Origin of the sequence: Actinoplanes awajinensis subsp. mycoplanecinus (genome assembly GCF_001509495.1) — a bacterium.
GTDB classification, from domain to species: domain Bacteria; phylum Actinomycetota; class Actinomycetes; order Mycobacteriales; family Micromonosporaceae; genus Actinoplanes; species Actinoplanes palleronii.
The window spans coordinates 1-55,786 of the sequence record NZ_LLZH01000301.1 but is presented as its reverse complement, the minus strand read 5'-3'; the positions used below and the strand labels follow the sequence as shown (position 1 = coordinate 55,786).

55 protein-coding genes (1 of these 55 cut by a window edge) are annotated in these 55,786 nt (G+C 71.4%); 35 read left to right on the top strand and 20 right to left on the bottom strand.

The window, feature by feature from the left end; translation table 11 throughout:
* Together ADL15_RS36385 and ADL15_RS36380 are read right to left on the bottom strand one after the other, a co-directional pair.
* Positions 1-144 carry the 5' end (the start) of a VOC family protein gene (locus tag ADL15_RS36385; protein ID WP_067701027.1) on the bottom strand. It extends 267 nt beyond the left edge of the window, so the window shows 144 of its 411 coding nt (coding positions 1-144); the start codon lies at positions 142-144; its stop codon lies beyond the left edge, outside the window.
* Complete coding sequence (locus tag ADL15_RS36380) at positions 137-1,024, bottom strand: AraC family transcriptional regulator (RefSeq protein ID WP_067701024.1); 888 nt, start codon at positions 1,022-1,024, stop codon at positions 137-139. The genes ADL15_RS36385 and ADL15_RS36380 overlap by 8 nt, the downstream gene beginning before the upstream one ends.
* Before the next feature lie 180 nt (positions 1,025-1,204).
* On the opposite strand from ADL15_RS36380, the gene ADL15_RS36375 reads away from it, so the two are divergent.
* Positions 1,205-2,320, top strand: coding sequence for an FAD-dependent monooxygenase (locus ADL15_RS36375; RefSeq protein WP_083972219.1), 1,116 nt, complete (start codon positions 1,205-1,207; stop codon positions 2,318-2,320).
* A gap of 220 nt (positions 2,321-2,540) precedes the next feature.
* On the opposite strand, the gene ADL15_RS36370 is transcribed toward ADL15_RS36375, so the two are convergent.
* Entirely contained in the window at positions 2,541-3,044 is a 504-nt protein-coding gene (locus ADL15_RS36370; RefSeq protein ID WP_067701021.1) for a hypothetical protein, read from the bottom strand.
* 253 nt (positions 3,045-3,297) lie between these two features.
* Positions 3,298-4,347 carry a class I SAM-dependent methyltransferase gene (locus tag ADL15_RS36365; protein ID WP_067701018.1) on the bottom strand — a complete coding sequence of 350 codons (1,050 nt, stop codon included), beginning with the start codon at positions 4,345-4,347 and terminating at the stop codon, positions 3,298-3,300.
* A 96-nt stretch (positions 4,348-4,443) separates the two neighbouring features.
* On the opposite strand from ADL15_RS36365, the gene ADL15_RS36360 reads away from it, so the two are divergent.
* The 3 genes from ADL15_RS36360 to ADL15_RS36350 all read left to right on the top strand — a co-directional run bounded on the left by ADL15_RS36360 (position 4,444) and on the right by ADL15_RS36350 (position 8,401).
* Positions 4,444-7,014 carry an ATP-binding protein gene (locus ADL15_RS36360; protein ID WP_067701015.1) on the top strand — a complete coding sequence of 857 codons (2,571 nt, stop codon included), beginning with the start codon at positions 4,444-4,446 and terminating at the stop codon, positions 7,012-7,014.
* Between the two features lie 375 nt (positions 7,015-7,389).
* Entirely contained in the window at positions 7,390-8,061 is a 672-nt protein-coding gene (locus tag ADL15_RS36355) for an MBL fold metallo-hydrolase (RefSeq protein ID WP_067701012.1), read from the top strand.
* Positions 8,062-8,125: 64 nt separating this feature from the next.
* Positions 8,126-8,401 (top strand): hypothetical protein, encoded by a 276-nt coding sequence (locus tag ADL15_RS36350; RefSeq protein WP_067701009.1) that lies wholly within the window; start codon positions 8,126-8,128, stop codon positions 8,399-8,401.
* A gap of 272 nt (positions 8,402-8,673) precedes the next feature.
* Here ADL15_RS36350 and ADL15_RS36345 read toward each other — a convergent pair whose 3' ends face one another.
* The gene (locus ADL15_RS36345) at positions 8,674-10,311 is read right to left on the bottom strand and encodes a RecQ family ATP-dependent DNA helicase (RefSeq protein WP_067701006.1); all 1,638 of its coding nucleotides are present in this window, start codon (positions 10,309-10,311) and stop codon (positions 8,674-8,676) included.
* A gap of 47 nt (positions 10,312-10,358) precedes the next feature.
* On the bottom strand, positions 10,359-10,487 hold the full coding sequence (locus ADL15_RS56640) for a hypothetical protein (RefSeq protein ID WP_269748413.1): 129 nt from the start codon (positions 10,485-10,487) through the stop codon (positions 10,359-10,361).
* Positions 10,488-10,625: 138 nt separating this feature from the next.
* Here ADL15_RS56640 and ADL15_RS36340 point away from each other — a divergent pair, with 138 nt between their 5' ends.
* Entirely contained in the window at positions 10,626-12,170 is a 1,545-nt protein-coding gene (locus ADL15_RS36340; RefSeq protein ID WP_394326969.1) for a glycoside hydrolase family 3 protein, read from the top strand.
* 10 nt (positions 12,171-12,180) lie between these two features.
* Here the strand turns inward: ADL15_RS36340 and ADL15_RS36335 are convergent, their stop codons facing one another.
* Positions 12,181-12,468, bottom strand: a complete 288-nt coding sequence (locus tag ADL15_RS36335; protein WP_067701000.1) for a GNAT family N-acetyltransferase — start codon at positions 12,466-12,468, stop codon at positions 12,181-12,183.
* Positions 12,469-12,532: 64 nt separating this feature from the next.
* On the opposite strand from ADL15_RS36335, the gene ADL15_RS36330 reads away from it, so the two are divergent.
* From ADL15_RS36330 to ADL15_RS36300, 7 genes are all read left to right on the top strand, one after another.
* Entirely contained in the window at positions 12,533-12,859 is a 327-nt protein-coding gene (locus ADL15_RS36330; RefSeq protein ID WP_232344763.1) for a hypothetical protein, read from the top strand.
* Between the two features lie 44 nt (positions 12,860-12,903).
* Positions 12,904-13,728: a DUF1206 domain-containing protein gene (locus ADL15_RS36325; RefSeq protein WP_067700994.1), complete on the top strand. Its 825-nt coding sequence runs from the start codon at positions 12,904-12,906 to the stop codon at positions 13,726-13,728.
* Between the two features lie 271 nt (positions 13,729-13,999).
* The gene (locus ADL15_RS36320) at positions 14,000-15,169 is read left to right on the top strand and encodes a mechanosensitive ion channel family protein (protein WP_067700988.1); all 1,170 of its coding nucleotides are present in this window, start codon (positions 14,000-14,002) and stop codon (positions 15,167-15,169) included.
* Between the two features lie 66 nt (positions 15,170-15,235).
* Positions 15,236-15,667 (top strand): phage holin family protein, encoded by a 432-nt coding sequence (locus ADL15_RS36315; protein ID WP_067700985.1) that lies wholly within the window; start codon positions 15,236-15,238, stop codon positions 15,665-15,667.
* A complete protein-coding gene (locus tag ADL15_RS36310; protein ID WP_067700981.1) occupies positions 15,664-16,083 on the top strand; it encodes a DUF3618 domain-containing protein in 420 nt (139 codons plus the stop codon). The genes ADL15_RS36315 and ADL15_RS36310 overlap by 4 nt, the downstream gene beginning before the upstream one ends.
* Positions 16,083-16,355 carry a DUF4235 domain-containing protein gene (locus tag ADL15_RS36305; protein ID WP_067700977.1) on the top strand — a complete coding sequence of 91 codons (273 nt, stop codon included), beginning with the start codon at positions 16,083-16,085 and terminating at the stop codon, positions 16,353-16,355. Before ADL15_RS36310 ends, ADL15_RS36305 begins: the two co-directional genes overlap by 1 nt.
* A gap of 369 nt (positions 16,356-16,724) precedes the next feature.
* The gene (locus tag ADL15_RS36300) at positions 16,725-16,928 is read left to right on the top strand and encodes a cold-shock protein (RefSeq protein ID WP_007458127.1); all 204 of its coding nucleotides are present in this window, start codon (positions 16,725-16,727) and stop codon (positions 16,926-16,928) included.
* 121 nt (positions 16,929-17,049) lie between these two features.
* Here ADL15_RS36300 and ADL15_RS36295 read toward each other — a convergent pair whose 3' ends face one another.
* On the bottom strand, positions 17,050-17,298 hold the full coding sequence (locus ADL15_RS36295) for a hypothetical protein (RefSeq protein WP_067700975.1): 249 nt from the start codon (positions 17,296-17,298) through the stop codon (positions 17,050-17,052).
* On the bottom strand, positions 17,292-18,269 hold the full coding sequence (locus ADL15_RS36290) for an aldo/keto reductase (protein ID WP_067700972.1): 978 nt from the start codon (positions 18,267-18,269) through the stop codon (positions 17,292-17,294). The genes ADL15_RS36295 and ADL15_RS36290 overlap by 7 nt, the downstream gene beginning before the upstream one ends.
* 68 nt (positions 18,270-18,337) lie before the next feature.
* Between ADL15_RS36290 and ADL15_RS36285 the strand changes: the two genes are divergently transcribed.
* Positions 18,338-19,099: a trans-aconitate 2-methyltransferase gene (locus tag ADL15_RS36285; protein WP_067700969.1), complete on the top strand. Its 762-nt coding sequence runs from the start codon at positions 18,338-18,340 to the stop codon at positions 19,097-19,099.
* A 10-nt stretch (positions 19,100-19,109) separates the two neighbouring features.
* Positions 19,110-20,132, top strand: coding sequence for an adenosine deaminase (locus ADL15_RS36280; RefSeq protein ID WP_067700966.1), 1,023 nt, complete (start codon positions 19,110-19,112; stop codon positions 20,130-20,132).
* On the opposite strand, the gene ADL15_RS54640 is transcribed toward ADL15_RS36280, so the two are convergent.
* From ADL15_RS54640 to ADL15_RS36265, 4 genes are all read right to left on the bottom strand, one after another.
* Complete coding sequence (locus ADL15_RS54640; RefSeq protein ID WP_198171156.1) at positions 20,123-20,269, bottom strand: hypothetical protein; 147 nt, start codon at positions 20,267-20,269, stop codon at positions 20,123-20,125. The genes ADL15_RS36280 and ADL15_RS54640 overlap by 10 nt on opposite strands.
* A gap of 31 nt (positions 20,270-20,300) precedes the next feature.
* A complete protein-coding gene (locus tag ADL15_RS36275) occupies positions 20,301-22,460 on the bottom strand; it encodes an RICIN domain-containing protein (protein ID WP_232344762.1) in 2,160 nt (719 codons plus the stop codon).
* Positions 22,461-22,812: 352 nt separating this feature from the next.
* Positions 22,813-24,225 carry a HAMP domain-containing sensor histidine kinase gene (locus ADL15_RS36270; RefSeq protein WP_083972217.1) on the bottom strand — a complete coding sequence of 471 codons (1,413 nt, stop codon included), beginning with the start codon at positions 24,223-24,225 and terminating at the stop codon, positions 22,813-22,815.
* A 2-nt stretch (positions 24,226-24,227) separates the two neighbouring features.
* Complete coding sequence (locus ADL15_RS36265; protein ID WP_067700963.1) at positions 24,228-24,917, bottom strand: response regulator transcription factor; 690 nt, start codon at positions 24,915-24,917, stop codon at positions 24,228-24,230.
* A 96-nt stretch (positions 24,918-25,013) separates the two neighbouring features.
* Here ADL15_RS36265 and ADL15_RS36260 point away from each other — a divergent pair, with 96 nt between their 5' ends.
* The 5 genes from ADL15_RS36260 to ADL15_RS36240 all read left to right on the top strand — a co-directional run bounded on the left by ADL15_RS36260 (position 25,014) and on the right by ADL15_RS36240 (position 31,681).
* Positions 25,014-25,931: an ADP-ribosylglycohydrolase family protein gene (locus ADL15_RS36260; protein ID WP_067700959.1), complete on the top strand. Its 918-nt coding sequence runs from the start codon at positions 25,014-25,016 to the stop codon at positions 25,929-25,931.
* A gap of 54 nt (positions 25,932-25,985) precedes the next feature.
* On the top strand, positions 25,986-27,983 hold the full coding sequence (gene thrS, locus ADL15_RS36255) for a threonine--tRNA ligase (protein ID WP_198171155.1): 1,998 nt from the start codon (positions 25,986-25,988) through the stop codon (positions 27,981-27,983).
* A 102-nt stretch (positions 27,984-28,085) separates the two neighbouring features.
* Entirely contained in the window at positions 28,086-29,162 is a 1,077-nt protein-coding gene (locus tag ADL15_RS36250) for a GGDEF domain-containing protein (protein WP_067700953.1), read from the top strand.
* Complete coding sequence (locus tag ADL15_RS36245; RefSeq protein WP_067700950.1) at positions 29,159-31,162, top strand: GGDEF domain-containing protein; 2,004 nt, start codon at positions 29,159-29,161, stop codon at positions 31,160-31,162. The genes ADL15_RS36250 and ADL15_RS36245 overlap by 4 nt, the downstream gene beginning before the upstream one ends.
* 63 nt (positions 31,163-31,225) lie before the next feature.
* Complete coding sequence (locus ADL15_RS36240) at positions 31,226-31,681, top strand: HIT family protein (protein WP_083972220.1); 456 nt, start codon at positions 31,226-31,228, stop codon at positions 31,679-31,681.
* Positions 31,682-31,694: 13 nt separating this feature from the next.
* Here ADL15_RS36240 and ADL15_RS36235 read toward each other — a convergent pair whose 3' ends face one another.
* Complete coding sequence (locus ADL15_RS36235; protein WP_067700944.1) at positions 31,695-33,851, bottom strand: elongation factor G-like protein EF-G2; 2,157 nt, start codon at positions 33,849-33,851, stop codon at positions 31,695-31,697.
* Positions 33,852-34,040: 189 nt separating this feature from the next.
* On the opposite strand from ADL15_RS36235, the gene pgsA reads away from it, so the two are divergent.
* From pgsA to ADL15_RS36215, 4 genes are read left to right on the top strand one after another with little or no spacing between them, the layout of a single operon-like run.
* Positions 34,041-34,652 (top strand): phosphatidylinositol phosphate synthase, encoded by a 612-nt coding sequence (pgsA, locus tag ADL15_RS36230; protein WP_067700941.1) that lies wholly within the window; start codon positions 34,041-34,043, stop codon positions 34,650-34,652.
* Entirely contained in the window at positions 34,649-35,515 is an 867-nt protein-coding gene (locus ADL15_RS36225) for a phosphatidylinositol mannoside acyltransferase (RefSeq protein ID WP_067700939.1), read from the top strand. The genes pgsA and ADL15_RS36225 overlap by 4 nt, the downstream gene beginning before the upstream one ends.
* A 10-nt stretch (positions 35,516-35,525) precedes the next feature.
* Positions 35,526-36,662, top strand: a complete 1,137-nt coding sequence (locus ADL15_RS36220; protein WP_067700937.1) for a glycosyltransferase family 4 protein — start codon at positions 35,526-35,528, stop codon at positions 36,660-36,662.
* A gap of 43 nt (positions 36,663-36,705) precedes the next feature.
* Positions 36,706-37,245 (top strand): hypothetical protein, encoded by a 540-nt coding sequence (locus tag ADL15_RS36215; protein WP_083972216.1) that lies wholly within the window; start codon positions 36,706-36,708, stop codon positions 37,243-37,245.
* A gap of 44 nt (positions 37,246-37,289) precedes the next feature.
* Here the strand turns inward: ADL15_RS36215 and pdxS are convergent, their stop codons facing one another.
* The gene (pdxS, locus tag ADL15_RS36210; RefSeq protein ID WP_067700931.1) at positions 37,290-38,186 is read right to left on the bottom strand and encodes a pyridoxal 5'-phosphate synthase lyase subunit PdxS; all 897 of its coding nucleotides are present in this window, start codon (positions 38,184-38,186) and stop codon (positions 37,290-37,292) included.
* Positions 38,187-38,356: 170 nt separating this feature from the next.
* Here pdxS and pdxT point away from each other — a divergent pair, with 170 nt between their 5' ends.
* A complete protein-coding gene (pdxT, locus tag ADL15_RS36205) occupies positions 38,357-38,962 on the top strand; it encodes a pyridoxal 5'-phosphate synthase glutaminase subunit PdxT (protein WP_083972215.1) in 606 nt (201 codons plus the stop codon).
* A gap of 15 nt (positions 38,963-38,977) precedes the next feature.
* Positions 38,978-39,730, top strand: coding sequence for a YebC/PmpR family DNA-binding transcriptional regulator (locus ADL15_RS36200; protein ID WP_067700925.1), 753 nt, complete (start codon positions 38,978-38,980; stop codon positions 39,728-39,730).
* Positions 39,731-39,832: 102 nt separating this feature from the next.
* On the opposite strand, the gene ADL15_RS36195 is transcribed toward ADL15_RS36200, so the two are convergent.
* Positions 39,833-40,354: a hypothetical protein gene (locus ADL15_RS36195; protein ID WP_067700922.1), complete on the bottom strand. Its 522-nt coding sequence runs from the start codon at positions 40,352-40,354 to the stop codon at positions 39,833-39,835.
* A gap of 115 nt (positions 40,355-40,469) precedes the next feature.
* Between ADL15_RS36195 and ruvC the strand changes: the two genes are divergently transcribed.
* The 8 genes from ruvC to ADL15_RS36155 all read left to right on the top strand — a co-directional run bounded on the left by ruvC (position 40,470) and on the right by ADL15_RS36155 (position 49,776).
* Positions 40,470-40,997, top strand: a complete 528-nt coding sequence (gene ruvC, locus ADL15_RS36190; protein WP_067700919.1) for a crossover junction endodeoxyribonuclease RuvC — start codon at positions 40,470-40,472, stop codon at positions 40,995-40,997.
* Positions 40,994-41,596, top strand: coding sequence for a Holliday junction branch migration protein RuvA (ruvA, locus tag ADL15_RS36185; RefSeq protein WP_067700916.1), 603 nt, complete (start codon positions 40,994-40,996; stop codon positions 41,594-41,596). The genes ruvC and ruvA overlap by 4 nt, the downstream gene beginning before the upstream one ends.
* Positions 41,593-42,660, top strand: a complete 1,068-nt coding sequence (ruvB, locus tag ADL15_RS36180) for a Holliday junction branch migration DNA helicase RuvB (RefSeq protein WP_067700913.1) — start codon at positions 41,593-41,595, stop codon at positions 42,658-42,660. Before ruvA ends, ruvB begins: the two co-directional genes overlap by 4 nt.
* Before the next feature lie 146 nt (positions 42,661-42,806).
* Positions 42,807-43,217: a preprotein translocase subunit YajC gene (yajC, locus tag ADL15_RS36175; RefSeq protein WP_373873005.1), complete on the top strand. Its 411-nt coding sequence runs from the start codon at positions 42,807-42,809 to the stop codon at positions 43,215-43,217.
* A 167-nt stretch (positions 43,218-43,384) separates the two neighbouring features.
* Positions 43,385-45,319, top strand: a complete 1,935-nt coding sequence (gene secD / locus ADL15_RS36170) for a protein translocase subunit SecD (protein WP_067700910.1) — start codon at positions 43,385-43,387, stop codon at positions 45,317-45,319.
* 1 nt (position 45,320) lies between these two features.
* On the top strand, positions 45,321-46,478 hold the full coding sequence (gene secF, locus ADL15_RS36165) for a protein translocase subunit SecF (RefSeq protein ID WP_067700907.1): 1,158 nt from the start codon (positions 45,321-45,323) through the stop codon (positions 46,476-46,478).
* Between the two features lie 97 nt (positions 46,479-46,575).
* Complete coding sequence (locus tag ADL15_RS36160) at positions 46,576-47,118, top strand: adenine phosphoribosyltransferase (protein WP_232344761.1); 543 nt, start codon at positions 46,576-46,578, stop codon at positions 47,116-47,118.
* A gap of 174 nt (positions 47,119-47,292) precedes the next feature.
* Positions 47,293-49,776 carry a RelA/SpoT family protein gene (locus ADL15_RS36155; RefSeq protein ID WP_067700902.1) on the top strand — a complete coding sequence of 828 codons (2,484 nt, stop codon included), beginning with the start codon at positions 47,293-47,295 and terminating at the stop codon, positions 49,774-49,776.
* An 81-nt stretch (positions 49,777-49,857) separates the two neighbouring features.
* Here ADL15_RS36155 and ADL15_RS36150 read toward each other — a convergent pair whose 3' ends face one another.
* Both ADL15_RS36150 and ADL15_RS36145 read right to left on the bottom strand, forming a co-directional pair.
* A complete protein-coding gene (locus ADL15_RS36150) occupies positions 49,858-50,703 on the bottom strand; it encodes a peptidylprolyl isomerase (RefSeq protein ID WP_067700899.1) in 846 nt (281 codons plus the stop codon).
* Between the two features lie 29 nt (positions 50,704-50,732).
* Positions 50,733-51,596 carry a peptidylprolyl isomerase gene (locus ADL15_RS36145; protein WP_067700896.1) on the bottom strand — a complete coding sequence of 288 codons (864 nt, stop codon included), beginning with the start codon at positions 51,594-51,596 and terminating at the stop codon, positions 50,733-50,735.
* A 193-nt stretch (positions 51,597-51,789) separates the two neighbouring features.
* On the opposite strand from ADL15_RS36145, the gene ADL15_RS36140 reads away from it, so the two are divergent.
* Together ADL15_RS36140 and hisS are read left to right on the top strand one after the other, a co-directional pair.
* Complete coding sequence (locus tag ADL15_RS36140; RefSeq protein WP_067700893.1) at positions 51,790-52,488, top strand: MBL fold metallo-hydrolase; 699 nt, start codon at positions 51,790-51,792, stop codon at positions 52,486-52,488.
* Positions 52,489-52,506: 18 nt separating this feature from the next.
* Positions 52,507-53,811: a histidine--tRNA ligase gene (hisS, locus tag ADL15_RS36135; RefSeq protein ID WP_083972213.1), complete on the top strand. Its 1,305-nt coding sequence runs from the start codon at positions 52,507-52,509 to the stop codon at positions 53,809-53,811.
* Positions 53,812-53,818: 7 nt separating this feature from the next.
* Here the strand turns inward: hisS and ADL15_RS36130 are convergent, their stop codons facing one another.
* Together ADL15_RS36130 and ADL15_RS36125 are read right to left on the bottom strand one after the other, a co-directional pair.
* Positions 53,819-54,328, bottom strand: coding sequence for a hypothetical protein (locus ADL15_RS36130; protein WP_157441816.1), 510 nt, complete (start codon positions 54,326-54,328; stop codon positions 53,819-53,821).
* 269 nt (positions 54,329-54,597) lie between these two features.
* Positions 54,598-55,479: an endonuclease domain-containing protein gene (locus ADL15_RS36125; RefSeq protein WP_067700884.1), complete on the bottom strand. Its 882-nt coding sequence runs from the start codon at positions 55,477-55,479 to the stop codon at positions 54,598-54,600.
* Positions 55,480-55,786 lie beyond the last annotated feature (307 nt).

The window sequence follows — 55,786 nt, the reverse complement described above, 5'->3', positions numbered from 1 at the left end:
GTGGTCGACCCGGTCGCCGTCGCCGTACGTCACGGTCTCCTCGAACCCGAACGCGGTCACCAGGAAACGGATCAGTGCGCGGGCGTCGGCCGCCCGCAGGGTCGGCCAGATCTGCGGGGGCGGGGGTGTCTTCTGCTCAGTCATGACCTCCATCGTGGTCGGCCGCGGCGGCGGACGCTTGGACGAAACCGAACTCGTCCGACAACCACCGCGACGGTGCACACCCGGCGAACGCCTGGAAGTCGCGGACCAGGTGTGACTGGTCGGCATAACCGTGCTCGGCGGCGATGTCGGCGAACCGCACGCCGGGGCGCAACGCGCGGCGGGCGCGGTCGAAACGGGCGATCCGGCCCGCCTCCTTGGGGCGCAGGCCCAGCTCGGCGTGGAACCGGTCGGTCAGGTGACGTGCGCTCCAGCCGACCTCGCCGGCTAACTCGGCGATCGGCGTGCCACCGCGGCACAGGCTCGCCCAGACGTGGGCGATCCGCTCGGCCGCGGGGTGTGCCGGCGGGATCGTGGTGCGGCGGCGTACTGCGTACCGATAAGGGGTGGAAGCGTCGGGGAGCAGAGCGGTCAGCGCCGTGTCGAGGGCCGCGAAGCGGGCCGGCCAGCCGGGCGCCGCGGACAACCGCTCGCGCAGCTGGCCGACGAACGGCGCGCCGAGGACGGCACCCGGGTCGACGTCGAGGCCGGCCAGCTCGGCGGCGGGCAGGCCGAGCAGCGCCCGGCAGCCGAGCGGGTGCAGCGCCACCTGGACACCCGACTGGCAGCCGTCATGCGTGATCGTCGCCGGGCGCAGGTGCAGGCCGCCGAGCAGCGCGTCGAACGTGCCCGGGACCTGGCGCCGGTCGGGGTGCTCGGCGATGACCAGCGGCTCGTCCATCGTGAAGATCAGCGTGAGGTAGGGCGACGGCAGGCCGCGATGCCGGCCTGGCGGGACGCCGCGCTGCCGATAACCGGAGTAGAACGCGATGTGCGGCCGCAGCGGCGGCGCGGGGCGCGCCTGGACATACTCGTCGATCATCGGACCCTCCCGTCTCCGGCCTCCAGCCTGCACCTTGCCCCAGGGGAAAGGTCAAGCGAGCCGCAGCGAGTGGATCAGGAGGCGGTCCCGGAGGCCTGTTGACAATGGCCCGATCGGGGCGGCTGAAAGACGCCCTCATGAGTGCGGACGACCGCTCCGGCCGCGTGCCAGGATCGATCCATGGCACAGGCAGTGGTGATCGGAGCGGGCGTCGGCGGCCTCGCCGCGGGGGTGGCCCTGCAGCGGCGCGGGTGGGATGTCACCGTGCTGGAGCGGGCGGCCGCGCTGGAGGAGGTCGGCGCCGGGCTGGCGGTCGCGCCCAACGCGCTGCGCACGCTTGACACGTTCGGGCTCGGTGACCGGCTGCGCGAGCTGTCCGGGCTGGAGGGCGCGGCCGGCATCCGTCGGCCGGACGGCGGGTGGATCAGCCGCAGCGACGGTGATCGGGCGACCGCGCGGTTCGGTGATCCGATCATCGCGGTGCACCGGGCGACCCTGGTCGAGGTGCTCGCCTCCGGGTTGGCGCCGGGCACGCTCCGCCTGGGCCGGCCGGTCACCGAGGTCGACCCGTCGAGCGGGACGGTGGTCACCGCCGACGGCCCGCTCACCGCCGATCTCGTGGTCGCGGCCGACGGGATCAACTCTTCGGTACGGATGAGCCTGTTCCCCGCCCACCCCGGCCCGGTCCACACCGGCGTGACCAGCTGGCGTTTCGTCGTCCCGCACCCCGGCGGCACGGTGACACCCGGTGAGACCTGGGGCGGCGGCAAGGTCTTCGGAGTGGTCGTCCTCGGCGACGGCCGGGTCTACTGCTATGCCACCGCGCCCGCCCCGGCGGGTGGCCGGGCCGCCGACGAGCAGGCCGAGCTGTCCCGGCTCTTCGGCGCCTGGCACGAGCCGATCCGGTCGCTGATCGCCGCGGCGACGGCGGTCACCCGCACCGATGTCCGCTGCCTGGACCAGCCGTTGCCGAGCTTTCACCGGGGCCGGGTCGCGCTGCTCGGCGACGCGGCCCACGCCATGACGCCGAATCTGGGTCAGGGCGCCTGCCAGGCGATCGAGGACGCCGCGGTGCTCGCCGCGCACGCTGCCGACCTGCCGCGATATTCGGCGGAGCGATTGCCGCGGACCACCGCGGTGGCGCGGGCGTCGCGCCGGGTCGCCCGAATGGCCGGGCTGGACAACCGGGCCGCCGAGTGGGTTCGCAACACCGGCATGTCACTGGCCGGGCGGCTGGGCCCGGACCTGATCCTCCGCCAGATGGACCCGGTCTTGACCTGGCACCCACCAACCTGAGGAGGCCGAAAGACAAAGCCCGCAGAGAGCAAGAAGCCCGATGGCTTGAGGAAGCCCGCCGGGCTGAGGGCGCCTGACGGCTTGAGAAAGGCCCGCCGGGCTGAGGGCGCCCGACGGTTTGAGGGCGCCTGACGGCTTGAGGCGGCCGCAAGACCGGCGCCCGCCGAACGGCAAAGGAGCCCGGAACCGTCGACACGGCCCCGGGCTCCGATGAGACCGCTCAAGCAGCGAGCGCGCTCGCCAGATCGTCGCGGAACGTGCGCTCGTCCTCGGTGACCGTCTCGGCGCCGATGCCGAGCAGGCCGCCGCTGGAGGCCGCGCCGACCACCGCGTCGGTGACCTCGAGCAGCCAGTGCCGGTAGGTCTCGGCGTCGGCCACCGAGGCCTTCGCCGAGAGCAGGGTGGCGACCTCGGCCGCGCGGCCCAGGACGTCACTCGCGTACGCGGCGGGGTCGGCCGGTTCGATCACCGGCGCTTCCTCGCCCAACTCGGGGTCGCCCGCCTCGGCCACGGCGGCCGTGGCCACCGCGGTGACCAGGGTGCTCGCCGATGCGCGGGCGTCCGAGATCCGGCTGATCCCGGCCGCGCTCTCGGCCCGGGTCTTGCGGGCGCTGTCATGGGTGGCGGCGCTGGCTGCGGTGACCACCGCGTGCGGAAGGCCGACAAGCAGCCCCCACTCGCCGTCGGTGAAGCCCAGCTTGGCGTAGAGCGGTTCGTCCGTCACTCAGGGAGTCCTTTCGCTTTCGTCGGCGGCCGACAGCGCATTGTCGCGCACTGCCGGGCCGGCGCCTCTCACCGCTCCCTCTACCCGATCACGCTGGTGTTCACCCCGGAGCCCGGCCGGTTCCGAAACCCGGGCCCCTACAGGTGCTGCAACCCGGGGCCTGGGCCGGTTCCGAGACTCGGGCCCCGGCCGGTTCCGAGACCCGGGCCCCGGCCGGTCCTGAAGCCCGGCCCGGATCGTTCTGAAGCCCGGCCTACGGGCGGGCCTCGTACACGATGTTGAACGGGGTCTCCGCCGCCCGCCGGAACCGGGTGAAACCGGCGTCCGCCGTCAACCGCCGGATCGGCTCCTCACCGGCCTGCGCGCCCAGCGAGTACCCGCCCTCCTGGGACAGCGCGCTCGGCACACACAGGAACGCCGAGAACGCGTAGTACACCCGCCCGATCGGGTTCAGGTTGGCGCCCACCGAGTCGCCGGCCGCCGGCTCCACGATCATCCAGGTGCCGTCCGGGGTCAGCTTCGACCGTACGTGCCGTGCCGCGCCCAGCGGGTCGCCCATGTCGTGCAGCGCGTCGAACGTGGTGACCAGCTCGTACGGGCCGCCCCCGAAGCTCTGCGCGCCGGCCGTCTCGAACCGCACCCGCCCGTCCAGCCCGGCGTCGGACGCCCGCTTGCGGGCCTGGTCCACCGAGTCCGGGTGGAGGTCCGACCCGGTGAAGACCGAATCCGGGTACGCCGAGGCCATCAGCACCGTCGACGCACCGTGCCCGCAGCCCACGTCGGCCACCTGCACCCCGCCGCGCAGTTTCGCCTCCACCCCGTCCAGTGCCGGCAGCCACGCGGCGACCAGGCTGGCGCTGTACCCGGGGCGGAAGAACCGCTCACACCCGGTGAACACGTCCTCGTGATGCTGGTGCCAGCCCAGCCCGTGACCGGTCCGGAACGCCTCGGTGATCTGCGGTTCGGCCCGCAGCGCGCCCAGGGCCAGCTGGAACGCGCCCGGCGCGAAGATCGGCCCGTCCGGGTCGGTCAGCGCGAACGCCTGCTCCTCGGTGAGCGAGTACCGCCCGCTCGCCGGGTCGTACTCGACGTAGCCGCCGGCGGCCTGGCCGCGCAGCCACTCCTCGACGTAGCGCGGCGCGGTCCCGGTCCGCTCGGCCAGCTCCTCCGGGAGGGACGGCCCGGCGGTCAGCCCCTTGTAGAGGCCGAGCCGGTCCCCGATCACCACGCCGCCGGCGCCGATGGTGGCGCCCAGGTCACCGACGAACTTGTGTACGAACTCCATCAGCTTGTCGTCATTCATGCATCCGTTCTACGGACGTCCGGGCCGGGCCGAATCCGTGTCGGCTACCTAGCTCGGCCGCTGGTATCACCTAGTCCGGCGCTTAGTCTCGGGGACATGAGGCGGCACCTGCTGGAACGCGACCAGGAGCTCGCCGAGCTGGCCGCGGCCGCCCGGCGGGCCGCCGCCGGGCACGGCTCGGTGGTGCTGGTGACCGGCGAGGCCGGGATCGGCAAGTCGAGTGTGGCCGCCGCGGCCCGGTCGATCCTGCCGGCCGAGGGGCGGCTGCTGACCGGCTGGTGCGACGCACTGGCCACCCCGCGGGTGCTCGGGCCGCTGCGTGACCTGATCGGCAAGGTGGGCACCGCGTTGACCGAGGCGCTCGCCGCCGGTGACCGGGCCCGGGTGCTCGAGGCGTTCCGGGCCGAGCTGGACTGGCCGGGCCACCCCACCCTGCTGCTGATCGAGGACGTGCACTGGGCCGACGAGGCGACCCTCGACGTGCTGCTGTTCCTGGCCCGGCGGATCGCGGCGCTGCCGGTGGTGCTGGTGCTGACGTACCGGGACGACGAGGTCGCCGCCGGGCACCCGCTGCACCAGGTGCTCGCCCAGGCCGCGACGGTGTGCCGGCTGCCGCTGGCCCGGCTCTCCGCGGACGCGGTGCGGACGCTTGTGGCCGGCCGCGGCCTGGACGCCGAGCGGGTCTTCGCGGTCACCTCGGGCAACCCGTTCTTCGTCACCGAGGTGCTCGGCGCTCGCGACGCGGAAGGGGTGCCGGCCACCGTCGCGGAGGCGGTGCTGGCCCGGCTGCAGGCGCTCGACGAGCCGTGCCGGGTGGCGCTGGAGACCCTCGCGGTGGTGCCGTCCGCGGTGGAGCGCTGGCTGGTCGAGGCGTTGGTGCCGGGTGGCCTGGGCACGCTGGCCGCCGCGGAACGGCGGGGGATGCTCAGTGTGGCGCCGGGACGGGTGGCGTTCCGGCACGAGCTGATGCGCCGGGCGGTGGCGGCCGGGCTGCCGTCGTACCGAAGAATCGCCGCGAATCAGGCGGTGGTCGCCGCCCTCCTGGACCGAGGCGGGGTTGATCTCTCCCGGCTGGTGCATCACGCGGCCGAGGCCGGTGACGAGGCGCTGATCATCCGGTTCGCGCCGCCGGCCGCGGCGGAGGCGGCGAAGGCCGGCGCGCATCGCGAGGCCGCCGCGCACTACGCGCTGGCCCTGGATCAGCAGGCCGCGTTTGAGCCGGCGGTCCGGGCCGATCTGCTGGAGGGGTACGCCGAGGAGCTCTACCTGCTGGCCGACGCCACCCGCGCGGTGACCACCCAGCAGGCGGCCCTCGCCCTGCGCCGGGATCTGGGTGATCCGGTCCGGATCGGGCTGGCGCTGCGCCGGCTCTCCCGGCTGCACTGGTGGGCCGGTGACCGCCCGGCGGCCGAGGCGTGCGCGTTCCAGGCGGTGTTCGTGCTGACCGGCGCCGGCGAACCGGGCGCTCTGGCGTTCGGCCTGAGCAATCAGTCCCAGCTGTACATGCTGGCCGGGCAGAACGCCGAGGCGATCGAGGTCGGCACCCGGGCGATCACGCTGGCCCGCAGGTCCGGCACGGACGCCGGGGTGCTCTCGCACGCGCTGAACAACGTCGGTTTCGCGCACTGGCAGGCCGGCGACGCCGCGACCGGGTGGCCGCTGCTGACCGAGAGCCTGACCGTCGCGCTGGCCGCCGGCGAGACCGATCACGCCTGCCGCGCCTACGCCAACATGTGCTGGCAGCTGCTCGACCACCTGCGGCTCGCCGAGGCCGACGAGATGCTGACCGAGGCGATCGAGTTCGCCGACCGCAACGAGGCCCTCGGGTTCCTGCGCTACCTGCACGTCGCCCGGGCCCGCCTGCACCTGGCCCGCGCCGAGTGGGCGGACGCCGAACGCGAGGCCGGGTGGGCGGCCGGTGCGCCACCGAACATGCGCTGCCCGGCGCTCGTCGTGCAGGGGCTGGCCCGGGTGCGCACCGGTCGTCCGGGTGGCGACGAGATGATCGCCGAGGGGTGGGCGATCGCGTTGCGGATCGGCGAGGCGCAGCGGATCGGCCCGGCCGGCGCGGCGATGGCGGAGGCGGCGTGGCTGCGCGACGACCGGGCCGTCGCGGATCTGCTCGCGCCGGCCTATCGGCCGGTCTTCGGCGAGGAGGCGTTCGGCTATTGGTTGCGGCAGCTGGGGGTGCCGGTCAGGCTCAATTCCCATTTGTACGCACTGCAAGCGGCCGGCGCGGCCCGGGAAGCGGCGGCCGGCTGGACCGAGGCGGGCTGCCGGTACGAAGCCGCCGTCGCCCTGGCCCACAGCTCCGACCCGGCCGACCTGCTCACCGCGATCACCGACCTGGACGCGATGGGCGCCGCCCCGCTCGCCCGCCGGCTCCGGCACCGGCTGCGCGAGCAGGGTGTCACCCGGATCCCGCGCGGCCCGCTCCCGGCCACCCGGGACAACCCGGCCGGGCTGACCGGCCGCCAGCTGGAGGTGTTGCGGCTGCTCGCGGCGGGCCTGAGCAACCCGGAGATCGCCACCCGGCTGCTCCTGTCGGTGCGCACCGTCGACGCCCACGTGGCCGCCGTCCTGACCAAACTGACCGCGACCAACCGCCGCCAGGCCGTCGCCCACGCCCGCAACCTGGGCATCCTCCCCAACCTGGCCACCCGCTGACCCCCACCGCCGTCGCACCGCTCTCCGCCAGCCGCCCGCTGCCCGGGCCGGCGTTGGCTCGGTCCGTGCGGCCGGCTGGTGCTGAGGGTTGCCTCGCGAGCCTGGAGGGGACCGTCAGCGCCAGCCGGCCGCGCCGGACCGCGCCGGGCTGGTGTTGAGGGGTGTCTCGCGGGTCTTTTGGCATCCCTGAGCACCAGCCGGCCGCTGTTGTGGGGCGGTGTGGGGACGCGTTGTGGGATTGCGGTGCCGCACCGCCCCCGGGTGGGCGGCAGCGGCACGCGCAACCGGGATCGCGTGCTCCCGCCGCCCCGCGAGCGCGTCGTTCCGCGGTACCGCTGCCGGGGACCGGGGTGGGGCTAGCGATAGATTCGGCGGGTGCGTGAAGTGGTCGACGGGGTCTTCGAGATCCCACTCGGATATGTCAACGTCCATCTGGTCGTCACCGACGACGGGGTGGTGCTCGTCGACACCGGGCTGCCCGGGCGGGGCGCGACGATCGAGCGCGCGCTGCGCAAGCTCGGCCGGTCGCTGACCGACGTGCGGGCCGTGCTGCTCACCCACCACCATCCCGACCACGCGGGAAGCGCCGCCGACCTGCGCAAACGCGCCGGGGCCCGGCTGATCGCGCACGCCGCCGAGGCGCCGTTCATGAACGGCGCGTTCCCGCCGGCCGAGCCGACCGGCGGCCGGCTGCGGCGCTTCCTGGTCCGCACGATCGGCGCTGTCGAGCCGACCAAGCTGGACCAGCTGGTGGGCGACGGCGCCGAGCCGGTCGAGGGGTTCACCGCCGTGCACACGCCCGGTCACACCCGGGGGCATCTGTCCTACTTGCTGGACCGCGCGGGCGGGGTGCTCTTCGCCGGTGACGCCGCCACCGCGGTCCGCGGTCGGGTGACCGGGCCGAGCCCGATGGCCACCGCCGACCCGGAGCGCGCCGCGGAGAGCCTCGCCCGGCTGGCCGAGCGGGACTTCGAGCATGCCGTTTTCGGGCACGGAAGCCCGATTTCGGGCGGCGCAGCCGCACGTTTTCGCGAGGCTGTTACCTGACGGGACCCCATCGACCGGTCCGCATGGCTATTGTCATGCGTCACGGTCGATGGATGGGGGCTGGATGGGATCGCTCGGTGTGGGTGTCCGCGGATCGGCCACCGTCCTGTTCACGGCCGGCGTGGTCGGCAGCGTCGGCTCGTCGCTCGCGGTGCTCGGCACGCTGCTGCTCGCGCCGGCGTTCGCACGGGCCGCGGTCGACGTCTTCGTCGTCTCCGGCTGCGTCCTGGCCGCCGCGACGATCCTGCTCATCGCCGCCCGCCCGGCCGACCACGACGACCTCTCCGCCGACGCCGACTGGCACGCGGAGAGCGACTCGCACGCCGAGCCCGGACGCTGACCTCAGGGCGGACGGTACGATTTTTAAGTAGACTGCTCCGAAGTAAGATTCAATCTAGCTTCGGGGCCGTCGATGTTCGTTGGCCGACGCGCCGAGTTCGATCTGCTCACCAAACAGCTCGATCGCATCCGCGGACGGCGGCAGGTCGGCAAGTCACGGCTTGGTGGTGGTCAGCCGTTCAGGAGCCGACGTGCCGGCCGGGGCCGCGGATCTGATCTGGGGCCCGGACGACGTCGTCCGGGCCTGGTCCGCCTGAGCCGGCCGGTCGAGCGTCAGGCGGCGGTGAGCAGTTTCTGGTTGACGACGACCGGCACGGACAGGGTCTTGTAGCCGACCGTGTCGAAGAGGACGGTCATCTTCTCCTCCTCGTAGCCCATCACCATGCCGGTGCCCCACTCGCCGTGGCGGACCTTGCTGTGGATGGCGAACGGGCCTTCCTCCTCGACCGCGTTCACCGCCTCCGCGCTGCCGTCGGCGCAGTTGTCGCAGTGGCCGCAGCTGCGCCGGATCTCCTCGCCGAAGTAGGCGAGCAGGGTCTCGGTGCGGCACTGCCGGCTCTCCGCGAACGCGCGCATCATGTCGGTCCGCGACTTGACCACGGTCTGCTGCCGTTCGTGCTCGGCGACAGCGGTCTTGGCGGCCTTGGGCGGCATCGGCGCGCCGGGCGGGACGGAGAGTCTGCCGCCCGCTCCGGTGCGGACCGCGCCGGCCTGCTCCAGCAGCGCGAGGTACTGCGCGAGACGGCGCGGGCCGAGCCCGGTCTTCTTCGCCAACTCGGTCTTGGTGGTCACTCCCTTGTGCAGGGCGCCGGCCAGCTTGCGCAGCTCCTCCTCGTCCGGGCCGCCGCCGTTGAAGAAGCGCTGGATCGCCTCGTCCTCGGAGCGCCAGAGCAGCAGCACCCGGCCCGGTTCGCCGTCCCGGCCGGCCCGGCCGATCTCCTGGAAGTAGCTGTCCGGTGAGTCGGGCAGCGCCACGTGCGCCACCCAGCGGATGTTCGGCTTGTCGATGCCCATGCCGAACGCCGAGGTGGCCACCATGATGTCGACCCGGTCGTTGGTGAAGTCCTCGTGCCGCTGCTCGCGCAGGGCGCCGGTCATCCCGCCGTGGTAGTACTCGGCGGAGTAGCCGGCCGCGGTGAGCTTCTCGGCGAGCTCCTCGGCCGCGCGCCGGGTGGGGACGTAGACGATGCCGGGCCGCTCTTCCTGGTCCAGCATCGCGGTCAGCCGCTTCCACCGGTACGTCTCGTCCGCGCAGTACGCCACCTCGAGGAACAGGTTGCTCCGGTCCAGTCCGGACACGTGGATCTCGGGCTTGCGCAGCCGCAGCCGGGCGATGATGTCGTCGCGGACCGGCGGCGACGCGGTGGCGGTCAGCGCCAGCACCGGCGGGCTGCCCAGCTCCTTGATCATGTCGCCGAGCGCCAGGAAGTCGGGCCGGAAGTCCGGTCCCCAGGCGGAGATGCAGTGCGCCTCGTCGACGGCGACCAGGCCGGGTTTGAGGGCGCGCACCTCGGCCAGGCGCTCCGGGTTGGCCAGCTGCTCCGGGGTGATGAAGAGGAACTCGGCGCGGCCGGCGCGCAGCTCCTCGATGGCCTCCTGCTGCTCGCGCGGTGTCTCGGCGGAGCTGACCCGGACCGCGCGGATCTTCGGGTCGTTCCGCTCGTTGAGCGCGGCGATCTGGTCCTGCTGAAGAGCGAGCAGCGGGGAGATCACCACGGTCGGGCCGGGCAGCAGCACGGCCGGGATCTGATAGATGGCCGACTTGCCGGCTCCGGTCGGCAGCACCACGAGGGCGTCCTTGCGGCGCAGCACGGCGCGCATCGGCTTGAACTGGCCCGGGCGCAGGGACGGCCACCCGAAGTGGGTGCGAGCGACTTTGCGCAGCCGGGGGCCGTAGATGGGGAGCTTCATGGGGGTGAGGCCATCCGATCTGTGGTGAAGGTTGCCGCCTCGTACCCCTATTTGCCGCCGAACATGCGGCGGATCGCCCAGATCAGCAAGAGAACGGCGAGCGCGACGCCGAGCAACCGGACGGCGTGGATCTCTGACCAGTCGACGGTGGCTTCCGCGAGGGGGGTGAGCGGCACGCCGCCACTCTATCGAGTATCGGCCACAGCTAATAGAAAGGTTTGTTGACTAATGGCTGTGGCGGGTGTGACCATAGGTCCCCGAACGGGGGAGAACGTTCACATAGACGTTCTTGGATGCAATCGGAGGTACGGGGGATCATGTCCAAGCACGGCGAATTGCCGGAACTTGCCGCCGCGGTTCTCCAGCCGGGATTCGTCGGCACCTCCGCGCCCGACTGGATCCGCCGCTGGCTCGGCGACGGCCTCGGCGGGGTGGCGCTCTTCGCCCGCAACGTCGAATCGCCCGCCCAGGTGGCCGCGCTCACCGCGCAGCTGCGGGCCGAGCGCGCCGACGTGATCGTTGCCATCGACGAGGAGGCCGGCGACGTCACCCGGTTCGAGTCCCGGCTGGGCAGCTCCCGCCCGGGCAACCTCGCGCTCGGCGTGATCGACGACCCGCTGCTGACCGAGGCGGTCGCCCGCGACCTGGGCTGCGACCTGGCCACCGCGGGCATCACCCTCGATTACGCGCCCGACGCGGACGTCAACAACAACCCCGACAATCCGGTGATCGGGGTCCGCTCGTTCGGCGCCGAGCCGCTGCTGGTCGCGAGGCACACCGCCGCTTTCGTACGGGGACTGCAGACCTTCGGCGTGGCCGGCTGCGCCAAGCACTTCCCCGGGCACGGCGACACCAGCGTGGACTCGCACCACGACGTCCCGCTGATCGCCCGCACCGCCGACGAGCTGGCCGCCCGCGAACTCGTGCCGTTCCGCGCCGCGATCGCCGCCGGCGTCAAGTCGGTGATGACCGGCCACCTGCTGGTCCCCGCGTACGACGCGGAGCTGCCGGCCACCCTCAGCCACCGCATCCTCACCGGGCTGCTGCGCGAGGAGCTCGGCTTCGACGGACTGATCGTCACCGACGGCATCGAGATGCAGGGGGTGCGCCGCCGCTACGGGCTGGCCGGCGCCACCGTGCGCGCGCTGGCCGCCGGTGTGGACGCCATCTGCGTGGGCGGTGACCACGCCGACGAGCAGACCGCGATCGAGCTCCGGGACGCGATCGTCGAAGCGGTTCGCTCCGGCGAGCTGCCCGAGCAGCGACTGCGGGACGCGGTCGCCCGGGTGCGCGCACTGGGCGCCTGGACCACCCGTACCCAAAAAGAAGCCGGAGTCACCCACGGCTCGCAGCCACCGGCGGGCCTCGGCTCGGACGTCGGTTTCGCGGCCGCCCGCCGCGCGGTCCGGGTGACCCGCGGCGAGGGTGCGCCGGAGCTCCCGATCGTCGGCGTGCCGCACGTGGTGGAGTTCGCGCCGCCGCGGAACATCGCGATCGGCAGCGAGACGCCCTGGGGGATCGGCGCGCCGCTGAGCGAGCTGCTGCCCGGCACCACCGCGGCCCGGTTCGCCGCGGAGGACCTCGAAGGGCTCGGCGACCCGGCGGGCGCGGTGCTGGCCGGTGCGGACGGCCGGCCGCTGGTGCTGGTGGTCCGGGACGTGCACCGGCACCGCTGGATCGAGGACGCGCTCACCGCGGTGCTCGCGGTACGGCCGGACGCGATCGTGGTGGAGATGGGCATCCCGGTCACCGTGCTCGGCGGGCTGCACGTGGCCACGTTCGGCGCGACCCGCGCCTGTGGCCTGGCCGCCGCCGAGCTGATCGCCGGCGCGAACGTCCCGGAGCCGGTCGCCGCCTGATCAGTACTGGTCAGTGGGCGACGAGATCGCGGTATTCCGGGTGCTCGCCGAGGTAGTGGGCGAAGAACGGGCAGGCCGGGACGATCTTCTGTCCCCGCGCACGGAGCTGGTCCAGGGTCTGCCGGGCCAGCTCACCGGCCAGGCCCCGCCCGCGCATGTCCGGGTGGGTCTCGGTGTGCAGCACGATCACCACGTCCTCGCCGCGCATCCGGTACGTCGCGAGCGCGCCCACCTCGCCGTCCAGCAGCAGCTCGAACCGGTGTCTGGCGGTGTTGTCCTGGACCGGGTACTCGCTCATTCACAGCCTCCTCGCAGTATCGATGACCAGCTTAGGGTTGTCGCCGGTGCGTACCCTTGCATGGGTGTTGACCTTTGAGCCCCGCCGCCGCATCGCCGCCGTTCTCGTCTCCGCCGCCCTGGGTGCGGCCCTGCTGACCGGCTGCAGTGACGACCTGAGCTGTGGCGTCGACCAGTGCACCGTGACCATTCAGCGGGAGACCAACGCGAGCGTCAGCGTCCTCGGCGTGGAAGCCGCGTTCATCAGCGCCGACGACAACACCGTCACCCTGTCGGTGGGCGGCGAGCAGGTCACCCTGACCAAGGGCCAGCAGGCCGTCGACGTGGCCGGCCTGCAGGTCTCGCTGTCGAACGTGACGCAGAGCGCGATCCAGGTGCAGGTGGCCCGCTAACACCCGGCGTTTGGCGGAGGGCGCGTCCGGTCACATTGAGGGGCATGTCCTCCACTGCCTCGAACGTCAAGCACCACGCGTCACGCGCGGCCGACAGCAAGCCTCTGGAATACCTGGCCCGGGGCGGATTCGTCGGCTACGGCATCATCCACGTGCTCTTCGCCTGGATCGCACTGCAGGTCGCCTTCGGCGGCTCCGGCAAGGAGAGCGACCAGTCCGGCGCGCTCCAGGAGCTGGCCGGCCAGTCCTACGGCAAGGCGCTGCTGGTGGCCATCGTGGTCGGCCTGGTCGCGATGGCGATCTGGCAGCTCTTCGAGGCGGCCGTCGGCGAGAGTGGCGAGCAGACCAAGGGTGCGATCGCCGAGCGGGTGCTCTCCGGCATCCGCGCCGTGCTCTACCTCTACCTGGCCTGGGTCGCGGTCAAGGTGATCCAGGGCGCCAAGTCGTCGATGGGTGACAACTCGGAGAGCAAGTCGGCGGGTCTGATGCAGTCCTCCGGCGGACGCTGGCTGGTCGGCTTCATCGGCCTGGTCGTGCTCGGCGTCGGCATCGGCATGGCCGTCTACGGTCTGACCCGCAAGTTCACCAAGCACCTGAACACCCAGCAGATGCCGGCCGCCACCCGGCAGCCGATCATCCGGCTCGGCATGGCCGGTTACGCGGCCAAGGGCGTGGCGTACACGATCGCCGGCATCCTGGTCGTCGCGGCCGCGGTGACCTACGACCCGGACAAGGCCCGGGGCCTGGACGCGGCGCTGAAGACGCTCGCCGGTCACCCGTGGGGCGTCTGGCTGCTGGCGCTGATCGCGGTCGGTATCGCGGCGTTCGGCGCGTACTGCTTCGCGCAGGCCAAGTACCGCAAGATCTGAGCGCGGTCCTTCGCCGGCCGCGTTCCGCACGATCGGAGCGCGGTTCTTCGCCGGCCGCGTTCCGCACGATCGGAGCGCGGTTCTTCACCGGCCGCGTTCCGCGCGATCTGAGCGTCGCAAGATCTTAGTGACGGAAACAGGACTTGGCATCGCTTCCTACCCTCGGCGGGTGTGAGCTGTATCCGACATCTGCCATAGCGGGTGTGTGCCGGGCCCCGGCCGGGGCAAGGTGGTGCGCTGGCACAGCACTCGACCGTGGAGGGGAAAGTTCGTGTCCAGCGTTCTGACTGCCGTGCTCGGTGTCACGGTGGCTGCGGGAGCAGCCGTCGTGCTCGTCGAAGCGGCGCACTGGGCGATGATCCGGATCGGCCGCCGATCCGCACTCGCCGCTGATCTCGCCAGGACCATGCACCGGCCGTTCCTGGTCACCGTCACCCTGGTCGCCGTCCAGCAGGCGATCCGGGTCTTCGCCGGGGAGTTCCCCGGGCGGGCCGGTGTGGTGCACGCGCTGGTGCTGCTCGTCATCGCCGCGTTCGCCTGGCTGGTCGGCGCCCTGCTGCTGGTGCTGGAGGACATGGCGCTGGCCCGCTGGCGCACCGACGTCCCGGACAACCTGCGCCGCCGCCGGATCAAGACCCAGGTGGTGATGCTGCGCCGGGTCACCGTCGCGGCGATCGTGATCCTCGCGGCCGGCGTCATGCTGATGACCTTCCCGGACATCCGGGCCCTGGGTGCCAGCGTGCTCGCCTCGGCCGGCCTGATCAGCGTCATCGCGGCGCTGGCCGCGCAGAGCACGCTCGGCAACGTCTTCGCCGGGCTGCAGCTCGCGTTCAGCGACGCGATCCGGGTCGACGACGTGGTCGTCGTCGAGGCCGAGTGGGGGCGGATCGAGGAGATCACGCTGACCTACGTGGCGGTGCAGATCTGGGACGACCGGCGGCTGATCCTGCCGACCTCGTACTTCACCACCAAGCCGTTCCAGAACTGGACCCGCAACACCTCGGCGGTGCTCGGTACCGCGGAGATCGACGTGGACTGGTCCACCCCGATCGAGCCGCTGCGCGCCGAGCTGCGCCGGGTCTGCGAGGGCTCCGAGCTCTGGGACAAGCGGGTCTGCGTGCTGCAGGTGACCGAGGCGACCGGCGGGATGATCCGGCTGCGGGCCCTGGTCAGCGCGGCCGACGCGGGCGCGCTGTGGGACCTGCGCTGCCTGGCCCGCGAGCGCCTGGTCGGCTGGATGTGGGAGCACCAGCGCGGCACCCTGCCCCGGGTGCGCGCCCAGCTGGACGACGAGGACCGGGTGGTCCCGTCCCGTCCGGCCCGCGCACCGGAGGACTCCCCGGCGGACGCCCGGGTGTTCAGCGGCGGCGACGACGGCGAGTCCCGGGGCGCGGCGTTCGGCGGTGTGGACGGGCACGCTCCGGCGTCCGCCGCGCGGTGAACGGCACGCAGGATTGAGCAGTGACTGATCAGGGCATACACCGGGCACACAGCGAAAGGGGGAACGATGGCCGACGTACTGAACGGCAGGCCTCGACCGATAGCCGAGCAGTCCACCGCGGAACTGGTGCAACGCGCCAGTGAGCAGCTCAGCAAACTGGTCCGGGACGAATTGACCCTGGCCAAGGCCGAGCTCTCGGAAAAGGGCAAGCACGCCGGGATCGGCGCGGGCCTGTTCGGCGGCGCGGGCCTCTTCGCCGGCTACGGCGTCGGTGCCCTGATCGCTACCTCGATCATCGCGCTGAACCTGGTCTGGGACCTCTGGCTGGCGGCCCTGGTGGTCACCGTGACGATCTTCGTGATCGCCGGTGTGCTGGCCCTGGTCGGCCGCTCGCAGTTCAAGCGGGCGGTCCCGGCCGAGCCGCAAGCCGCGATCGCGGGCCTCAAGGCCGACGTCGACGAGGTCAAGCACGCAGTCAAGGAGCGTAGCCAGGCATGAGTGAGAAGAACGGCGCGGCACCGGCCAAGCCGGACCTGGGCGCGCTCCGCGAGGAGATCAAGCAGACCCGGGCCGAGCTGGGCCAGACGGTGCAGGCCCTGGCCGCCCGCGCGGACGTCAAGGCGCGGGCGAAGGACCAGGTCGAGCTGACCAAGCAGCGGGTCCGGGAGCAGGCCGCGCTGGCCACCGGCCGGCTGCGCGCGGTGGCCGGGCAGGCCACCGCCACGGTGAAGGACGCCGCCGGGCAGGCCACGGCGAGTGTCAAGGACGCGGCCGGGCAGACCGCCGCGGTGTCCGGGGAACTGGCGCACGACGCCGGTGTCCGGGCGCGGACCAGTCCGATCCCGCCCGCGCTGATCGTGGCCGGACTGGCCGCCGTGGTCGGGATCATTTTGATCGTACGGGGGAGGCGCTGATGGCGGGCAAGCTGGAGAAGGTCGCGCTCAAGCCGGTGAACGTGGTGCTCGGCATCGCGGCCGGTGCCATCGCCGGAGCGCTCTTCAAGCAGGTGTGGAAGCTCGCGTCCGGTGACGACAACGCGCCGGACGCCGGCGACGAGGACCGGACCTGGGGCGAGGTGCTCGCCGCGGCGGCGATCCAGGGCGCGATCTTCGCCGTGGTGAAGGCGGCCGTCCACCGTGGCGGTGCGACCGGTGCCCGCCGGGTGACCGGTCACTGGCCCGGTTGAGCCGGTCCGATCGCCGCTAGATCATCTGCGGCGGTATAGACAGGAGTCTTGACGGCTCCCCACTTCGTAACCGCGAAGTGGGGAGCCTTTTCCATATCCGCCATGCTTTATTGGATTCCTTCGAGGGGCAGCTTTGCGGCCCGTTTTTCGGGTACAGTGTGGCCAGTTTTTGCGTACGTGGTTCGCTGCTTCCGCCAGGGGGCGCGGCACCGGCCCGATCCCGGGAGGGCCACCAGGTGTCGCAACGCCGGACGGACGGGACGTCCTCTGAAAGGGCCGCCTCGAGGTGCCGCTGCTCGAAAACGGTCATCGGCCCCGCGCTCCGCTGCCGCGTAGGGCGGGCCGGCATTTTCAGAAGGAGAGTTCAGCATGGCGCAAGGAACCGTGAAGTGGTTCAACGCAGACAAGGGCTTCGGCTTCATCACCGTCGATGGCGGGGGTGCTGACGTGTTCGTCCACTTCTCGGCCATCCAGACGAGCGGCTACCGCTCTCTGGAGGAGAACCAGCGGGTGGAGTTCGAGATCGCCCAGGGCCAGAAGGGCCCTCAGGCGGAGCAGGTCCGCCCGCTCTGAGACCAATCCGCCGGCCGCGAGGCCGGCACGCTGACCGCCTGGCGGAGGTCGGCCTGACCGTGGCCCCGCACCCTCGACGAGGGTTGCGGGGCCGCTTTTGGTTGCCCCCGGTCAGCCCGGGTCAGGCGGTCGGGCGGGCGCTCTCGCGCCGCCGTTTGCCGATCACCACGAGCACCAGACCGGTCAGGGCCAGCGCGCCGCCGGCGGCGGCCCACGCGGGCTGATCGCTCATCAGCTCGTTCTCGAACAGGTTCAGACCCTGCAGGATCCACACCGAGCCCAGCACCAGGCCGAGCAGACCGAACGACATCATCAGCCAGCCGTGCAACCGGGGGACCTCAGCCGGGGATTCGCTTTCATTGTTCACCATTTGTCGTGCACCTGGGGGCGAATCAGCTCATCGTAGACCGCGGTGATCAATTCCCGGGTTTCCGGCGAAAGCGGCGACAGTTCGGCGGCGTGCGCGTTGGCGCGCGCTTGGTCGGGATTACGCGCACCCGGGATCACCACGGTGACCGCCGGCTGATCGATGATCCAGCGCAGTGCGAATTGCGCCATCGTGGCGCCCGCCGGAACGGCCGGACGCAGCCGGCGAACCGCCTCCAGGCCGGTCGAGAAGTCCACACCGGAGAACGTCTCGCCGACGTCGAAGGACTCGCCGTGCCGGTTGTAGTTGCGGTGGTCGTCGGCGGCGAACGCGGTGTTCTCGTCGTACCGCCCGGAGAGCAGGCCGCTGGCGAGCGGGACCCGGGCGATGATGCCCACGCCGGCCTCGGCCGCGGCCGGGAGCACCCGCTCGAGGGGCTTGAGGCGGAACGCGTTCAGGATGATCTGGACGCTGGCCACGCCGGGACGGGCGATCGCGGTGAGTGCCTCGTCGACCTTCTCGACGCTCACGCCGTACGCGGCGATCCGCTTTTCCTGGACCAGCGTGTCCAGGCCGTCGAAGACCTCGTCGCTGCTGAACACCGAGGTCGGCGGGCAGTGCAGCTGCACCAGGTCGAGAGTGTCCACCCCGAGGTTGGCGCGGGAGCGGTCGGTCCAGGCCCGGAAGTTGTCCAGGTGATAGTTCGCCGGCTCCTGGGGGAGCCGCCGGCCCATCTTGGTGGCGACCGTGAGGCCCGGCTTGTCCTTGACGAACGAGCCGACGATCTGCTCGCTGCGGCCGTCGCCGTACACGTCGGCGGTATCGATGAAGGTGACCCCGGCGTCGACCGCGGCCTGCAGGGTGGCGTGCGCGTCGGCCTCGCTGACGTCGCCCCAGTCGGCGCCGAGCTGCCAGGCGCCCAGGCCGATCACCGAGGCGTCGCGACCGATCCGGCGAAAGCTTCGATTTTCCACGTGGAGACCCTACCGCCTGACTGCTAAGGTTAAACAAAACGTACGTACGGTTTGCACAGGAGGCCGCCATGTGGGACCCGACCGTCTACCGCCGCTTCGGCAACGAGCGCTCCCGCCCGTTCGCCGACCTGGTCGCCCGGATCGGCGCGACCGGGCCGCGGGCGGTGACCGACCTGGGCTGCGGCCCCGGTGAGCTGACCCGGACCCTGGCCGAGCGCTGGCCGCAGGCCCGGGTGACCGGGATCGACTCCTCACCCGAGATGATCGAGAAGGCGGCCGCCGAGCCCGGTGGCGTGGACTTCCGGCTGGGTGACATCGCCGGCTGGCGTCCCGGCCCGGACACCGACGTGGTGGTCACCAACGCCGCGCTCCAGTGGGTGCCCGGCCACCAGCAGATGCTCGCCCGCTGGGTGACCGAGCTGCCGTCCGGCGCCTGGCTGGCCGTGCAGGTGCCGGGCAACTTCGGCGCTCCCTCGCACCGGCTGCTGCGCGCCGTCGCCGAGGAGTTCGGGGTGGCCGGTGTGCTGCGCGAGTCGCCGGTGGACGACCCGGCCGACTACGCCGACCTGCTGGCTGGTGCCGGTCCCCGCGCCACGGTCGACGCCTGGGAGACCACGTACCTGCACCTGCTGCCCGACGACGGCGCGGAGCACCCGGTGCTGCGCTGGATGGAGGGCACCGCGCTGCGTCCGGTCCGGGCGGCGCTGACCGAGCCGGCCTGGGCCGACTTCCGCACCGCGCTGCGCGGGCGGCTGGCACCGGCGTATCCGGTGCGACACGGCCGCGTGGCGTTTCCGTTCCGCCGTATCTTCGTGGTGGCTTCTATTTAGGGGGAACCACTTGACGGATCTGACGTCGTTCATCGCCGGGCTGCCGAAGGCCGAGTTGCACGTGCACCACGTGGGCTCGGCCTCCCCGCGGATCGTGGCCGAGCTGGCCGCCCGGCACGAGGGCAGCTCGCCGGTGCCGACCGACCCGGCGGCGCTCGAGAAGTATTTCGAGTTCCACGACTTCGCGCACTTCATCGAGGTCTACCTGAGCGTGGTCGACCTGATCCGGGACGCCGAGGACATCCGCCTGCTGACCTACGAGATCGCCCGGGAGCTCAGCCGCCAGCAGGTGCGGTACGCGGAGCTGACCGTCACGCCGTACTCCAGCGTGCGGCGGGGCATCCCGGCGCCGGCGTTCTGCGAGGCGATCGAGGACGCCCGAGCCGGCGCCCGCCGCGACTTCGGCCTGGAGCTGGCCTGGTGCTTCGACATCCCGGGCGAGGCCGGGCTGCCGTCGGCCGAGGAGACGCTCCGGATCGCCCTCGAACAGCGGCCGGACGGGCTGGTCAGTTTCGGACTCGGCGGGCCCGAGATCGGGGTGCCGCGACCGCAGTTCAAGCCGTACTTCGACAAGGCGCGGGCGGCCGGGCTGCACAGCGTGCCGCACGCCGGGGAGACCACCGGCCCGGAGACGATCTGGGACGCGATCCGGGAGCTGGGCGCCGAACGGATCGGGCACGGCATCGCGGCCGCGCAGGACGAGCGGCTGATGGCCTACCTGGCCGAGCACCAGATCCCGCTGGAGGTCTGCCCGACCTCCAACCTGCGCACCCGGGCGGTCGCCGACCTGGCCGAGCACCCGATCGGGCGGCTCGTCGCGGCCGGCGTGCCGATCAGCGTGAACTCGGACGACCCGCCGATGTTCGGCACCACGCTGGAGCAGGAGTACGCGGTCGCCGCCGGGCTGCTCGGCCTGGACACGGCCGGCGTGGCCGAGCTGGCCCGGGACGCCGTCCGGCACAGCTTCCGATCCGACGCCGGCAAGGCCGAACTGCTCGCCGAGATCGACGCGTACCACGAGAACTACGGGTAGAGCGGCTCCTGCAGGCAGGCCAGGATCACCACCGTACCGACGGTGAGAATGGCCAGCCAGCGCACCATCCGACGCCGGTTGAACCGGGCCGGATCCTCCTCCGGCTCGGTCTCCGGCCTACTCAGCAGATCAGGCATCGTCTTCTTCTCTCCTAGTCGATGAACGGCGTCAGGCCGGCGCCGCGGTCCAGCTCTGGTGCCGCTGCCCGGTGTCCGGCTCGAGAGCCAGCACCCGGTGCCAGCCGTACCGCTGGCTGCCGACGCCGATGGTGAGGTCGCCGGTCTCGGTACGCAGGGTGAAGCCGTAGTCGGACGCCTGCAGCCGCCAGTGGCTGCCGCCGGCGCTGGCACAGTCACCCTGCACCAGTGGCGCGCCGGCCACCGGAGCGCCGCCCAGCGGCATCAGGCACTTGCCGCTGGCCCGGGAGACCAGCGTGTAACTACCGGCCGCGCCGGCCGGGACGAGCTGCCACTGCTGCTGGTTGCCGCCGTCGGCCGGACCCAGCGTGGCCGGGGTGCCGTCGGCGGCGCGGGCCGCGTAGAGCTCGGCGGCGCCACCGGTGAGCGAGTTCGTCAGCACGAACCACGAGTTCTCCACCGGGCGGGCCGCCGGAGCGGTCCGCGCCGAACCGGTCGCGTGGTAGCCGAGCGTCGCGCTCTTGATCTCCACACGGTACGTGGCGTCCGGCTTCAGACCGATCAGCCGCGCCCGGGTCGCCTTGGTGGTGGCCACCGGCTTGCCGTCCACCGAGACCTCGTACTTCGCGTCGTCGGACGCGGCGCTCCAGGTCAGCCGGACCGACAGGCTGGTGGCGTCGCGGATCTCCAGCGCCGCCTGCACGCCGTCGCCGCCGGTCGGCGGCTGCGGTGCGCCGGCGTCCTGGTCGCCGGAGCCGTTCTCGGTGCGGGGCTGATAGGCGGCCGGCTCGGTGACCAGCGGCGACGGCGAGCCGGAGCTGGCACCGGGCAGCGGATCGGCCGGCGCCGAGGTGCTCGGCGCGGTGCTGGGCAGGGCCGGGGCGTCGCCGCTGCCGTCCTGGGCCTCGGCGCTCGGTGCCGGCGTGCCACCGGCCGCAGCCGGGTCGGGCTGGGCCGGGTCGCCGGCCGCCGCGGGGTCGACGCTCTCACCCGGTGCGGGTTGCACCGCGCCCGGGACGTCCGGGATGTCGTCGCCACCGTCCGAGCGCAGCAGGAAGTCGCTGAGTGCGACGTTCCAGTTCTGGTCCAGGTAGCTGCCCGGCTTCGGGTTGGTGTTGAAGTAGTCGTCGTGGCCGCAGTCCAGGCGCACCTCGTGCGTCTTCGGGCAGGACTGCCGGACCGGCCGCCCGGACCGGTCCGGGCCGCAGAGCAGGTCGTAGTCGTCCAGGCAGCCGCCCGCGCCGGTGCCGTTCGGCGCGCCGTTGAGCACCGCGCCGAGCGCGTGGGTCAGCTCGCGTGCCGCCACCGCCGAGCTCCAGCAGCCGGAGTCGACCCGGGAGTAGGACGGGCCGCCGTTGTTGCGGTTGGTCCGCCCCGGGCGCTTGTCGTCGACGTAGGTGGCGATGCCGCAGTAGACGTTCGCGTCGGCGAACATCAGGTACTTGCGGTCGGTGCGGTTGTACCCGAGATCGCCGAGCGCCTTGACGGTGTCGGTGAACGAGTCGAGCGACCCGGGCGGCAGCTCCACCTCGGCGACCGCGACCGTGCACTCCGGCGTCGTCACGTACCGCACGTGCCGGGAGCCACCGGTCTCACCCGCGCTGGCGTCGAAGATCGCGTCGACGCCGCCGGCCCAGGTGCGGAACGAGTTGACGAACGTGTTGTAGCGGGTGGCGGTGCCGGCCGCGTACAGATAGAGCATCTGCACCCGGCGGCCGCTCTGCCCGTCGCTCTCGCAGGCCACACCGTCGCGGCCGAGCACGAAGTCGGCGTTGCCGGGTGCCGGGTCCGGGATCAGCGCCGGCGCCTCCGGGGTCAGCGCGCTGCCGCCCAGGTCGCGGGCGATCTCGGCGTCCGGCGGGACGACCACCGGCTGGACCACCCGGACGGTGCCGGGCAGCTTGGTGGCGGCGGTGACCGGTGCGACGTCCTTGCGGACGGACAGGCCGGTGGGTGCCACGTCCGGTCCGTGCGTGCAGGTCTCGTCGAGCACCACGTACGACCCGGAGCACAGCGCGTCGGCCGCCACCGGCTTCAGCCCGTCGTAGACCAGACCCTCGTCGGGGGCGTCCTTGGGCAGCGCGGTGAGCTGGAACGCGCCCGGGTCCGGAGCGGACGAGTGGCCGATCACGCTGGGCCCGACCACGCCACCGACTCCGAGCAGGGCGATGCCGAGCGCCACCGGAAGCATCCGGCTGGTTGCTGAGCGTGACTTCCGCGGCTTGTCGGTCTCGGCGCGGCGCCGCCCCTCGGGCGACCCACGGAACGCTGACCGGCGATGCGCGGGCAAAGCGTCTCCTCGTCGTGCGGTAACGCGTCGAGCGGGGACGCGGTGGGAGGGGGCCATGGGGTGCCCGCCCCCCACCACGCGGTGACTCCGCCGGCCGCGGCGATGGGGACGTGCTGCGGTGAGCGGCTCGGGGAGCCGGATGGGATCGGAGGGAACACTGCCAGGCCGGAAGAGCCAGGGGAACACTCTTAAAACAGATCTAAGCAACTCTTGTTCCGTCTGGGGGAGGAGTCCGTCAGGGGGCTTGCGCTAACTACGTTTGCTGTCCTCGGCGGCGGCCGGACTCCCGGTCACGTGTCAACCGGCCCCGTCCGACCAGGCCGAACCGGTTCGCCGCCTTGGGGGCGGCCTCCGCGTCGGCGATCAGCATGACCACGCTGGCCCCGCCCATCGCGGCGCGGTCCAGGCTGACCGACCCGCCGGTGGACTGGGTCAGCCGATGGGCGATGTTCAGGCCCAGGCCGGTCGAGCCCTGCTGGCTCTGACCCCGGCGCAGCGCCTGCTCCGGGTCCGGGATGCCCGGTCCGGCGTCGTCGACCCGCAGCGCCACCCAGCCGTCCCGGCGCGACAGCGCCACCTCGAACGACGTGCCCTGCGGGGTGTACCGGAACACGTTGCCGAGCACCGCGTCCAGCGCGGCGGCCAGCTCGGCCCGGGGCACCGGCACCGGGATGCGCATCTGCGCGCCGACCACGCGGTACTGCCGGTCCTGGTCGCCGGCCAGCGCCGACCAGAAGGTCATGCGTTCCCGGACCACCTCGCTGGCGTCGCACAGGCCCTCCTCGGGGGTGGCCGCCACCTGCGCGGCGACCGCTTGCCGGGTGGTGTTGATCAGCTGGTTGACCTCGTCGTCGAGGGACGCGATGGCCTGCCGGATGCGCCGGATGCCCCGCCGCCGGTCCACCTCGGCCGCGGAGAGGTCGATGATCTGGGTGTCGTCCGGGTCGAGCGCCTCGGCGTCCAGGCGCAGCGCGGTCAGCGGGGTGCGCAGCCGGTGCGACAGGTCGGCGACGAACTCCCGCTCGTCGGTGCGCGCCGAGACCAGCCGGTCGGCCATCCGGTTGAACGCGTACCCGGCCTCGGCCAGCTCGCGCGGGCCGGACGGCTGGATGCGGACGCCGAGGTCGCCGTCGCCGACCGCGAGCGCCGCGGCGACCAGGTTGTTGGCCGAGTCGACAGCGCCCCGGGCCAGCCGGTCGACCACTATCACCGAGCCGCCGACCAGCACTATCGCCAGCCCGAGCAGCAGCCACCAGTCGCGGGCGGTGTTCTCACCCAGCGCGGAGTCCGGCACGAACGCCTCGATCACGTAGGACTTGCTGCCCGCGGTGACCGGCTGCAGGCGCGCCACACCGCCGGGGACGTCCACGACGCTCGCCTCGGTCGCGGTCGCGGCCAGGTCGACCTGCCGGCCGGACACCCGGCCGCCGTCACCGGGCGCCAGGCCCGGGGTGTGCACGACGACGTCACCGGCCGCGGCGACCGCGGCGGCGACACCCTTCTGCCCGGCGCCGGCGACGATCGCGCCGGCCACCGTGGAGGTGGACCGGGTCGCGTCGGCCAGGGCCTGCTCCCGGTGGTCGGAGCGCAGCTCCCAGCCCAGCGGGACGAGGAAGACCAGCGCGGCGACCGCGGTGGTGGCGGCGGTCGTGTACGCCAGCCGCAACCTCAGTCCGGCGCCACCAACCGGAATCCGACCCCCCGCACGGTGCGCAGGTAGCGGGGTTTCGCCGCGGACTCGCCCAGTTTCCGGCGGAGCCAGTACAAATGCACGTCGATGGTCTGGTCCTCGCCGACCGACGGCTGTCGCCATACCTCCTCCAACAGCTCACGACGGGAAACCACTCGGCCCGGACGGGCGGCGAGGTACGCCAGCAGGTCGAACTCCTTGCGGGTCAGCGCCAGCGTCTGGTCGCCGAGCACCGCGCTCCGCTCGCCGATGTCCACCCGCAGCTCGCCGACCTCGTGCACGGCGGGCTGGGCGGCGCGGCTGGCGCGACCGACCCGGCGCAGCACCGTGGAGATCCGGGCGTCCAGATGGGCGCCGGTGAACGGCTTGACCATGTAGTCGTCGGCGCCGGCCCGGAGCAGCCGCACGACGGTCTGCTCGTCGTCGCGCGCGGTGGCGATGATGATCGGCACGTCGGTGATCCCGCGCAGCATCCGCAGCGCGTCCGACCCGTCCAGGTCGGGCAGCCCGAGATCGAGGACCACCAGGTCGGGCGTCTCCGCGGCGACCCGGCGGAGCGCCTCGAGCGCGGTGCCGACGGCGTGCACGGCATGCCCCCGGTCGGCGAGCGAACGAAGCATGGCGCCACGCACGACATGATCGTCTTCGACGAGCAATACCGTGGCCATGCGAAGACCGTACTGGCTCCGACGGGCGAAACCTAAAGGGTCATGGAACGAGATGCTTTGATGACAGTCAGTGATGGAATACGATCCGAAGTACCGATGTCATTCACTCTCTTTCCCCGTACGCGCCGGGACTTGGCGCTGGACAGCCTGGCCGGCCTCAGCGTCGGCGACGCCCTCGGAGCGCAGTACTTCGTGCCCGGAAATCACCCCACCGACCTGCTCGACGCCCGGACACCCGACCCGCCCTGGGACTGGACCGACGACACCGAGCAGGCGTGCTGCCTGGTTGCGACGCTCGGTGACGGCGACTTCGACCGCGACGGGTTCGCCGACCTGCTCGGCCGCCGCTTCGAGCCCTACCGCGGGTACGGCCCCGGCGCGGTGGTGATGCTGCGCCAGATCCGTGAGGGCCTGCCCTGGCCGATCGCGGCGGCCGCGGCCTTCGACGGACAGGGTTCCTGCGGCAACGGCGCGGCGATGCGGGCCGCCCCGCTGGGCGCCTGGCACGCCGACTCACTGGCCCGGGCCGCGGCGCAGGGCAGCCGGGCCGCCGAGGTGACCCACGCGCACCCGGAGGGCATCGCCGGTGGGGTCGCGGTGACCGTGGCCGCGGCGTTCGCGGCGGCCGCCCGGCTCAACGGCCACCGGCCCGACCCGGGGCGCACGCTGCTGGCCGCGGCGGCGCACACCGCGCCGAGCGTCGTCCGGGACGGGCTGACCACGGCGGCGGCCTGGCGCGGCGGCGTCCAGGAGGCGGCCGAACGGCTGGGCAACGGCGGGCAGGCGACCGCGCAGGACACCGTGCCGTTCGCGCTCTGGGTCGCCGACCGCTATCTGGACGACTTCCCGGCGGCCGTGGCGGCGTGCGTGGTGGCCGGCGGGGACGTGGACACCACCGCGGCGATCGCCGGGGGAGTGGTGGCGGCGTACACCGGGACCGCCGGGATCCCCGGCGCGTGGCTGGCCGGGCGCGAGCCGCTACCGGCGTGGCTGGCCGCCGAGAGCAGTGACTGAATCACCGGCGGATAGCATCAGGACGCCTACGTCACCTTCTGAATGGAGATCACCGTGTCTGCACCCCGTACGCCCGCGGCGGCCGACCCCCTAGTCGTCCCGGCCGGGACTACGGCGGCCGACGCGGTGGCCGCCGCCGGGCTCCCGGTGCACGGTCCGAGGGCGGTCGTCGTGGTGCGCGACGCCGACGGCCGGCTGCGTGACCTGACCTGGACGCCGGACGCCGACGCCGCGGTCACCCCGGTCGGTATCGACGAGCCGGACGGGCTGGACGTGCTGCGCCACTCCGCCGCGCACGTGCTGGCCCAGGCCGTGCAGGACATCTTCCCGGCCGCCAAGCTCGGCATCGGCCCGCCGATCCGGGACGGTTTCTACTACGACTTCGACGTCGAGAAGCCGTTCCAGCCGGAGGACCTGACGAAGCTCGAGAAGCGGATGCAGGAGATCGTCAAGGCCGGTCAGACGTTCCGCCGCCGGGAGTACTCGTCGCTCGACGAGGCCAAGGCCGAGCTGCACGCCGAGCCTTACAAGCTCGAGCTGGTCGACATCAAGGGCGAGGTCGATGAGGAAGCGGTGGCGGTCGGCGCGGGCGAGCTGACCCACTACGACAACGTCGACAAGGACGGCAACCGGGTCTGGGGCGACCTGTGCCGCGGGCCGCACCTGCCGTCGACGCGGCTGATCCCGGCGTTCAAGCTGATGCGCTCGGCCGCCGCGTACTGGCGGGGCAGCGAGAAGAACCCGCAGCTGCAGCGGGTCTACGGCACGGCGTGGCCGTCGCGGGACGAGCTCAAGGCGTACCTGAACCGTCTTGCCGAAGCCGAGCGCCGCGACCACCGCAAGCTGGGCAGCGAGCTGGACCTGTTCTCCTTCCCCGATGAAATCGGGTCGGGCCTCGTGGTCTTCCACCCGAAGGGTGGGGTGATCAAGCGGGAGATGGAGGACTACGTCCGGGCCCGCCACATCGAGGAGGGCTTCCAGTACGTCGGTACCCCGCACATCAGCAAGGAGAACCTCTTCCAGACGTCGGGACACCTGCCCTATTACAAGGACACGATGTTCCCGCCGATGGAGCTCGAGGGGGCGAACTACTACCTCAAGGCGATGAACTGCCCGATGCACAACCTGATCTTCAGGTCGCGCGGGCGGTCCTACCGTGAGCTGCCGATGCGCCTGTTCGAGTTCGGCACGGTGTACCGCTACGAGAAGTCCGGCGTGGTGCACGGCCTGACCCGGGTGCGCGGCCTGACCCAGGACGACTCGCACTCCTACGTCACCGCCGAGCAGGCGCCCGGCGAGATCAAGCACCTGCTGAACTTCGTGCGCTCGCTGCTCGACGACTTCGGCCTGGACGACTACTACCTCGAGCTGTCGACCCGGGACCCGAAGAGCGACAAGTTCATCGGTACGGACGAGCAGTGGGAGACGGCCACCAAGGTCCTCGAGGACGTGGCGACCGAGTCCGGCCTCGAACTGGTGCTCGACCCGGGTGGCGCCGCGTTCTACGGCCCGAAGATCAGCGTCCAGGCGAAGGACGCGATCGGCCGCACCTGGCAGATGTCGACGATCCAGTACGACTTCAACATGCCGTCCCGGTTCGGTCTGGAGTTCCAGGCCGCCGACGGCACCCGGCAGGAGCCGGTGATGATCCACTCGGCGAAGTTCGGCTCGCTGGAGCGGTTCTTCGGCGTGCTGGTCGAGCACTACGCCGGCGCGTTCCCGGCCTGGCTGGCGCCGGTGCAGGTGGTCGGCATCCCGATCCGCGACGACCACGCCGACTACCTGGCCTCGTTCATCGAGAAGCTCAAGGCGGCAGGAATCCGGGCCGAGGTCGACTACTCCAGCGACCGGATGCAGAAGAAGATCCGTACCGCGCAGCAGCAGAAGATCCCGTTCATGGCGATCGCCGGCGACGACGACGTCAACGGCGGCACCGTGTCGTTCCGCTACCGGGACGGCTCGCAGCGCAACGGCGTCTCGCTCGACGAGGCCGTCGCGCACGTGGCCGAGATCGTTCGCTCCCGAGTTAACACCGGGCCGTCCGCGGTCTGATCTCAGCTCCGCCTCCCGCCGACCGACGTAACGGCGGTAGAGCCTCCGCACTTCGCGGCGGCGGTGCCTCCGCTTCGTGCGGCGGCGGGAGACGGGGTTTGCATGCAGTTCCGGACGCCGAGGCTGGCGCTGGCCGGGTACGCCCTGGCCGCCGTCTGTTTCGTGCTGCACGCGGTCGGCGTCGGAACCCTGGTCACGCTCCCCCTGGCGGTGGCGCTGACCACCCTGGTGGTGGTGCACCAGATCATCGGGCTGCGGGACAACCAGCGGCTGCTGCAGCAGGTCGACACGGGCATGATCGCCCTGCGCCAGGCGATGGTCCGGGAACACGTGCTCAGTGACCTGGGCACCGCGATGCTCGGCAGCACCGAGGTCGCCGAGGTGCACCGGCTGGCCGCGGACGCGGCGGTCGCGCTGCTCGACGGCTGCGCCAACCCCCGGGTGGAGATCCGGGACCCGGACGGGACCGTCGTGCACACCACCGGGCCGGACCTCCCGGAGAGCCGGCCACCGGCGGTGCTGGCGCTGCTCAGCGGGGACCGTGCGTTCGGGTCGATCGGCGTGACCACCGACGACGAGCTGCCCGACGAGCTGGTCAAGTCGCTGGAGACGCTGCGTACCCAGGTGTCGCTGGCCCTGGCCGGGGTGGCGCTGACCGCCGAGCTGACCCGCCGGGCGATGTACGACATGCTCACCGAGCTGGGCAACCGGGCGCTGCTGCGGGACCGGCTCACCGGCGCGCTGGCCCGGTCCCGCCGGACCCAGCGGCCGGTCGGGGTGCTGCTGCTCGACCTGAACGGCTTCAAGGCGGTCAACGACACGTTCGGCCACGACGCCGGGGACACCCTGCTCAAGGAGGTGGCCGACCGGCTGCGGACGTGTGTGCGCACCGAGGACACCGTGGCCCGGCTCGGCGGCGACGAGTTCGTGGTGGTCACCGAGGACCTGCGCGAGCCCGGGGACGTGCTGGTGATCGCCGAACGGATCATCGAGGCGCTCAACGAGCCGGTGACCGTACGGGGGAACACCCTGCGCACCCCGGCCAGCATCGGCATCACCCTCTCCGTACCGGGCAGCGGGACCGACGACGTGCTGCGCGAGGCGGACACCGCGATGTACGTGGCCAAGCGCCAGGGCGGCGGCCGCTACCACGTGCACGCGCTGGCGGAGATCTCATGAGGTACCGGCTGCTGCAGATCCCGGTCGTGGCCGGGATCCTGCTGCTGGTGGCCGACCTCGGCGGCTGGACGCTGCAGGTCACCGGCTACCGGGTCAGCGCACCGCTGCTCTCCGCCGCCGCGGCCGCGCTGTGCTGGCGGGCGGCCCGCCGCACCCGGCTGGCCGGCGCCCGGCGGTACTCCACGCTCACCGCGCTGGGCTGGACGGTGATGACCGCGGCCACCGGCTGGGCGCTGGGCTACATGCTGGTCACCGGCGACCACCGGTATCCGTCGCCGAGCCCGGTGGTCTGGGTCGGCGACATCACCGTGATGCTGCTGGTGCTGGCCGGTCTGCTGACCGTGCCGATCCGCGCGCGCTGGTCGGCGAGCAACGCCCGGCTGGCCCTGGACGTGGCGATCGTGCAGGTCGCCGGGATGCTCTTCGTCTGGTACTTCCTGATCTACCCGCACCTGCTCGGCCACGGCGGCTTCGTGCCGGCCATGGTCATGATCAAGACGTGCGGCGTGCTCGTCGTGCTCTTCGCCATCGCCCGCCTGGTGCTCGGCGGCCCGGTCCAGGTGGGCCGGCGCTCGCTGCTCTGGTCCGGCCTGGCCGCCGGCTGCAACGTGGTGGTCCCGGTCTGCCAGCGGGTGCTGGCCGAGGACGAGCAGCACTGGACGCTGGCCGTCTGGATGCTGTTCGCCGGGCTGATCATCGCGGCCGGTGCGGCGCAGCTGCGGACGGTGGCCGGCGAGGGCGTCGCGGCGCCCGAGGAGGCGACCGGGCACCGGCCGACCAGCCTGGTGCCCTACCTGGCGATCACCGCGGCCTGCGCGCTGCTGATCGGGGCCCTGCTCGGGGGCCTGTCCGGGCGGTCCTGGCCGGTGGTCGCCGGCTCGATCCTGCTCACCGGGCTGGTCGTGCTGCGGCAGGTGATCGGGCTGCGGGACAACACCCGGCTGCTGGTCCGGGTGGACGCCAGCCTGAGCGCGCTGCGCCAGGCGATGACCCGTGAGCAGATCCTCAACGACCTCGGCACCGGGCTGCTCACCACGAACGACCTGGCGCAGGTGCAGCGGCTGGCGGCGAGCGCCGCGGCGGCGCTGGTCGCGGACTGCCCGGGCGGGCGGGCCGTGATCGTCAGCGTGACACCCGACGACCCGGACAACTGGACCGTGCTGCACGCCGCCGGTGACGGCGCCGCGACGGTGGCCGGGTTCCGGCTGCCCAGCGACGCGGTGCCGGGCCCGCTGCTGGCCCGGCTGGCGAGCGGTGAGGTGATCTCCGGGACCACGCTCGGCGCGCTCGGGGTGGTCGGGCTGGACACCCTCGGCGACCGGCCGATCCTGCTGCTGCCGCTGCTCAACGGCGGCCGGTTCTTCGGCACCCTGCAGGTCGGCGCGGAGCGGGAACTGCCCGCCGACGTGATCAAGTCCCTGCAGACGCTGCGCACCCAGGTGTCGCTGGCGCTGGACAGCGTGGCGCTGACCGCCGAGCTGACCCGGCGCGCGATGCACGACATGCTCACCGGGCTGGGCAACCGGGCGCTGCTCTGGGACCGGCTGACCGCGTCGCTGGCCCGGGCCCGGCGTACCGACCGGCGGATCGGGGTGCTGCTGCTGGACCTGAACGGGTTCAAGCCGGTGAACGACACGTACGGGCACGACGTCGGTGACGCGGTGCTGCAGATCGTGGCGGACCGGCTGCGGACGTGTGTCCGGACCGAGGACACGGTGGCCCGGCTGGGCGGCGACGAGTTCGTCATCCTGGCCGAGGACCTGAACGAGCCGGCCGGCGCGCTGGTGATCGCCGGGCGGGTGGTCCGGGCGCTGAACCTGCCGATGACGGTGGCCGGGCACGTGGTGCGTACCCCGGCGAGCATCGGGATCGCGCTGTCCGGGCCCGGGCAGGGCGCCGACGACGTGCTGCGGGACGCGGACACCGCGATGTACGTGGCCAAGCGGAACGGCGGCGGCCGCTATCACGTGCACGCGGATGCGGAGAGCGCCACCGCATAGGATGCGATCGTGGATGCGACGGGTGAGCCGGACGGGCTGGAACGGCTCTGGACTCCGCACCGGATGGCGTACGTCACCGGCGAACAGAAGCCGGCGGGCTGCCCGTTCTGCCTTGCGCCGGCGGTGCCCGAGCCGGACACCCTGGTGGTGGCGCGCGGTGAGCTGGTCTTCGCGGTGCTGAACCTGTACCCGTACAACCCCGGTCACCTGATGGTCTGCCCGTACCGGCACGTGGCGGACTACACCGACCTCACCGACGCCGAGACGGCCGAGGTGGCCGCGTTCACCCGCACGGCGATGCGGGTGATCCGGACGGTGAGCCGCCCGCACGGCTTCAACCTGGGTATGAACCAGGGCTCGGTGGCCGGCGCCGGGATCGCCGCCCACCTGCACCAGCACGTGGTGCCGAGGTGGGGCGGCGACGCCAACTTCATGCCGGTGATCGGTCAGACCAAGATCCTGCCGCAGCTGCTCGCCGACACCCGGCTGATGCTGGCGAAGGCGTGGCCGGCTCCCTGACCGCGGCGGTTCCCTACCGGGCGTGCTCCTTGGTGACCACGTCGGCCAGGTGCGGGGGCATCGGCTCGTGCCGGACGTACGACCGGGAGAACGTGCCCGACCCGGAGGACAGCGCGCGCAGCTCCACCGCGTACCGGACGAGCTCCGCCGCCGGGACCTCGGCCCGGACCAGGCTGTGCCCGCCGTCGTCCTCGGTGTCCGTGCCCAGTGGCCGGCCACGGCGGCCGGAGAGATCGCTCATCACCGCGCCGACGTAGGTGTCCGGCACCCGCACCAGCACCTCGTCCACCGGCTCCAGCAGCGTCACCTGGCCGGCCGCGGCGGCCTCGCGCAGGGCCAGCGCCCCGGCGGTCTGGAACGCCGCGTCCGAGGAGTCCACGCTGTGCGACTTGCCGTCGAAGAGGGTGACCCGCAGGTCGACCACCGGGTATCCGGCGACGATGCCCTTCTCCAGCTGGGCGCGGACCCCCTTCTCCACCGACGGGATGTAGTTGTGCGGCACCGCGCCGCCGACCACCCGGTCGACGAACTCGAAGCCGGCGCCGCGGGGGAGCGGCTCCACCTCGATGTCGCAGACCGCGTACTGGCCGTGGCCACCGGACTGCTTGACGTGCCGGCCGTGCCCCTTGGCCGGGCCGCCGAACGTCTCCCGCAGCGCCACCTTCACCGGCTCGGTGTCCAGCTCGACACCGCCGGCCCGGAGCCGTTCCAGCACCACGTCGGCGTGCGACTCGCCCATCGTCCAGAGCACCTGCTGGTGGGTCTCCGGGTTGCGTTCCAGGCGCAGCGTCGGGTCGCCGGCCACCAGCCGGGCCAGGTTCTTGGCCAGCGAGTCCTCGTCCGAGCGGGTCTTGGCGACCACCGCGATCGGCAGCAGCGGCTCGGGCATCGACCACGGCGTCATCAGCATCGGGTCGTCCTTGCCGGAGAGCGTGTCACCGGTCTCGGCGCTGCCCGACTTGGTGATCGCGCAGAGGTCGCCGGCGATCGCGTACGGCACCTCGCGCAGCTGCGCGCCCAGCGGGGCGTAGACGTGCGCGACCCGCTCGTCGGCGTCGTGGTCCGGGTGCCCGCGCCCGGTCAGGCCGTGCCCGGAGACGTGCAGCACCTGGTCGGGGCGCAGCGTGCCGGAGAAGACCCGGACCAGCGAGACCCGGCCGACGTGCCGGTCGATCGTGGTGCGTACCACCTCGGCCACCAGCGGGCCGTCCGGGTCGCAGGTCAGCGGGGAGCGCGGCGAGCCGTCCACGCCGGTGACCACCGGCAGGTCGTGCTCCAGCGGCGACGGCGCGGCGTCGACCAGGCCGTCGAGCAGCGCGTCCAGCCCGACGCCGGTGCCCGCGCAGACCGGGATGACCGGGTGGAAGTTGCCCTGGGCGACCGCCTGGTGCAGGTCGGGCAGCAGCGCCGCGGTGTCGATCAGCTCACCGGCGATGTACCGGTCCATCAGGGTCTCGTCCTCGCTCTCCGCGATGATCCCCTCGATGAGCGTGTTGCGGTCGTCGGCGATCGGGTTCAGGTGCTCCGGCTCGGCCTCGCCGATCCGCGGCGGGTACCCCTGCGAGTAGTCGAGCACCCGCAGCGTTACCAGGCCGATCAGGCCGACGACCGACTGGCCGTCGTCGCCGAGCATCGGCTGGTAGGTCGGCAGCACATTCTCGCCGAACGCCTCCTGGCAGTCCTGCAGCGCCGCCTCGTAGTCGGCGCGCGGGTGGTCCAGCCGGGTGATCGCGACGGCGCGCGGCATGCCGACCGCGGCACATTCCTCCCAGAGGGTGACGGTCGACTCGTCGACACCGTCCACCGCCGAGACCACGAACAGCGCCGCGTCCGCCGCGCGCAGCCCGGCCCGCAGCTCACCGACGAAGTCGGCGTACCCCGGCGCGTCCAATAGGTTGATCTTCACGTCCCGGTGCACGAGCGGGGCGCAGGCCAGCGCCACCGAGCGTTGCTGCCGGACCGCGGCCGGGTCGTGATCGGTGACCGTGGTGCCCTCCGTCACGCTGCCGGTGCGCGGGATCGTGCCGGTGGCGGCGAGCAGCGCCTCCACCAGGGTCGTCTTCCCGGCGCCGGAGTGACCCACCAGCACCACGTTGCGAACTCTGCCGGGCTCTGTCACCACCGGCGCGACGGCGCCGGCGAGTCCCTTCTCCGAAGTCTTCTGCGCCATGCCGAGCGCTCCTGTCGTATCCGCTTGATGTATCCGTGGGGTGACGCGGCTGTGGATAAAATTCGACACCCGGGCCGTCCCCGGCCGCAAGGACCGGCGGACACCAGATCGTGCCGGATGGTGACGATCCGGCTAACCGGGGGGCGAGCCGTACCGCCACCAGGCCCGCGCCGTTATGGTGGGACGGCCATGGCAAAGATCGTTCAAGTAACGGCCCGTGCCGTCGTCTCGTACGGCGTCAACCCGGTCGCACGTTTCCTGCTCAGAATCGGCGTCACACCCAACGCCGTCACAATCGCGGGCACCGTCGGTGTGCTCATCGGTTCCTATTTCGGTGCGCAAGGGCATCTCCTGGCCGGCACCGTGATCGTAACCGCCTGTGCCCTCACCGATGCGCTCGACGGCACGATGGCCCGGATGCGAGGCGGAACCGGGAAGTTCGGCGCGCTCCTCGACTCGTCGATGGACCGGCTCGCCGACGGCGCGGTCTTCGGTGCCGTCGCGTACTACCTGGCCGGGCAGGGCAATCCGTACGGTGGCCTGGTCGCCGCCCTGATCAGCCTGGTCGCCGGTCAGGTCGTGTCGTACGTCAAGGCCCGGGCGCAGAGCCTCGGCCTGAACGCCGACGTGGGCATCGCCGAGCGCCTGGAACGCCTGCTCATCGTGGGTGTCGGCGGCCTGCTCGGCGCGGCCGGCCTGGAGTGGGGCCTGCCCGCCGCGCTGTGGGTGCTCGCCGCGCTCTCCCTGATCACGGTGTTCCAGCGGCTGGTCCACTCGGCGCGGACCGAGCCCGCCGCATGAAGGACCGCCTGATCGCTCTCGGTTACACGGCCGGGTGGCGGGTGGTGCGCGCCCTGCCGCTGCCGGTCGCCCGCAAGCTGTTCACCGCGGCCGCCGACCGGGCCTACCGGGGCGGTGGCCCCGGCACCCAGCGTCTGCGCCGCAACCTGCAGCAGGTGGCCGGCCCGGACATGCCGGACACGCTGGTCCGGGACGGCCTCCGGTCGTACGCCCGGTACTGGATGGAGGCGTTCCGCCTGCCGTCGCAGTCCCGGGCGCAGAACGCCGCCGGGTTCTTCATGCAGACCGACTCGTACGAAGAAATGAAGAAGTTGATCGCCGAGGGCAACGGGCTGATCCTGGCGTTGCCGCACGTTGCGAACTGGGACGCGGCCGCGGCCTGGGTGGTCTCCCACGACTGGCCCATGATCACGGTCGCCGAGCGGCTCAAACCGGAGTCGCTCTACAAGCAGTTCCTGGAGTACCGGGAGAGCCTGGGCATGCGGGTGCTGCCGTTGACCGGCGGTGAGCGCTCGCCGCTCGACGAGCTCGGCGACCACCTGAAGCAGGGCTGGGTGGTGCCGCTGCTGGCCGACCGGGACCTGTCCCGCAACGGCGTCGAGGTGCAGTTCTTCGGCGGGCGCACCCGGATGCCGGCCGGTCCGGCGATCCTCGCGCTGCGCACCGGAGCGCCGATGTTCACCGTCGACATGTGGTATTCGGAGCACCGGGTCGAGGCCCGGCTCCGGAAGATCACCCCACCGGAGGACGGTCCGCTCGACGAGCGTGTCAAGCGCACCACCCAGCTGATGGCCGACGCGTTCGCCCTCGGCATCGCCGAGCACCCGCAGGACTGGCACATGCTCCAGAAGCTCTGGATCTAGGAGGTCGGCCGTGCGGATCGGGATCGTCTCGCCCTACTCGTTCGACGTCCCCGGCGGTGTGCAGAACCACATCATGGACCTGGCCGAGGCGCTGATCGATTCCGGTAACCACGTCAGCGTGCTGGCGCCCGCCGACGAGGACGCCGAGCTGCCGGACTACCTGGTGCCGGCCGGGCGGGCGCTGCCGCTGCCGTACAACGGGTCGGTCGCCCGGATCGCCTTCGGGCCGGTCTCCACCGCCCGGGTGCGCCGCTGGCTGGCCCGCGGCGAGTTCGACGTGCTGCACGTGCACGAGCCGCTCACGCCCAGCCTGTCGCTGCTCGCGGTGCTCTCCGCGCGCGGCCCGGTGGTGGCCACCTTCCACACCGCGATGACCCGCTCCCGGGCCCTCGCCGTCGCGCAGAACTTCCTGCAGCCGGTGATGGAGAAGATCACCGCACGGATCGCGGTCAGCGAACTGGCCCGCAAGGTGCAGGTGGAGCACCTCGGTGGCGGCGCCGTGGAGATCCCCAACGGGGTCGCGGTGCGCAAGTTCGCCACCGCGCCCGCTCTGCCGGGCTGGCCCGGGGAGGGCGGTGCGATCGGTTTCCTCGGCCGTTTCACCGAGCCTCGCAAGGGGTTCCCGCTGCTTCGTACGGCGTTCGTCGCGCTGGCCGCCAAGCGACCCGGCCTGCGTCTGCTGGTGGCCGGCCCCGGCGACCGGGACGAGCTCTTCGAGGACATCCCGGCCGAGTTCCACTCCCGGGTCGAGTTCCTCGGGCTGGTCAGCGAGCCGGACAAGGCCCGGATGCTGCGCAGCGTCGACGTCTACGTGGCGCCGAACACCGGCGGCGAGAGCTTCGGCATGATCCTCACCGAGGCGATGGCGGCCGGCGCGGCGATCGCGGCCAGCGACCTCGACGCGTTCCGTCGGGTATTGGACGGTGGCCGGGCCGGCGCGCTCTTCCCGAACGGCGACGCGACAGCGCTCACCGAGCTGCTCGGCGACCTCCTCGACAACCCCGCCCGACGGGCTGACCTGGCCTCCTGCGCCCGGCAGACGGTCGGAGCGTTCGACTGGCCGAGTGTGGCCGCCCGGGTGCTCGAGGTCTACACCACGGCGATCGAGGCCACCGACGGGCGCGTTTTCGACGACAACGGGGCCTGATCCGTCCGGGGCAGGTAACGGTCGGACACATTCCGGCACTACGATGCCCCGCATGTGGTGGGTGGTGGGTGCCGTCGTGCTGGCCGCGATCTTCTCGGCGTACCTCGGTTGGACCGCCCAGCGGGTCGAGCGGGTGCACGCCCGCGCCCAGTCGGCGGAACGCGCCCTCGACGCCCACCTGCTGCGCCGCGCCGCGGCCGCCGCGGTGGTCGCCGAGCAGAGCGACGCGATCGAGCTGTACGCCGCCGCGCGGCTGGCCTTGGACGCCGAGCCGGACGAGCGGGAGTCCGCCGAGAACGACCTGACCCGGCAGCTGCACGGGATCGTGCTGAACCCGGCCGACCCGGCGGCACGCACCCTGATCGGCAGCAGCCGGCGGGTGGTGCTGGCCCGGCAGGTGCACACCGACCTGGTCCGGGACGCGCTCACCGCGCGGCGCCGCAAACTGGTGCGGGTGCTGCGGCTGCCCGGGCGCTACCCGATGCCGCGGTACTTCGACATCGTCGAGCCGATCATGCCGGCCCTGCCGATGCCGGTCCCGGTCCCGGCCGTTCCTCCGGAGACCCCGCTCCCCGTCCTTTGACGGAAAAGGGCCGCCCAGCCGGGCGGCCCTTTTCCACGAGATGACTACCAGCCACGCTCGGCGAGCCGGTGCGGCTGCGGGATCTCCTCGACGTTGATCCCGACCATGGCCTCGCCCAGCCCGCGCGACACCTTGGCGATCACGTCCGGGTCGTCGTGGAACGTGGTCGCCTTGACGATCGCCTCGGCGCGCTGTGCCGGGTTGCCGGACTTGAAGATGCCCGAGCCGACGAACACGCCCTCGGCGCCGAGCTGCATCATCATGGCCGCGTCGGCCGGCGTGGCGATGCCACCCGCGGTGAACAGCACGACCGGCAGCTTGCCCGCCTCGGCGACCTCCTTGACCAGCTCGTACGGCGCCTGCAGCTCCTTCGCGGCGACGTACAGCTCGTCCTCCGGCAGGGTCTGCAACCGGCGGATCTCCGCGCGGATCTTGCGCATGTGGGTGGTCGCGTTCGAGACGTCGCCGGTGCCGGCCTCGCCCTTCGAACGGATCATCGCGGCGCCCTCGGTGATCCGGCGCAGCGCCTCACCCAGGTTCGTCGCGCCACACACGAACGGCGTGGTGAACTGCCACTTGTCGATGTGGTTGGCGAAGTCGGCCGGTGTCAGCACCTCGGACTCGTCGATGTAGTCGACGCCGAGCGACTGCAGCACCTGCGCCTCGACGAAGTGCCCGATCCGGGCCTTGGCCATCACCGGGATCGACACGGTGTTGATGATGGCGTCGATCATGTCGGGGTCCGACATCCGCGACACGCCGCCCTGGGCCCGGATGTCAGCCGGCACCCGCTCCAGCGCCATCACGGCCACCGCGCCGGCGTCCTCAGCGATCTTCGCCTGCTCGGAGTTGACGACGTCCATGATCACGCCGCCCTTGAGCATCTCCGCCATGCCGCGCTTGACGCGAGCGGTCCCGACGGCGGGCTGGTTCTCAGACATACGACTCCTCGTGCGGGGTTGTTAGGGCGATCCTACGAAGCTGTTACCGGACCCCTCGATAGCCAATCGACCCCAGAGTGGCCTGCATTAGCCGCCAACCCCACCGGCCCCGGCTGGTGGGGGAGACCACGGTGCGCGGGGGTCGCGCGGGGCGTTTTAGAGTTGTCGGCGTGAACATCGGAGTGCTGGCCCTGCAGGGCGACGTGCGCGAACACCTGTCCGCCCTGGCCGAGTCGGACGTGCTGGCGCGGCCCATCCGCCGGCCCGAGGAACTCGCCGACGTCGACGCGCTGGTGATCCCCGGCGGTGAGTCCACCACGATGAGCAACCTGGCGATCAGTTTCGGCCTGCTCGACCCGATCCGGAAGCGGATCGCGGACGGCATGCCGGTCTACGGCTCCTGCGCCGGCATGATCATGCTGGCCACCACGGTCCTGGACGGCCGGCCCGACCAGGAGTCCTTCCAGGGGATCGAGATGACCGTCCGGCGCAACGCGTTCGGCCGGCAGATCGCCTCGTTCGAGGCGGACGTGGAGATCGAGGGCATCGCCGGCGGCGATTTCCACGCTGTCTTCATCCGCGCGCCGTGGGTCGAACAGGTCGGACCCGACGTGCGGGTGCTGGGGCGCGTTGATAGTGGTGACACCGCCGGTAGGATTGTCGCCGTTCGGCAGGGCAACCTGCTCGCCACGGCTTTCCACCCGGAGCTGACCGGCGACCTTCGCGTCCACCGGTACTTCGTCGAGATGGTCCGCCAGGCCGCACCCGCACGGTAGACACGGAGGTTACGCATGTCCGGCCACTCCAAATGGGCGACGACCAAGCACAAGAAGGCGGTCGTCGACGCCAAGCGCGGCAAGATGTTCGCCAAGCTCATCAAGAACATCGAGGTCGCGGCCCGGACCGGCGGCGGCGACCCGTCCGGTAACCCCACGCTCTACGACGCCATCCAGAAGGCGAAGAAGAGCTCGGTCCCCAACGACAACATCAACAACGCGGTCAAGCGTGGTTCCGGCCTGGAAGGCGGCGGCGCCGACTGGCAGACGATCATGTATGAGGGGTACGGTCCGAACGGCGTGGCCCTGCTGATCGAGTGCCTCACCGACAACCGCAACCGCGCGGCCACCGAGGTGCGCACCGCGCTGACCCGCAACGGCGGCACGTTCGCCGACGCCGGTTCGGTGTCGTACCTGTTCAACCGCAAGGGCCAGGTGATCATCCCGAAGGCCGAGCTGAGCGAGGACGACGTGATGCTCGCCGTCCTGGAGGCCGGCGCCGAGGAGATCAACGACCTGGGCGACTCGTTCGAGGTGGTCAGCGAGCCGACCGACCTGATCGCGGTCCGCAACGCCCTGCAGGCCGCCGGCATCGAGTACGACTCGGCCGAGTCCCCGCTGGTACCCACCATGACGGTGGAGCTGGACGAGGAACCGGCGCGCAAGACGTTCAAGCTGATCGACGCGCTCGACGACTGCGACGACGTCCAGAACGTCTACGCCAACTTCGACATCTCCGACGAGGTAATGGCACTCATCGACGCGTAATCAGCGGCCGGACGGGCCGGTTCCCGCGCATTCGACAGGTGCTTTCGCCTCTGGCCGAATGAATGCGCGGGAACCGGCCCGTCCGCATTCGCGGGCTACTGGTTAGAGGCCGGGGCCGGCTAGCCAGGACATGTACTGGACCATCGTCGTGATCAGGATGACGCTGCCGATGATGAGGCGGGCGACGCGGCGGTTCTGGGACTGGCGCCAGGCGTGCATCCAGGCGACTCCGGCGTCGGCGAGAGTGCGCAGGCCCGCTCTGGCCGTACCCTCGATGACTGCGGCCTTGCGCAGAGCGATGCTGGCGGCCGGACCGCTCACCGGGACCGGCGATCCTCCCGGGGTGCGCAGCACGCGGACCTCGACCTGGTAGATCTGGTCGTCGCGCCAGGCCGCGGTCCGTTTCAGCAGGCGTCTGCGCAGGTAGAGCCCGGGTGCGTCGGAGTGGGTGAGGCGGCCCCACCAGCACAGCCGGCGCCAGTGGGCGGCCAGGTCGACCAGCAGGTCCTGATAGATCTCCTGGCCCACCGGATCGCCGCCGACCAGGCGCACGGCCTCATACCGCAGCTCACGCTCGTGTGCCGCGATCACATCGACGAACTCTGGCGGTGGATCGTCCTCCATCGGCGGTATGAGGTACACGGCTACCTCCCACCCCATCGTCGAGGCGTGTCGGCGGCGGGCGCAAGAGGGCGGGGTACTAGGGTGTCGAACACACGTACGTGAGGGGAGGGCCGCGGTGCGCGTGCTCGGCATCGACCCGGGTCTCACCCGGTGCGGCGTCGGTGTGGTCGAGGGAGTGCCCGGTCGTCCCGGTAAGTTGATCGGGTACTTCGTGGTTCGCACCGACACCGATGCCGACATCGCGCAGCGGCTGCTGCATCTGGATCGTGGGTTGACCGATCTGTTGGCCGAACACAAGCCCGACGCGGTCGCCGTGGAGCGGGTGTTCGCCCAGCACAACGTGCAGACGGTGATCGGCACCGCGCAGGCCAGCGGCGTCGCCGTGCTGGCCGGCGCCCGGGCCGGGCTGCCCGTCGAGATGTATACGCCGAGCGAGGTGAAGGCGGCCGTGACCGGCTCCGGCACCGCGGGCAAGGCCCAGGTGACCGCGATGGTGACCCGCCTGCTGCAGCTCGACGCCCCGCCCAAACCGGCCGACGCGGCGGACGCCCTCGCGCTGGCCATCTGCCACATCTGGCGCGGCGGAACCCGCGCGAAGATCCAAGCCGCGGCGCTCGCCGCCGCCCGCAGGAGCACTCGATGATCGCCAGCGTGCGCGGCGTGGTCGCCGCGATCCTTCATGACAGCGCCGTGGTCGAGGTGGGCGGTGTCGGCATGCGGGTGTTCTGCACGCCGAACACGCTCGCCGGGCTGCGCACCGGCGCCGAGGCCCGGTTCGCCACCACGCTGATCGTCCGCGAGGACTCGCTCACCCTGTTCGGCTTCGCCGACGAGGACGAGCGGCAACTGTTCGACCTGCTGCTGACGGCGAACGGGGTGGGCCCGCGGACCGCGCAGGCGGTCCTCGCGGTGCACCAGCCGGACGCGGTCCGGCGGGCGATCGCCGGCGGCGACCTGGCCGCCCTGACCAAGGTGCCGGGCATCGGCAAGCGCGGCGCCGAGAAGCTGGTCGTCGAGCTCAAGGACAAGATCGGCCCGATCGGCCTGCTCGACGGCGGGTCGGCCGGCGTGCTCGCCGGGGCCTGGCAGGAGCAGGTCCGGCAGGGCGTGCTCGCGCTCGGCTGGTCCGCCGCCCAGGCCGACCAGGCGGTGGCCGCGGTCTCCGAGACCATCGACGGTGAGGTCCCGTCGGTGCCGATCCTGCTCCGCCAGGCGATCCGGCTGCTCGGGAAGACTCGATGACCGAGGAGTTCGGCGACGACGACCCCGACCTGGTCTCCGCGCTGGCCGGCGACGAGGAGCTGGACGCCGAGGCGAGCGTCCGGCCGAAACGGCTTGCCGACTTCATCGCGCAGCACCGGGTCCGTGACCAGCTGGAACTGCTGCTCAAGGGCGCGATGGGCCGGGGCACCCCGCCCGACCACATCCTGCTGTCCGGCCCGCCCGGGCTGGGCAAGACCACGCTGGCCAACATCGTGGCGGCCGAGCTGGGCGCCGGGATCCGGACCACCAGCGGCCCGGTGATCGAGCGGTCCGGCGACCTGGCCGCGATCCTGACCGGCCTGGCGCCGGGCGACGTGCTGTTCATCGACGAGATCCACCGGATCGCCAAGCCGGCCGAGGAGCTGCTCTACAGCGCCATGGAGGACTTCCGGGTCGACGTGGTGGTGGGCAAGGGTCCCGGCGCCACCGCGATCCCGCTGGACGTGGAGCCGTTCACCCTGGTCGGCGCGACCACCCGGGCGGGTCTGCTGAGCGGGCCGATGCGCGACCGGTTCGGTTTTGTCGCGCACCTCGACTTCTACTCACCCGCCGACCTCGACTCGCTGCTGCACCGCTCGGCCCGGATCCTCGGGGTGCCGATCACCGCGGACGGCGCGGCCGAGATCGCCGGGCGCTCCCGGGGCACCCCGCGTATCGCGAACCGGCTGCTGCGCCGGGTCCGTGACTTCGCCGAGGTCCGGGCCGACGGCATCGTCACCGAGGCGGTGGCCCGGGCCGCCCTCAAGGTGTACGACGTGGACGCGCTCGGACTGGACCGTCTCGACCGCGCGGTGCTGCGCGCGCTGATCGAGTCGTTCAAGGGCGGGCCGGTCGGGCTCTCCACCCTGGCCGTGGCGGTCGGTGAGCAGTCCGACACGGTGGAGGAGGTGTGTGAGCCGTTCCTGGTCCGGGCCGGTCTGCTGGCGCGTACCCCGCGCGGCCGGGTGGCCACCGAGGCGGGCTGGGCGCACCTGGGTCACACTCCGCCGCAAGACGGCAGGTCCGGGGTCTTTCAGGGTGACCTGTTCGCACGAGATACATAAATATCCCTCGTGATGTGAACGTGACGTGTGCCGCATTCGTAGTCTCCAGGTTGACCGATTAGACTCGCCTCCGCTTCAACCCGGATGTTTTGACGCCTCGGACCGCCTCTACAGCGGTGCCGGAGGCCTACGGAAGGCTGTTTGTCGTGCCCCTGTACCTGGCCGAGTCCGCCAGCGGGAATCCCCTTGGCCTGTTCCTGCCCTTCATTCTGATCATCGGCGTGATGTATTTCCTGATGATCCGGCCGCAGCAGAAGAAGCGGCGTGAAGCGATGGAGATGCAGAACAAGATCGGACCCGGCGACGAGATCGTCACCATCGGCGGCCTGCACGGCACCGTGGTCGGTGTGGCGGACGACGTGGTGACCCTGGAGATCGCGCCGGACGTTCAGGTCCGGTTCGCTCGCCCGGCGATCGCGCGGGTGCTCACCCGCGCCGACGAGCCGGTCGCCGAGGAGTCGGTCACCGACGAGTCGGAGGCCGAGGAGCCGGTGGTCGCCGAGCCTTCCGTCGAGGAGCCGGTGAACCCGGTCGTCGACGTCCGTAAGAAGGACTGACAGGACGTTCTTCCGGACCGGCCCGCGGCCTCCCAGCCGGCGGGTCCGGTCCGTCCCGGCCGCCGTTTCGACCGTCGACGGCCGGCCATCGATCGACAGTGCCGCGCGGATCGCGCGGCCGGAACACAGGGAGACCTAACGCCGTGGCACGACCACCACAGGGACAGATGCATCCTGGACGCCAACTCGGCGTGCTCGGCTTGATCTTCGTCGTCCTGTATCTCATGGTCTTCTTCGCTGGTGACGCCAGTGGCAGCTTCACCAACCGCCTCAAGCCGAAACTGGGTCTCGACCTGGTCGGCGGCACGCAGGCGACGTACATCGCGACGCAGGCCGGCGGGACACCGACCAAGGAAGCGATGGAGCAGGCCCGGACGATCATCTCGAATCGGGTGAACGCCCTCGGCGTCTCCGAGGCCGAGGTGGTCATCCAGGGCAACAACACCATCGTGGTCTCCCTGGCGGGCAAGGCCGACGACCAGCTCAAGGACCTCGCGCAGGCCGCCAACATGCGGTTCCGGCTGCTCACCGGCACGACCATGGACGTGTCCGCGGCGGCGCTGAACCCGGCGGCGTCGAGCCCGAGCGCGTCCGGTGCCCCGGCACCGTCCGGCTCGGTGAAGCCGAGCGGCACGGCCACCCCGAAGACCAGCGGCAGCGCGCCGGCGGTCAAGCCCAGCGTGTCGTCCGGCACCGGTGGCCAGGGCGGCGGCGAGGCAGTGCCGAGCGCCACCCCGTCGGCCCCGTCCGCGGCGCCGTCCGCGACGGCCGAGGCCCCGGTGGCCACGCCGACCGCGTCGTCCACCCCGGCTCCGGTCGCGGCGAACGTGCAGGCGCAGCGCAAGGCGATCGAGCAGAAGGTCGGCGCCAAGCTCTGGGCGCAGGCCGAGGCGCTGAAGGCGCCGGTGGACCTGTCCACCGACCCGAAGGCCGGCCTGGTCTACAAGCCGTTCGCCCAGCTGACCCCGGTCGAGATCGCCGCGCTCAGCCCGGCGATGCAGTTCAACGTCCCGACGATCGGCTGCGACCAGCTGAACAAGCGGCCGAACGGCTCGATCGACGACCCGGACTCGCCGGTGGTGGCGTGCTACGAGGGCCAGGCCAAGGTCATGCTCGACCAGGCCAAGGTCACCGGTAACGACATCGACAGCGCGAGCCCGCAGCTCGACTCGCAGACCGGCCAGTGGGTCGTCTCGCTCAACTTCAAGAGCGACGGCCAGAAGAAGTGGGCCGACCTGACCCGGGTGGCGTTCAACGCGACCTCGGCCGACCCCTGCTTCACCGCGGTGCAGAGCCTCTACGGCACGGACACCGAGCACTGCGCCGTCGCCGTCGTGCTGGACAAGGAGATCCTGTCCGCGCCGCAGATCCAGGGCGTGCTGACCGGCTCCTCGCAGATCACCGGCAGCTTCGACGGGGTCACCTCCAAGCAGCTCGCCGACCAGCTGAAGTTCGGCGCCATCCCGGTCACCTTCACGGCCGGCCCGATGCAGACCGTCTCCGCGACGCTGGGCATCCAGCAGCTCGAGGCCGGCCTGATCGCCGCCGCGATCGGCATGGCCCTGGTGGCGGTGTACGCGTTCTTCTACTACCGGCTGCTCGGCTCGGTCATCTTCCTGAGCCTGCTGCTCTCCGGCCTGCTCACCTTCGGCGCGCTGGTCTTCCTCGGCCGTACCATGGGCTACACGCTGACGCTGGCCGGTATCGCCGGCTTCATCGTGTCACTAGGCGTCGCGGCCGACTCGTTCGTGATCTATTTCGAACGATTGAAGGACGAGATCCACGAGGGCCGGTCACCTCGCAGCGCGGTGCCGCGGGCGTGGCACCGGGCCCGCCGGACGATCATCTCGGCGAACACCATCACCATCATGTGTGCGGTGGTGTTGTACGTGGTGTCGATCGGCGCGGTGCAGGGCTTCGCGTTCGCGATGGGTCTCTCCACCGTGCTGGACCTTCTCGTGGTGTTCCTCTTCCGGCACCCGATCATGACCATGTTCGCCAGCACCAAGGCGTTCATGTCGCCGCGGGTCAGTGGTCTCGGCCGCGTCCTGCGCCGCACCCCGACCGAGGAGCCCGGCTCCTCGCGTGTGAAGGAGGCCTGACATGGCCGGTTCCGGTCTCGCGAATCGCCTCTACCAGGGCGAAGCGAACATCAACATCGTCGGCCGCCGGAAGATGTGGTTCACGGTCGCGGCGGCGCTGATCCTCGTCGCGATCGGCAGCTTCGTGATCCGTGGCTTCGAGCTCGGCATCGAGTTCGCCGGTGGCACCTCGTTCAGCGTCCCGGCCTCCGCCGACGGCAAGACGCTGACCCAGGACCGGGTCCACGACGCGGTGGAGAAGGCCGTGGTCGCGGCCAACCCCGAGGCCGCCGTGCTCAACGCGCAGCAGGTCGGCGACGGCGCCAAGGCCAGCTACACGGTGCGCGCCTCGGCGCTCTCCGCGGCCGAGGTCGAGCAGGCCAAGACCGCGCTGGTCGCGGACCTCGGGGTGAAGGCCGAGGAGGTCTCGGACAGCCAGGTCTCGGCGGCCTGGGGTGGCGCGGTCACGAAGCAGGCGCTCATCGGCCTGATCGTGTTCCTGGTGCTGGTGGTCGGGTACCTGATCGTCCGGTTCGAGTGGCGGATGGCGGTGGCCGCGCTGGCCTCGCTCATCCTCGACCTGGTGCTCACCGCGGGCGTGTACTCGATCGTCGGCTTCGAGGTGACGCCGTCCACGGTGATCGGCTTCCTGACGATTCTGGGTTATTCGCTGTACGACGTGGTGGTGGTGTTCGACAAGGTGCAGGAGAACACCCGCGGGATCACCGCGGGCAGCACCCGGACGTACTCCGAGGCGACCAACCTGGCGGTCAACCAGACGCTGATGCGGTCGCTGAACACCGGTCTGGTGGCGCTGCTGCCGGTCGGTGGCCTGCTCTTCATCGGTGCCGGCCTGCTCGGCGCGGGCACCCTGAAGGACCTGGGCCTGGTGCTCTTCGTCGGCATGGGCTTCGGGGTCATCTCCTCGATCCTGTTCGCGGCGCCGGTGCTGAGCGCGCTGAAGGACCAGGACCCGAAGATCAAGGCGCACAACGCCCGGGTGCTGACCCGCCGCGCGAACCGCTCCGACGACGTGGCCCGCGGCGACCGTGGCCGGCCGGCCAACGCCACCGACGCGGACGTGCAGCCGGTCATGGCGGGTGGCTCCGCCCCCCGCCCGGGCGCCCGTCCGGCGACCCGCCGGGGCACCAACAACAACCGGCCGGGCGGCAAGCGCTGACCTGGCACGGCACTTCTGGACGGCCCGTCACCGCACCTGCGGTGGCGGGCCGTTCCGCTGTCATTAGGCTGTCGCGGTGACTAGCGAGAATCCTTCAGTGACCGGTGACAGCGGTGCCGAGCTGGCCGCCCTGGTCGCGGGCGCCAGCGTCGACGTGCCGGACTTCCCCCAGCCGGGTGTGGTGTTCAAGGACCTGATGCCGCTGTTCGCCGACGGCGCGGTGTTCCGTCAGGTGATCGACGGGATCGTCGCGCACCACGGCGCCGGCTCGTTCGACGTGGTAGCCGGCGTCGAGGCGCGCGGGTTCGTGGTGGCGGCCGCGATCGCGTACGCCACCGGTGCCGGGGTGGTGCCGATCCGCAAGGCCGGCAAGCTGCCGCGCAAGGTCCTGTCCGCCTCGTACGCGCTGGAATACGGCGAGGCCACCATCGAGGTGCACGAGGACGCGTTCATCGCCGGACAGCGGGTCCTGGTGGTCGACGACGTGCTCGCCACCGGTGGCACCGCGGCCGCCGCGATGGATCTGGTGGAGCGGGCCGGTGGCACGGTCAGCGGCTTCTCGGTGCTGCTGGAGCTGGGTTTCCTGCCCGGCCGGGAGAAGCTGAGCCCGCGTACGGTGCACGCCCTGCTGACCGTTTGATCCGACTTCGATGTCCGTCGCCCGGCTGGTCCCGGCCGAATCAGAGGTTCGGCCGGGCCAATCGCCATCGCGGTGCGGGTAGGATGGGCGTTCCAGAGGGGCACCCCTGGGAGAAATCGGCTTCGGCGGGCTGCACGCTCCGGCGAGGTAATCGCGAAGGTGAGAGGGAGGCCGGTGTCCAGCGACGTCGTCCCTCCGGCGGAGGGCACGGTGCAACCGACCCAGAACTCGCGGACCGGCTCGGGTGACTCCACGCCCGGCGACGAGGCTCGCGCGGACGAGAAGGCCACTGCCGACGGGGTGACACCCGCGGTGGGTCCCCGCTCCGCGGCGCCCGCCGGTGAAGTCGAGCTTGCTCAGCCACTCACACCGACCGGTGAGACGGTCGGTTTCGGATTCGCCAGCGCGCCCACCGGGCGGCGGGTCCGGGCCCGTCTGGCCCGGTTCAACGCGCCGTGGCAGAACACCCAGATCAGTGAGGTGCTCGAGCCGCTGATCGCCACGCACCGGGCGAGTCACCCCAAGGGTGACGTGCGCCAGCTGCAGAAGGCGTTCGACGTCGCGGCCCGCTGGCACTCCGGTCAGTACCGGAAATCCGGCGATCCGTACATCACGCACCCGCTCGCGGTCGCGACCATCCTGGCCAACCTCGGCATGGACACCACGACGCTGGTGGCCGCGCTGCTGCACGACACGATCGAGGACACCGACTACGGCCTCGAGCAGATGCGTACCGACTTCGGCGCCGAGGTGGCGCTGCTGGTCGACGGCGTCACCAAGCTCGACCGGGTGAAACTCGGCGACGCGGCGAAAGCCGAGACGATCCGCAAGATGGTCGTCGCGATGGCCAAGGACCCGCGGGTCCTGGTGATCAAGCTGGCCGACCGGCTGCACAACATGCGGACCCTGACCTTCCTGCCCCGCCCCAAGCAGGAGCAGAAGGCGAAGGAGACGCTGGAGATCCTGGCCCCGCTGGCCCACCGGCTGGGTATGAACACGATCAAGTGGGAGCTGGAGGACCTGGCCTTCGGCACGCTCTTCCCGAAGCGGTTCGAGGAGATCAACCGCCTGATCGGGGAGCACCAGCCGCAGCGCGAGGCGCTGTTGCGCCAGGTGACCAACCGGGTCAGCCTCGACCTCAAGTCGGCGAAGATCAAGGCCGAGACCACCGGCCGTCCCAAGCACCTGTACTCGATCTATCAGAAGATGATCGTCCGGGGCCGGGACTTCAACGACATCTACGACCTGGTCGGCGTGCGCATCCTGGTCGACACGGTCCGGGACTGCTACGCCGCGCTGGGTGTGATCCACGCGAACTGGCAGCCGGTGCCGGGCCGGTTCAAGGACTACATCGCGATGCCGAAGTTCAACATGTACCAGTCGTTGCACACGACGGTGATCGGCCCGACCGGCAAGCCGGTCGAGATGCAGATCCGGACGTTCGCGATGCACCGGACCGCCGAGTTCGGCATCGCCGCGCACTGGAAGTACAAGGAGCAGAAGGGCGCGACGATCGTCGGCCCGCCGGCGCACATCGACGAGATGACCTGGCTTCGGCAGCTGCTCGACTGGCAGCGGGAGGCGAGCGACCCGTCCGAGTTCCTGGACGCGTTGCGCTTCGACCTCTCCAGCCAGGAGGTCTACGTCTTCACGCCGAAGGGCGACGTGATCCCGCTGCCGACCGGTTCGACGCCGGTCGACTTCGCCTACGCCGTGCACACCGAGGTCGGGCACAAGTGCATCGGCGCGCGGGTCAACGGCAAGCTGGTGCCGCTGGAGTCGACGCTCTCCAACGGCGACGTGATCGAGATCTTCACGTCCAAGTCCAGCACGGCCGGCCCGACGCAGGACTGGCTCGGCTTCGTGAAGAGCCCCCGGGCCCGCACGAAGATCCGCCAGTTCTTCAACAAGGAGCGCCGCGAGGAAGCGATCGAGGTCGGCAAGGACTCGATCGTCAAGGCGATGCGCAAGCAGGGCCTGCCCCTGCAACGCATGCTGACCAGCGACAACCTCAATACCATCGCGCGTGACCTGCACCTGCCCGACGTCGCCTCGCTCTATGCGGCGGTCGGCGAGAGTACCGTCTCGGCCCACTCGGTGGTCACCAAACTGGTGGCCGGCTTCGGTGGCGAGGAGGGCGCGGTCGAGGACATCGCGGAGACCGCCGTCGCGACCCGTCCGCCGCGCAACCGCGCCACCGCGCAGGACCCGGGTGTGGTGGTGAAGGGCGTCTCGGACGTCTGGGTGAAACTGGCCCGCTGCTGCACCCCGGTGCCCGGCGACGCGGTGTTCGGTTTTGTCACCCGCTCCGGCGGGGTCAGCGTGCACCGGGAGGACTGCGCCAACTCGCAGGACCTGCGCGATCAGGCGGAACGCGTGGTCGAGGTGAGCTGGAAGCCGACGTCCGCGTCGACGTTCCTGGTCGCCATCCAGGTGGAGGCGCTCGACCGGCACAAGCTGCTGGCCGACGTGACCCGGGTGCTCTCCGAGGAGCGGGTGAACATCCTGTCCGCCACGGTCACCACGACGCGTGATCGGGTGGCGGTCAGCCGGTTCACCTTCGAGATGGCCGACCCGAAACACCTGGGCCACCTGGTGGCGGCGGTGCGGAAGGTCGACGGGGTGTTCGACGCGTACCGGGTGACGTCCGGGGCCTGAGCTTCCGTCGTACCGGAAAAATGTCGTTGATCGCAAAAAGGGCGACCCCCGCGGGGGCCGCCCTTTTTCGCAGACCTGGGGTCAGGAGACCTTCATGGTCTTGATGTCGAGTTCCTTCTTCGGGTGACCGCCGCCGGCCTGCGACGCGAACGCGCCGTCGTCGCCGGCCTTGACCACCGACTTCACCAGGTCGAGGCCCTTGGTGATGGTGCCGAGCAGCGTGTAGTTCGCACCCAGCGTGGTGTTCTCCGAGCAGATGAAGAACTGGCTGCCGGTGGAACCCGGGTTACCGGTGTTGGCCATCGCGATCGAACCCGCGGGGTACGGGTTGGTCGTGTCGGTCGGCAGGTTCTCCTCGGCCATGGTGTAGCTCGGGCCGCCGGTGCCGTCGGTGTCACGGTAGCCCTTGCCGGTGGCGAACGGGTCGCCGCACTGCAGGACCTTGAAGCTGTCCTCGTTCACCAGGCGGTGGCACTTGGTGTTGTCGAGGAAGTTCTTCGACGCGAGGTACTTGAAGCTGGCGCCGGTGCAAGGCGCCTTCGTCAGGTCGATGGTCGCCTCGATCGCACCGAGGTTGGTGTCGAAGGTCAGCAGGCTGGTGCCGGTGTTCGGCACGGTGGCCGGCGGAGTGCCGACATCCTTGACCTTGCCGCCGCTGGCCTCGGCCGTGGCCGTGTCGACCGGCGTCCAGGTGCAGGCGACCGAACCGGCTGCGACGGTGGCGCTCCCGGAGGACGTCTTCTTGTCGTCCTTCTTCAGGGCACTGACGATCCACACAGCCGCGCCGGCGATCACCACGACGGCGAGAGCCGACCCGATGATCGCCTGCTTGCGACGCCGGCCACGGGCCGAAGCGGCGCGCTCGGCCATCTCCTTCTCGAGCCGGGCCCGTGCTGCCGCACGCTGCCGGTCCTTGATCGTCGACACGTCGTTCCTCCTGCTGGTCTCTTCCGAACTCACGACTGCACGCTCGCCGAGGGAGCGGCCGTGGAGGCGGCATCCGCGCCGACGGTCAGGGTCTTGATGGTGATCTTCTCCTTGGGTTTGACCTTGTCGCCTGCGTCATCGGTCACCGTCGTGATCTTGCCGATCTTCGCCAGCGTGTCCAGCCCACCGGTGACCTTGCCCACGATGGAATACGACGCGTCGGTGGTCGGCGCGTAATCCTTGAAGAAGATGAGGAACTGGCTGCCGTTGCTGGCGGCCGGGTTGCCGATCAGCGTCACGGTGCCCTTGGGGTAGAGCACGGGGGCCTTGGCCGGGGCGCTGGCGCTCGCCGCAGGCTCCGGCTGCACCGGCGTGTTCTCGTCGTAGAAGCTGTAGAGCGGGCCGCCGTTGTTGGTGCCGGACGGGTCGCCACAGTGCACCGCACCGATGTCCAGGATCTCGTGGCAGTCGGTGCCGTCGTAGAACTTCTTGCCGGCGAGGTAGCTGAGGCTGGCGGCGCCGCACGGGGCGCTCGCGACATCCAGGCTCGCCGTGATCGGGTCACCCTGGTTGGTGGCGATCGTCAGCGTCTCGGTGCCGGTCTCCGGCAAGTCCTTGGTGGGCGGTGTACCCACGTCCGTCTTGTCGGGGTTGTCATCCTTGGTCAAGGGGGACCAGAGGCAGATGTCCGCGGCCTCGGTGGTGGTCTTCTCGTCGCTGTCGAAAGCGCCACCGATCCACGCGCCACCGACCGCGATGAGCAGAACGGCCAGGCCAGTGCCGACGCCGGCGAGGATCCGGCGGCGACGCCGCTCCCGCACAGCCCGGCGTGCCGATTGGCGATCGAATTTCGCGCGCGCGAGCTTGCGCTGCCGGTCCTTGCTGGGAGCCACTAACGCTGTCCTTCCCTATACATGTCAAGGGGTGCGGCACGCCACACGCCCGCAAGAGTGTACGGGTACCTCCTGAGAAAGTGGTGTGCGGCTTCCCCGCTAGGCTCGTTACGATTCGCACCCGTTTTCATCAAGGTTCGCTGGGTTTCAAGGTTCGCTGGGTTTCATCAAAGTTCGCTGGGAGGAAGCGCTCGTGCTCGTCACCAGCTTTCCGGCCGAGGCCTTCGGCACCAACTGCTATGTGGTGGCCGCCGGCCCGGGTGAGCAGTGTCTGGTCGTGGACCCGGGTATCGGCGTGCTGGACCAGCTCGACGAGGTGCTGGCGCAGCACCGGCTCTCGCCGGCCGCGGTGCTGCTGACGCACGGCCACCTGGACCACACGTTCTCGGTCACGCCGGTCTGCGGGGCACGCGGCATCACCGCGTACGTGCACCCGGCCGACCTGGAGATGCTCGCCGACCCGGCCAAGGGCCTGAGCATGGACCTGAACGCGCTGTTCGGCGGCCGGCTGCCGTACTCGGAGCCGGAGGACGTCGCCACGCTCGCCGACGGCATGGTGCTCAGCCTCGCCGGTCTGGAGATCACCGTCGACCACACGCCCGGCCATACCGGCGGGTCGGTGATGTTCCGCCTGCCCGGAGCGAACTCCTCCTGGGACGCGGAGGAGCTCTGTCTCTCCGGGGACGTGCTCTTCGCGGGCTCGATCGGACGCACCGACCTGCCGGGTGGCAGCACCCCGACGATGATGGCCAGCCTGCGGGACAAGGTCCTGCCGCTGGCCGACGACACCGTCGTGCTGCCCGGCCACGGACCGGCCACCACCATCGGCCGTGAGCGCGCGTCGAACCCGTACCTGCGGGAACTGATCGCCGCGCCCGGCCGCTTCCTCTGATCGTCTTCAGGAGACACAGTGCCTATTTCCGGCTTCCCTGAGTGGCTGCCGTCCCAGCGCATGATCGAGCAGTACGTGCTGGACAAGATCCGTTCCACCTTCGAGCTGTACGGGTTCGCCCCGCTGGAGACCCGCGCGGTCGAGCCGCTGGACACCCTGTTGTCCAAGGGCGAGACGTCCAAAGAGGTCTATCTGCTGCGCCGGTTGCAGGATTCGGGTGACGCCGCACCGAAGAGCGATGATCAACTTGGGCTGCACTTCGATCTGACCGTGCCGTTCGCGCGGTTCGTCACGGAGAACCACGGCAAGCTGCAGTTCCCGTTCCGGCGCTACCAGATCCAGAAGGTGTGGCGCGGCGAGCGCCCGCAGGAGGGCCGCTACCGCGAGTTCCTCCAGGCCGACATCGACGTGGTCAACCGGGACACCCTGCCGTTCCACTTCGACACCGAGATGCCGCTGGTCATCGGCGACGTGTTCCGCTCGCTGCCGATCCCCGCCGCGACCATCCTGGTCAACAACCGCAAGGTGTGCGAGGGCTTCTACCGCGGCCTCGGGCTCGAGGACACCGCGCAGGTGCTCCGCACCGTCGACAAGCTCGACAAGATCGGGCCGGACAAGGTCGCGGCGCTGCTGACCGAGACCGCCGGTGCGACCGACGCGCAGGCCGCGGCGTGCCTCGCGCTCGCCGCGATCTCCTCGACGGACGGCTCGTTCGCCGACCGGGTGCGTGCGCTCGGCGTCGACGACCCGATGCTCGACGAGGGACTCGCCGAACTGCTGCAGGTCGTCGAGGCCGCTCCGGGCCTGGTCCGCGCGGAACTCAAGATCGCTCGGGGCCTGGACTACTACACGGGTACGGTCTACGAGACCCAGCTGCAGGGCTACGAGCGGTTCGGCTCGATCTGCTCCGGCGGCCGGTACGAGAACCTCGCGTCGGTCGGCAACACCCGCTTCCCCGGTGTCGGCATCTCGATCGGCGTATCCCGGATGCTCGGCCTGCTCTTCGGGCAGAACGCGCTGACCGTGTCCCGCTCGGTGCCGACCTGCGTGCTGGTCGCGCTGCCCAGCGACGACCAGCGGGCCGCGTGCGACCAGGTCGCCTCCGCGCTGCGCCGGCGGGGCATCCCGACCGAGGTGGCGCCGACCGCCGCCAAGTTCGGCAAGCAGATCCAGTTCGCCGACAAGCGGGGGATCCCGTACGTCTGGTTCCCGGGTGAGCCGCACACGGTGAAAGACATCCGCTCCGGAGAGCAGGTCGAGGTGGACGCCGCGACGTGGACGCCGCCGACGGCGGACCTGCACCCGGCGATCACCGGGGTCTGAGCCTTCTTCAGCCGGTGCTCAACAGGAAATAGGCCGTTGCCCGGTCGGCGCTGAGGAACAGGTCGCCGGGCAGCGGGCCGGTCGACGTGGTCTGCGCGTACTGCTCGCTGTGCAGCCAGGTCGTTCCGGCCGGTGCGAACGGGGCGAGCCTGGGCCACATGTCGTCCGGCGTGCCGAAGGTGAACGTCGCACCGGACGGGAGCGGCTTCCAGTCGTACTCGCCGGCCAGCTCGTCGGCGTCGGCCGGGCGCAACCGGATCAGCCCCTCGTAGCGCATGTCGGTCGGCCCCGGGACGTTCCGGTCGCACGGGGTGCCGAGGACCGTCACGTGGTAGTGCACCTCGAGATAGTCGCCGATGCCGGGCAGCTGGTCCTCGGTCCACCGGTGTGCCGTGTAGACCGTCTCGTTGGCCCCGTCGACCGAGGTGTCACAGGACTCGTCGCTCTTCTGCTGCCAGGCCAGGGGAAGACCACAGGCGAGCAGGGCCAGCACGGTGAGCCCGATCGAAACCTGCACGCCCCGCTTCACCGGCTCCTCACCGCCGCGAGCCTACCCACCCCCGACAACGCCCCCGCCCTCGGTCCTCACCGCCACCCCGTCCACTCGTGACCTCCCCGCCCGCAGCGGTGTCTCGACCCACCTGTGGCCAGCCGGCGTTCCGTGGTGTGGCTGGTTCGTGGGGGTGTCTCGGTCGGTTTGTGGCACCCCTGCGGCCCAGCCGGCGGGCCGTGGCTGGGCCGCAGGGGTGTCTCGGCGGGGTTGAGGCACCTCTGGGGGCCAGCCGGTCAGCTTCGGCGGGCCAGTTCGGCGGCGACCCTCAGCGCGGTCTGGCGGGGGAGGCGGAGCACGTCGTTCGCCGTGAACTGGAAGACCGTCCAGCCGGCCTCGCGCAGAGCGCTGTACCTGGCGATGTCCCGGCGGAACTGGTCACGCCCCCGGTGATGATCGCCCTCGTACTCGGCGGCCACCTGGGCGAACGGCCAGCCCAGATCGACTCTGCCGATCAGCCGTCCCCGGTGATCGTGAACCTCGAACTGAGGATGTGGCGCGGGGACGCCGGCATCGTGCATGAGCAGCCGGAGGCGCGTCTCCATCGGTGACTCGGCACGACTGTCCACCAGCCCGAGCACCTCCCGCAGGCGCGCCGTTTCCGGCCACCGGAAGCGCTGCCTGGCCATCTCGGCAGCGGCGCCGACATCGAGCGCCGACATTCCGTCGAGCAGGATCAGAGAGTCCACTCGGGCCAGGCGCCGGCCCAGGTCGAACGCCGTGCGTTCCAGGGTGGTCACCGGCAGGCCGTGGAGAACGGTGAGGTCACCCTCGCCGATGACGGTGTGATGGGTGGACACCCGCGGATGCCGGTTCATCCATGCGTCCCTCGGCGCCACCACCGACACCGGTGGGTCGGGATGCAGGAGTTCGGCACCCCACAGGTGGGCCGCGCTCGGACCGCCGATCGCCGTTCCGGGCGGGAGGATCAGGCCGATCGCGGTGCACCAGAGCCGGTGATCGAGTGGGAGCTCATGGTGGGTGTAGACGTCCGGCAGGAGGCGTCGCCAGACCGGGCTTCGCAACATGGTCTTGGTCAGCAGGCCCTCGGCGACCGCGGTGGAACCGCGGAACGGCGCGTGGGCCAGCGAGGCGGGAACACGGGGGCTGGTAGGCATCCGGCCAGAGTCGGCCGGGCGCCGGCATTCGCGCTGCACCCCTGTGGACAACCGGCGAGTGTGTAAAACCTTCGGCTGGTTCTCCGGGGGTGTCTCAACGCCCGGCAGGCACCCCTGAGCGCCAGCCGATCGACCGCAGCTGGCGCCCGGGGGTGTCTCAGAGGGCCGGAGGCACCCCGGAGAACCAGCCGGCTACGGCGAGCTGAGGTGCGGTGCGGACGTGGCGGCGGGGTGCGGTGCGACGGGTGGCTTGCTGGTGGCGGCGTGGTGCGGGGGTGGCAGGTGGCTTGCTGGTGGGGGCGGGGCG

What these genes read in the sequence shown, in the direction of transcription:
- ADL15_RS36380 (WP_067701024.1), bottom strand. Translation starts at nt 1,024, where the DNA reads ATGATCGACGAGTATGTCCAGGCGCGCCCCGCGCCGCCGCTGCGGCCG.
- ADL15_RS36375 (WP_083972219.1), top strand. Translation starts at nt 1,205, where the DNA reads ATGGCACAGGCAGTGGTGATCGGAGCGGGCGTCGGCGGCCTCGCCGCG.
- ADL15_RS36365 (WP_067701018.1), bottom strand. Translation starts at nt 4,347, where the DNA reads ATGAATGACGACAAGCTGATGGAGTTCGTACACAAGTTCGTCGGTGAC.
- ADL15_RS36360 (WP_067701015.1), top strand. Translation starts at nt 4,444, where the DNA reads ATGAGGCGGCACCTGCTGGAACGCGACCAGGAGCTCGCCGAGCTGGCC.
- ADL15_RS36350 (WP_067701009.1), top strand. Translation starts at nt 8,126, where the DNA reads ATGGGATCGCTCGGTGTGGGTGTCCGCGGATCGGCCACCGTCCTGTTC.
- ADL15_RS36345 (WP_067701006.1), bottom strand. Translation starts at nt 10,311, where the DNA reads ATGAAGCTCCCCATCTACGGCCCCCGGCTGCGCAAAGTCGCTCGCACC.
- ADL15_RS36335 (WP_067701000.1), bottom strand. Translation starts at nt 12,468, where the DNA reads ATGAGCGAGTACCCGGTCCAGGACAACACCGCCAGACACCGGTTCGAG.
- ADL15_RS36325 (WP_067700994.1), top strand. Translation starts at nt 12,904, where the DNA reads ATGTCCTCCACTGCCTCGAACGTCAAGCACCACGCGTCACGCGCGGCC.
- ADL15_RS36315 (WP_067700985.1), top strand. Translation starts at nt 15,236, where the DNA reads ATGGCCGACGTACTGAACGGCAGGCCTCGACCGATAGCCGAGCAGTCC.
- ADL15_RS36310 (WP_067700981.1), top strand. Translation starts at nt 15,664, where the DNA reads ATGAGTGAGAAGAACGGCGCGGCACCGGCCAAGCCGGACCTGGGCGCG.
- ADL15_RS36305 (WP_067700977.1), top strand. Translation starts at nt 16,083, where the DNA reads ATGGCGGGCAAGCTGGAGAAGGTCGCGCTCAAGCCGGTGAACGTGGTG.
- ADL15_RS36300 (WP_007458127.1), top strand. Translation starts at nt 16,725, where the DNA reads ATGGCGCAAGGAACCGTGAAGTGGTTCAACGCAGACAAGGGCTTCGGC.
- ADL15_RS36295 (WP_067700975.1), bottom strand. Translation starts at nt 17,298, where the DNA reads ATGGTGAACAATGAAAGCGAATCCCCGGCTGAGGTCCCCCGGTTGCAC.
- ADL15_RS36285 (WP_067700969.1), top strand. Translation starts at nt 18,338, where the DNA reads ATGTGGGACCCGACCGTCTACCGCCGCTTCGGCAACGAGCGCTCCCGC.
- ADL15_RS54640 (WP_198171156.1), bottom strand. Translation starts at nt 20,269, where the DNA reads ATGCCTGATCTGCTGAGTAGGCCGGAGACCGAGCCGGAGGAGGATCCG.
- ADL15_RS36275 (WP_232344762.1), bottom strand. Translation starts at nt 22,460, where the DNA reads ATGCTTCCGGTGGCGCTCGGCATCGCCCTGCTCGGAGTCGGTGGCGTG.
- ADL15_RS36265 (WP_067700963.1), bottom strand. Translation starts at nt 24,917, where the DNA reads ATGGCCACGGTATTGCTCGTCGAAGACGATCATGTCGTGCGTGGCGCC.
- ADL15_RS36260 (WP_067700959.1), top strand. Translation starts at nt 25,014, where the DNA reads ATGTCATTCACTCTCTTTCCCCGTACGCGCCGGGACTTGGCGCTGGAC.
- ADL15_RS36250 (WP_067700953.1), top strand. Translation starts at nt 28,086, where the DNA reads ATGCAGTTCCGGACGCCGAGGCTGGCGCTGGCCGGGTACGCCCTGGCC.
- ADL15_RS36245 (WP_067700950.1), top strand. Translation starts at nt 29,159, where the DNA reads ATGAGGTACCGGCTGCTGCAGATCCCGGTCGTGGCCGGGATCCTGCTG.
- ADL15_RS36240 (WP_083972220.1), top strand. Translation starts at nt 31,226, where the DNA reads ATGGCGTACGTCACCGGCGAACAGAAGCCGGCGGGCTGCCCGTTCTGC.
- ADL15_RS36235 (WP_067700944.1), bottom strand. Translation starts at nt 33,851, where the DNA reads ATGGCGCAGAAGACTTCGGAGAAGGGACTCGCCGGCGCCGTCGCGCCG.
- pgsA (WP_067700941.1), top strand. Translation starts at nt 34,041, where the DNA reads ATGGCAAAGATCGTTCAAGTAACGGCCCGTGCCGTCGTCTCGTACGGC.
- ADL15_RS36225 (WP_067700939.1), top strand. Translation starts at nt 34,649, where the DNA reads ATGAAGGACCGCCTGATCGCTCTCGGTTACACGGCCGGGTGGCGGGTG.
- ADL15_RS36215 (WP_083972216.1), top strand. Translation starts at nt 36,706, where the DNA reads ATGCCCCGCATGTGGTGGGTGGTGGGTGCCGTCGTGCTGGCCGCGATC.
- pdxS (WP_067700931.1), bottom strand. Translation starts at nt 38,186, where the DNA reads ATGTCTGAGAACCAGCCCGCCGTCGGGACCGCTCGCGTCAAGCGCGGC.
- ADL15_RS36200 (WP_067700925.1), top strand. Translation starts at nt 38,978, where the DNA reads ATGTCCGGCCACTCCAAATGGGCGACGACCAAGCACAAGAAGGCGGTC.
- ADL15_RS36195 (WP_067700922.1), bottom strand. Translation starts at nt 40,354, where the DNA reads ATGGAGGACGATCCACCGCCAGAGTTCGTCGATGTGATCGCGGCACAC.
- ruvA (WP_067700916.1), top strand. Translation starts at nt 40,994, where the DNA reads ATGATCGCCAGCGTGCGCGGCGTGGTCGCCGCGATCCTTCATGACAGC.
- ruvB (WP_067700913.1), top strand. Translation starts at nt 41,593, where the DNA reads ATGACCGAGGAGTTCGGCGACGACGACCCCGACCTGGTCTCCGCGCTG.
- secD (WP_067700910.1), top strand. Translation starts at nt 43,385, where the DNA reads ATGCATCCTGGACGCCAACTCGGCGTGCTCGGCTTGATCTTCGTCGTC.
- secF (WP_067700907.1), top strand. Translation starts at nt 45,321, where the DNA reads ATGGCCGGTTCCGGTCTCGCGAATCGCCTCTACCAGGGCGAAGCGAAC.
- ADL15_RS36125 (WP_067700884.1), bottom strand. Translation starts at nt 55,479, where the DNA reads ATGCCTACCAGCCCCCGTGTTCCCGCCTCGCTGGCCCACGCGCCGTTC.